The organism is Pseudaminobacter soli (ex Li et al. 2025), from assembly GCF_029892515.1.
Classification (GTDB): domain Bacteria; phylum Pseudomonadota; class Alphaproteobacteria; order Rhizobiales; family Rhizobiaceae; genus Pseudaminobacter; species Pseudaminobacter soli_A.
Window position 1 is genome coordinate 57,399 of record NZ_JARXVF010000003.1, and the last position, 57,671, is coordinate 115,069.

General features: G+C 64.0%; 48 protein-coding genes and 1 riboswitch (2 of these 49 cut by a window edge). Of the genes, 12 read left to right on the top strand and 36 right to left on the bottom strand.

Features of this window, described 5'->3' with window-relative positions:
• Nucleotides 1-178: the 3' end of a glutathione S-transferase family protein gene (locus tag M2281_RS14710; protein ID WP_280821923.1), read on the top strand. The gene continues 470 nt to the left of window position 1, outside the view; 178 of the gene's 648 nt are visible here — the last part of the coding sequence; the start codon falls outside the window, past its left edge; its stop codon occupies nt 176-178.
• A 55-nt stretch (nt 179-233) separates the two neighbouring features.
• Here the strand turns inward: M2281_RS14710 and M2281_RS14715 are convergent, their stop codons facing one another.
• From M2281_RS14715 to M2281_RS14785, 15 genes are all read right to left on the bottom strand, one after another.
• Nucleotides 234-554, bottom strand: a complete 321-nt coding sequence (locus tag M2281_RS14715; protein WP_280821924.1) for a DUF982 domain-containing protein — start codon at nt 552-554, stop codon at nt 234-236.
• 32 nt (nt 555-586) lie between these two features.
• Nucleotides 587-859, bottom strand: a complete 273-nt coding sequence (locus M2281_RS14720) for a DUF982 domain-containing protein (RefSeq protein WP_280821925.1) — start codon at nt 857-859, stop codon at nt 587-589.
• A gap of 239 nt (nt 860-1,098) precedes the next feature.
• Complete coding sequence (locus tag M2281_RS14725; RefSeq protein ID WP_280821926.1) at nt 1,099-1,305, bottom strand: TOBE domain-containing protein; 207 nt, start codon at nt 1,303-1,305, stop codon at nt 1,099-1,101.
• Between the two features lie 46 nt (nt 1,306-1,351).
• Nucleotides 1,352-2,143, bottom strand: coding sequence for an ABC transporter ATP-binding protein (locus M2281_RS14730; RefSeq protein ID WP_280822487.1), 792 nt, complete (start codon nt 2,141-2,143; stop codon nt 1,352-1,354).
• Nucleotides 2,140-3,195: a FecCD family ABC transporter permease gene (locus M2281_RS14735; protein WP_280821927.1), complete on the bottom strand. Its 1,056-nt coding sequence runs from the start codon at nt 3,193-3,195 to the stop codon at nt 2,140-2,142. Before M2281_RS14735 ends, M2281_RS14730 begins: the two co-directional genes overlap by 4 nt.
• Nucleotides 3,192-4,241, bottom strand: a complete 1,050-nt coding sequence (locus tag M2281_RS14740) for an iron ABC transporter substrate-binding protein (protein ID WP_280821928.1) — start codon at nt 4,239-4,241, stop codon at nt 3,192-3,194. Before M2281_RS14740 ends, M2281_RS14735 begins: the two co-directional genes overlap by 4 nt.
• Nucleotides 4,242-4,478: 237 nt before the next feature.
• Complete coding sequence (locus tag M2281_RS14745) at nt 4,479-4,796, bottom strand: hypothetical protein (RefSeq protein WP_280821929.1); 318 nt, start codon at nt 4,794-4,796, stop codon at nt 4,479-4,481.
• Nucleotides 4,797-4,934: 138 nt separating this feature from the next.
• Nucleotides 4,935-5,291 carry a cupin domain-containing protein gene (locus tag M2281_RS14750; RefSeq protein ID WP_280821930.1) on the bottom strand — a complete coding sequence of 119 codons (357 nt, stop codon included), beginning with the start codon at nt 5,289-5,291 and terminating at the stop codon, nt 4,935-4,937.
• A gap of 39 nt (nt 5,292-5,330) precedes the next feature.
• Complete coding sequence (locus tag M2281_RS14755) at nt 5,331-6,713, bottom strand: NAD(P)/FAD-dependent oxidoreductase (protein ID WP_280821931.1); 1,383 nt, start codon at nt 6,711-6,713, stop codon at nt 5,331-5,333.
• A 24-nt stretch (nt 6,714-6,737) separates the two neighbouring features.
• Nucleotides 6,738-7,838: an ABC transporter ATP-binding protein gene (locus tag M2281_RS14760; RefSeq protein ID WP_280822488.1), complete on the bottom strand. Its 1,101-nt coding sequence runs from the start codon at nt 7,836-7,838 to the stop codon at nt 6,738-6,740.
• 19 nt (nt 7,839-7,857) lie between these two features.
• Nucleotides 7,858-8,643, bottom strand: coding sequence for an ABC transporter permease (locus tag M2281_RS14765; RefSeq protein ID WP_280821932.1), 786 nt, complete (start codon nt 8,641-8,643; stop codon nt 7,858-7,860).
• Nucleotides 8,640-9,548: an ABC transporter permease gene (locus M2281_RS14770; RefSeq protein WP_425537734.1), complete on the bottom strand. Its 909-nt coding sequence runs from the start codon at nt 9,546-9,548 to the stop codon at nt 8,640-8,642. Before M2281_RS14770 ends, M2281_RS14765 begins: the two co-directional genes overlap by 4 nt.
• A gap of 19 nt (nt 9,549-9,567) precedes the next feature.
• Nucleotides 9,568-10,650 (bottom strand): extracellular solute-binding protein, encoded by a 1,083-nt coding sequence (locus M2281_RS14775; RefSeq protein ID WP_280821933.1) that lies wholly within the window; start codon nt 10,648-10,650, stop codon nt 9,568-9,570.
• Complete coding sequence (locus M2281_RS14780; protein ID WP_280821934.1) at nt 10,651-11,346, bottom strand: helix-turn-helix domain-containing protein; 696 nt, start codon at nt 11,344-11,346, stop codon at nt 10,651-10,653. It abuts the gene before it with no gap.
• Between the two features lie 180 nt (nt 11,347-11,526).
• Nucleotides 11,527-12,000 (bottom strand): 6,7-dimethyl-8-ribityllumazine synthase, encoded by a 474-nt coding sequence (locus M2281_RS14785; protein WP_280821935.1) that lies wholly within the window; start codon nt 11,998-12,000, stop codon nt 11,527-11,529.
• 82 nt (nt 12,001-12,082) lie between these two features.
• A riboswitch (FMN riboswitch) is annotated at nt 12,083-12,230 on the bottom strand.
• A gap of 298 nt (nt 12,231-12,528) precedes the next feature.
• Here M2281_RS14785 and glpD point away from each other — a divergent pair.
• From glpD to M2281_RS14800, 3 genes are all read left to right on the top strand, one after another.
• Complete coding sequence (gene glpD, locus M2281_RS14790; protein WP_280821936.1) at nt 12,529-14,052, top strand: glycerol-3-phosphate dehydrogenase; 1,524 nt, start codon at nt 12,529-12,531, stop codon at nt 14,050-14,052.
• 256 nt (nt 14,053-14,308) lie between these two features.
• Entirely contained in the window at nt 14,309-16,147 is a 1,839-nt protein-coding gene (gene ilvD, locus M2281_RS14795) for a dihydroxy-acid dehydratase (RefSeq protein WP_280821937.1), read from the top strand.
• A gap of 151 nt (nt 16,148-16,298) precedes the next feature.
• Complete coding sequence (locus tag M2281_RS14800; RefSeq protein WP_280821938.1) at nt 16,299-17,513, top strand: MFS transporter; 1,215 nt, start codon at nt 16,299-16,301, stop codon at nt 17,511-17,513.
• 139 nt (nt 17,514-17,652) lie between these two features.
• On the opposite strand, the gene M2281_RS14805 is transcribed toward M2281_RS14800, so the two are convergent.
• The 10 genes from M2281_RS14805 to M2281_RS14850 form a co-directional block, all read right to left on the bottom strand.
• The gene (locus tag M2281_RS14805; RefSeq protein ID WP_280821939.1) at nt 17,653-17,877 is read right to left on the bottom strand and encodes an alkylphosphonate utilization protein; all 225 of its coding nucleotides are present in this window, start codon (nt 17,875-17,877) and stop codon (nt 17,653-17,655) included.
• Nucleotides 17,878-18,102: 225 nt separating this feature from the next.
• Nucleotides 18,103-20,625, bottom strand: a complete 2,523-nt coding sequence (secD, locus tag M2281_RS14810; protein ID WP_280821940.1) for a protein translocase subunit SecD — start codon at nt 20,623-20,625, stop codon at nt 18,103-18,105.
• 100 nt (nt 20,626-20,725) lie between these two features.
• Nucleotides 20,726-21,136 (bottom strand): hypothetical protein, encoded by a 411-nt coding sequence (locus M2281_RS14815; RefSeq protein WP_280821941.1) that lies wholly within the window; start codon nt 21,134-21,136, stop codon nt 20,726-20,728.
• 279 nt (nt 21,137-21,415) lie between these two features.
• Nucleotides 21,416-22,603 (bottom strand): serine hydrolase domain-containing protein, encoded by a 1,188-nt coding sequence (locus M2281_RS14820; RefSeq protein ID WP_280821942.1) that lies wholly within the window; start codon nt 22,601-22,603, stop codon nt 21,416-21,418.
• 26 nt (nt 22,604-22,629) lie between these two features.
• On the bottom strand, nt 22,630-23,826 hold the full coding sequence (locus M2281_RS14825; RefSeq protein WP_280821943.1) for a serine hydrolase domain-containing protein: 1,197 nt from the start codon (nt 23,824-23,826) through the stop codon (nt 22,630-22,632).
• A 57-nt stretch (nt 23,827-23,883) separates the two neighbouring features.
• A complete protein-coding gene (locus M2281_RS14830) occupies nt 23,884-24,918 on the bottom strand; it encodes an extracellular solute-binding protein (RefSeq protein WP_280821944.1) in 1,035 nt (344 codons plus the stop codon).
• 28 nt (nt 24,919-24,946) lie between these two features.
• A complete protein-coding gene (locus M2281_RS14835) occupies nt 24,947-25,747 on the bottom strand; it encodes an ABC transporter permease (RefSeq protein ID WP_280821945.1) in 801 nt (266 codons plus the stop codon).
• Complete coding sequence (locus M2281_RS14840; RefSeq protein ID WP_280821946.1) at nt 25,740-26,660, bottom strand: ABC transporter permease; 921 nt, start codon at nt 26,658-26,660, stop codon at nt 25,740-25,742. Before M2281_RS14840 ends, M2281_RS14835 begins: the two co-directional genes overlap by 8 nt.
• Before the next feature lie 3 nt (nt 26,661-26,663).
• Nucleotides 26,664-27,764 (bottom strand): ABC transporter ATP-binding protein, encoded by a 1,101-nt coding sequence (locus M2281_RS14845; RefSeq protein ID WP_280821947.1) that lies wholly within the window; start codon nt 27,762-27,764, stop codon nt 26,664-26,666.
• Between the two features lie 137 nt (nt 27,765-27,901).
• Nucleotides 27,902-29,566, bottom strand: coding sequence for an amidohydrolase (locus M2281_RS14850; RefSeq protein WP_280821948.1), 1,665 nt, complete (start codon nt 29,564-29,566; stop codon nt 27,902-27,904).
• 156 nt (nt 29,567-29,722) lie between these two features.
• Between M2281_RS14850 and M2281_RS14855 the strand changes: the two genes are divergently transcribed.
• Both M2281_RS14855 and M2281_RS14860 read left to right on the top strand, forming a co-directional pair.
• On the top strand, nt 29,723-30,754 hold the full coding sequence (locus tag M2281_RS14855; protein ID WP_280822490.1) for a histone deacetylase family protein: 1,032 nt from the start codon (nt 29,723-29,725) through the stop codon (nt 30,752-30,754).
• Between the two features lie 61 nt (nt 30,755-30,815).
• Nucleotides 30,816-32,243, top strand: coding sequence for an aldehyde dehydrogenase family protein (locus tag M2281_RS14860; protein ID WP_280821949.1), 1,428 nt, complete (start codon nt 30,816-30,818; stop codon nt 32,241-32,243).
• Between the two features lie 492 nt (nt 32,244-32,735).
• Here M2281_RS14860 and lpdA read toward each other — a convergent pair whose 3' ends face one another.
• From lpdA to M2281_RS14880, 4 genes are read right to left on the bottom strand one after another with little or no spacing between them, the layout of a single operon-like run.
• Entirely contained in the window at nt 32,736-34,133 is a 1,398-nt protein-coding gene (lpdA, locus tag M2281_RS14865) for a dihydrolipoyl dehydrogenase (protein ID WP_280821950.1), read from the bottom strand.
• 4 nt (nt 34,134-34,137) lie between these two features.
• On the bottom strand, nt 34,138-35,463 hold the full coding sequence (locus tag M2281_RS14870; RefSeq protein WP_280821951.1) for a dihydrolipoamide acetyltransferase family protein: 1,326 nt from the start codon (nt 35,461-35,463) through the stop codon (nt 34,138-34,140).
• 2 nt (nt 35,464-35,465) lie between these two features.
• Nucleotides 35,466-36,479: an alpha-ketoacid dehydrogenase subunit beta gene (locus M2281_RS14875; protein ID WP_280821952.1), complete on the bottom strand. Its 1,014-nt coding sequence runs from the start codon at nt 36,477-36,479 to the stop codon at nt 35,466-35,468.
• A gap of 3 nt (nt 36,480-36,482) precedes the next feature.
• Nucleotides 36,483-37,715, bottom strand: a complete 1,233-nt coding sequence (locus tag M2281_RS14880) for a 3-methyl-2-oxobutanoate dehydrogenase (2-methylpropanoyl-transferring) subunit alpha (RefSeq protein ID WP_280821953.1) — start codon at nt 37,713-37,715, stop codon at nt 36,483-36,485.
• A 335-nt stretch (nt 37,716-38,050) separates the two neighbouring features.
• Between M2281_RS14880 and M2281_RS14885 the strand changes: the two genes are divergently transcribed.
• On the top strand, nt 38,051-38,371 hold the full coding sequence (locus M2281_RS14885) for a hypothetical protein (protein ID WP_280821954.1): 321 nt from the start codon (nt 38,051-38,053) through the stop codon (nt 38,369-38,371).
• Between the two features lie 404 nt (nt 38,372-38,775).
• Nucleotides 38,776-39,744 (top strand): LLM class flavin-dependent oxidoreductase, encoded by a 969-nt coding sequence (locus M2281_RS14890; protein WP_280821955.1) that lies wholly within the window; start codon nt 38,776-38,778, stop codon nt 39,742-39,744.
• Nucleotides 39,745-39,748: 4 nt separating this feature from the next.
• On the opposite strand, the gene M2281_RS14895 is transcribed toward M2281_RS14890, so the two are convergent.
• From M2281_RS14895 to M2281_RS14925, 7 genes are all read right to left on the bottom strand, one after another.
• Nucleotides 39,749-40,198, bottom strand: coding sequence for an RrF2 family transcriptional regulator (locus M2281_RS14895; RefSeq protein ID WP_280821956.1), 450 nt, complete (start codon nt 40,196-40,198; stop codon nt 39,749-39,751).
• Nucleotides 40,199-40,456: 258 nt separating this feature from the next.
• Nucleotides 40,457-41,503 (bottom strand): sulfate/molybdate ABC transporter ATP-binding protein, encoded by a 1,047-nt coding sequence (locus M2281_RS14900; RefSeq protein ID WP_280821957.1) that lies wholly within the window; start codon nt 41,501-41,503, stop codon nt 40,457-40,459.
• An 81-nt stretch (nt 41,504-41,584) separates the two neighbouring features.
• Nucleotides 41,585-42,472, bottom strand: coding sequence for a sulfate ABC transporter permease subunit CysW (cysW, locus tag M2281_RS14905; RefSeq protein WP_280821958.1), 888 nt, complete (start codon nt 42,470-42,472; stop codon nt 41,585-41,587).
• The gene (gene cysT, locus M2281_RS14910; RefSeq protein ID WP_280821959.1) at nt 42,465-43,316 is read right to left on the bottom strand and encodes a sulfate ABC transporter permease subunit CysT; all 852 of its coding nucleotides are present in this window, start codon (nt 43,314-43,316) and stop codon (nt 42,465-42,467) included. The genes cysW and cysT overlap by 8 nt, the downstream gene beginning before the upstream one ends.
• Before the next feature lie 129 nt (nt 43,317-43,445).
• Nucleotides 43,446-44,474, bottom strand: coding sequence for a sulfate ABC transporter substrate-binding protein (locus M2281_RS14915; RefSeq protein WP_280821960.1), 1,029 nt, complete (start codon nt 44,472-44,474; stop codon nt 43,446-43,448).
• Between the two features lie 213 nt (nt 44,475-44,687).
• Nucleotides 44,688-46,769: a penicillin-binding protein 1C gene (gene pbpC / locus M2281_RS14920; protein ID WP_280821961.1), complete on the bottom strand. Its 2,082-nt coding sequence runs from the start codon at nt 46,767-46,769 to the stop codon at nt 44,688-44,690.
• A gap of 2 nt (nt 46,770-46,771) precedes the next feature.
• Nucleotides 46,772-52,255 carry an alpha-2-macroglobulin family protein gene (locus M2281_RS14925; protein ID WP_280821962.1) on the bottom strand — a complete coding sequence of 1,828 codons (5,484 nt, stop codon included), beginning with the start codon at nt 52,253-52,255 and terminating at the stop codon, nt 46,772-46,774.
• Between the two features lie 498 nt (nt 52,256-52,753).
• Here M2281_RS14925 and M2281_RS14930 point away from each other — a divergent pair, with 498 nt between their 5' ends.
• The 4 genes from M2281_RS14930 to M2281_RS14945 all read left to right on the top strand — a co-directional run.
• Nucleotides 52,754-54,412, top strand: coding sequence for an ABC transporter substrate-binding protein (locus M2281_RS14930; RefSeq protein WP_280821963.1), 1,659 nt, complete (start codon nt 52,754-52,756; stop codon nt 54,410-54,412).
• A gap of 166 nt (nt 54,413-54,578) precedes the next feature.
• The gene (locus M2281_RS14935) at nt 54,579-55,613 is read left to right on the top strand and encodes an ABC transporter permease (RefSeq protein ID WP_280821964.1); all 1,035 of its coding nucleotides are present in this window, start codon (nt 54,579-54,581) and stop codon (nt 55,611-55,613) included.
• A gap of 9 nt (nt 55,614-55,622) precedes the next feature.
• A complete protein-coding gene (locus tag M2281_RS14940) occupies nt 55,623-56,780 on the top strand; it encodes an ABC transporter permease (RefSeq protein WP_280821965.1) in 1,158 nt (385 codons plus the stop codon).
• A gap of 11 nt (nt 56,781-56,791) precedes the next feature.
• Nucleotides 56,792-57,671 carry the 5' portion of an ABC transporter ATP-binding protein gene (locus tag M2281_RS14945; protein ID WP_280821966.1) on the top strand. The gene runs 1,277 nt beyond the window's last position, so the window shows 880 of its 2,157 coding nt (coding positions 1-880); it begins with the start codon at nt 56,792-56,794; its stop codon lies beyond the right edge, outside the window.

Below are 57,671 nucleotides of genomic sequence, written 5' to 3' on the forward strand. Positions count from 1 at the left end.
CGACCATCCGACCATCGCCGACGTCGCCTGCTTCCCCTACATCATGCTGTCGGAGGAGGGCGGCATTTCGCGCCAGGATTACCCGGCGATCCGCCGCTGGTGCGACCGCGTCAAGCGCGTCAAGGGCTTTACCGTGATGTCAGGCGTGTTTCCGGCTGGGCCGGCGAAGGCTGCCTAGAGCATGATCCCGAAAAGTTGCAGACTTTTCGGGATCATGCTCTAAAAATCTTGATCTAGACCAGCCGGTTCGTGACCCTGCCGCTGCCATATCTGGTGGACGTGCGCCGGCGGGAAATGCCGGGGAACGCGTCCTTGGCCAGGATGCCGGCCGTCTTGGTGAAGTTGAAGAAGGCTTTTCGCGCGTCTTCGGCGGAGCCCTGCTCGACGCTTGCGACAAAGCAGGCATTCAGCGCCTTCTGGTAGATCGGCCCTTGCCGGCCGGTCGGCCAGGCGAGAAGGAAGTCGAGCGCCTGGTCCACGCCATAGATTTCAGTGATTGGTTTTTCAGCGTCGAGCGATATCCGCACAGGCATGAAAAATTGCAAACTATCCATCTGCTCCCTCCACGCATAAAAAAACAAAACAACTAAGAAACGAAATCGTCAAATAGAATTCCCGCTTCACGCGCAGCTTCGACAAAGGCTTCGCGCGCGACTTCCGGTTTCCTCAAGCCCTGCAGCACCTGCAGGCAAGCATAGCGGGCATCCCTGTGCTTGATGGTACCGGCGGTGGGCCATCTGTTGAGCAAAATGTCAGCCGCCTGGCGTGCATTGGAAACATTATACACGTCACCTCTGATGCCCAGGCCGCTGATGCCCAGAGAAATCGGCACCGGCTTATCGAACCACCCATATTCCATGATGACATCCCCGAAGAGGCTTGCGGGACATCAACGCGCATGCGCGTCGTAGGTTGCAATACAGGTGGAAATTCGTTTTGCGGCTTTCAAGATGACGGCGAGGGGCGTCAAAGCATCGGGCCCGGAAACTCTATGAAAAAGGTCTCCGGGCCCGTTCACGGTTACTTCAAATAGCTGTGTTCACGCCCTCCGGCGGCAACTGCCGCGGCCACCTTGCGCGGGTCGGTTTCGCGCAGGGATCAGTCCACCGCAACCATCACGTCGGAGGCCTTGACGACGGCATAGGCCTGCTTGCCGACTTCGAGCTTGAGGTCGTCGACCGCCGCGTTGGTGATCGATGCCGTGACAACGGCGCCGCCGATGTCGATGCGGACATGGGCGGTGGTGGCGCCCTTTGTGATTTCCACAACCTTGCCCTTCAAGACGTTCCTAGCGCTGATCTTCATCGGTCAATTCCTTCTGTCTTCAGGTTGTCGTGCCTATCAGGGTGCTTCATGACTGTGCGTCAATCGGCGTCAGCGCGGGCGCGCAGACATGGCGACCGGCTGCCTCCACGAAGGCCACCGCTACGTCGATGCCGTAGAGTTCCTTGAGGCGATCGGGGGTGACGACCTCGGCGGGAGTACCGAGCGCGATCAGCCGGCCTTTCTTCATGAGCGCGACGCGGTCGGCGCAGGCATAGGCGTGGCCCGGATCGTGGGTGGACAGCACGATGGCGAGGCCGGATGCGGCAAGCGCGCGGATGCGTTCCAGCACGCGCGCCTGGTTGCCGAAGTCGAGGCTGGCGGTGGGCTCGTCCATGACGATCATGTCGGGTTCTTGGGCCAGCGCGCGGGCGATCAGCACCATCTGCCGCTCGCCACCGCTGATGGCGGTGTAGAGGCGGGGGCCAAGATGCGGGATGCCGAGAGCATCGAGCGCGGCCTTCGCCGCCTCACGGTCGGTGGCCGACGGCGTCGAAAAGGCGCCGACGCGGCTGGCGCGGCCCATCAGCACCACTTCCAGCACGCTGAACGGAAAATAGGCTGAGTTGGCCTGCGGCACATAGCCGAGCCGGCGGGCGAACTCCGGGCGCGAAAAGCCGGCGACGTCGCGATCGTCGAGGCGCAGCATGCCGCCCTGGGCGGGGATCAGTCCCAGCAGCGTCTTGAACAGCGTGGTCTTACCGCAGCCGTTCGGCCCCAGCAGGCAGAGAACCTCGCCGGTGCTGATCGACAGCGAAACGCCCTGGCCGACCGGCGCACGTGGATAGCCGAAGGCAAGGTCGATTGCTTCTAGCGTCACTGCCATCCGCGCCTCGCGGTTATCAGGATATACAGGAAGAAGGGGGCGCCGATCGCGGCCGTGAGGATGCCGAGCGGCACTTCGATCGCGGCGATGGAGCGGGCCAGAGTATCGACCCCGATAAGATAGGCCGCGCCCAGCATCAGCGAGGCGGGTAGCAGGCGCGAAAAATCGGGCCCAACCAGCATGCGCGCAACATGCGGCACCAGAAGGCCGATCCAGCCGACGACGCCCGAAACCGAGACGGCCGAGGCGGTGAGCAGGGTGGCTGACGCGATGAATATCCAGCGATAGCGGCCGGTCTCGACGCCGAGCGCGCGCGCTTCTTCGTCGTCCAGCGACATCAGGTTCATGCGCCAGCGCAGCAGCACCATCGGGAGGAGCCCCAGCACCATGGCCGGCAGGATGGACAGGAGGTCGCCCTGGGTGATGCTGGCGAGGCTGCCGAGCAACCAGAAGGTAATGGCAGGGAGCTGGTTGTAGGGGTCGGCTAGCACCTTCAGCAGCGAGATGCAGGCGCCCAAGAGCGCGCCGACGGCGACGCCGGCCAGAACCAGCGTCAGCGTGGGATCGCGCCCGCGGGCGACAAAGCCGATCGAATAGACAAGCGCCACCGCACCCAGCCCGCCGAGAAAGGACAGGCCCTGGATGGCTATTACCGGTAGCGACAGGAAGATGCCGGCGACCGCGCCGAGGCTGGCGCCGGCCGAGACGCCCAAAATGTCGGGTGAGACGAGTGGGTTGCGGAACAGGCCCTGATAGACCGCGCCGGCCGCCGAAAGTGCGGCGCCGATCAGCAAGCCGGCAAGCACGCGTGGCAGGCGCACATGCCAGACCATCGTTTCCACGGTGGCGGAGAGGCCGCTTTGCGCGCCGGTGATCTTTGCGGCGATAACCGTTGCGACCTCGCCGGGCGAGACGTCATATTTGCCGATGGCGAGCGACACCAGCACCAGAACCACGAGCGCCAGCGCGGGCAGGGCCATCGCCGGCAATGCGCGGCGTTTTGGACCAGAAGCGGCCCGCGCCTGAGTGGCCGCCTGCCTCGTCATTTCGCCGGTGGCGCGGAATCGGCTAGCAGCGTGTCGATCTGCGCCTGCGTCAGGTCGACATGATAGAAGAGCTTGTAGAAGTCGCGCACGTCCGATCCCAGATCGATGTTCGTGACATCAGGATAGAGCACCTTGGCCAGCCAGGCGAGGCCGACGAGGCGATTGATGCCGGGAGGCGAGTCGAACCAGCCGAAGGGCACAGTGGGCGCGCGGTAGACGCGGGTGTCGCGCACGGCGGCAACGCCGGACCAGTGCCGATCTTCCAGCACCGATTTCTGGAATTTCGGGTCGAGCGCCAGGATCACGTCGGGGTTCCAGGACAGCACCTGCTCGAGCGAGACATTGGCAAGCCCGCCCGAACCGGCTGCCTCGGCAACGTTCTTTGCGCCGGCAATGGCGAGAATTTCCATGTTGATCGAGCCGGCAAGGCCTGTCTCCAGCCCTTCCGGCCCGCGGCCGTAATAGACGCGCGGGCGCTTGTCGGCGGGCACCACCTCGATGACGCCATTCAGGCGCGAAACGGCCTTTTCGGCATAGTCCGCGAGCTTTTCGGCCTGATCCTTCGCGCCGACAATGTCGCCGGCCTTGCGCAGGCTTTCGGCCGTCCTGGCGAAGCGCCCGTCGATCAGCACATAGGGAATGCCGGTCTGCTGCTGAACGCGGTCGGCGAGCGAGGCATAGGTGTCGTCGATGGTGCCGACGTCGATGATGACGTCCGGCTTCATGGCCAGCACTGCTTCGAGATTGGCGGTGTTGCCCTTGCCGGTGAGGCGGCCATGGACGGGCAGGTCGCGATAGGCCGGTGCAATAAACGCCTTTTCCTCGGCCGAGGGTTCGCGCACCCAGCCGACCATCTTTTCGGGGGCAAGGGCGTAGATGAGCACCGAAGCGGGCGGGCCGGCGGCCATTACGCGGTTGATTGTCTCGGGCAGTTCGACCTTGCGGCCTGCATCGTCGACGATGGTGCGTGGCCCGGCCATGGCAAGGCCGGTAAACAGCCAGGCGAACATCGCCGACAGGATGACGAGAAGATTTCGACGGTGCATGGCTCTTTCCATTCTCCGATGGCCTGGCCGCATTGTTATGTACGAACGAATATATCGGTCAAGCGTGAGAGGCCAAGAATCCTCACAGATGTTTGGGATTGGATATGGCTGTTTGACTATAGTGACTGGCCGCCGCGGAAGCCGACCGAAGGCCGGTCGAGAAAACCTCAAGCAGGCGACGCGGCCAGGGATGCCGCCGCTCGCGATCCCTGGGCGCCGTATTGATCGTGCGTGGCCCTAGTCATCGTTCGAGGCGTTGAGGTCTTCGGGGCGCAGCCCGTCCTCGATGTCGCGGTCATAAAGAACCGCGCGCAGAAAAATCGTGTTGGCCGCGCCCGGCTCGATGGAAAAGGCGCCGAACTGCAGTGCCTCCGGGTCGTGCTCGGGAATGTGCAGCGATATGCCGCCGCCCGGCTTGTCGGTCGGCGACATCAGGAACTTCACGCCGTTGGGCAGCGTGACTTCGATCTCCTCGGCTTCGATCCGGGCTGACTTGCCGTTGTTGATGGCGCGGAAGGTCACCACGCCATGCTTGCCCTTGTCTTGCTGGTTCATCGCTTGTCCGGAGCCAAGCCGTCCAACGAGGCTGGAGCCTTGGCCCTAACTCCTTGTTTTGACGCGTGATCGGAAAAGTTTGCTACTTTTCGGCGTCGCGCGCCAGTGGAGATTTGGGCAAGCCATACGAAGGGGTAATCAGCCCTCCTGATGCATGATGTAGAGCTTGCGGGTCTTTTCGTGGATCGTCCACTCGCCGCGCCAGCCCTTGGGCAGCACCAGCACTTCGCCGGCGCTCACCTCTTGAGTGCGGCCGTCCGGACCGTGCAGCGAGACACGGCCGGAAACGATATGGCAGGTCTCGGAATTGTTGTCGCGCGCGGCGGTGAAGCGGCCGGGCGTGCATTCCCAAACGCCGACTTCCAGCTTGCCGTCTGGCGAGGTCCACAGTGTCTTTGCCGCTTCCATCTGGTTACCCTCGATGGAGGTCGGCTTGGGTTCGGCTGCGCCGAGGTCGATCGTTGCGAGATGGGCGAAGGTCTGGAAGTCGGTCATGGCAATCTCTGGAAAGGCATTGGATATGAAAATCTGGGCTCAGTGCCCGGTGATGCTGTCGGCGAAGGCCGCGAGCTTCGAGCTGTGCTCCAGGCCCGCCTCCTCGCGCTCGTCGGCGATGCGGTAGAGCTGGTACATGGAGTGCACGCCCAGCCAGCGCAGCGGCTCGGGCTCCCACTTGCGCACCTTCCGGTTCACCCAGGGCAGTCGGGTGAGCTCGGTGTTGCGGCGCAAGATGAGGTCGCGCAGCGTGCGGCCCGACAGGTTCGAGCTCGAAACGCCCAGGCCAACATAGCCGCCGGCCCAGGCGATGCCGGTTTCGTCGTCGAGGCCGGCGGTGGTGCACCAGTCGCGCGGCACGCCCATCACGCCGCACCAGGCGTGGTCGATCTTGAGGCTGCGGGTCTGCGGCAAAAGCCGCATCAGGATCTTGTAGAGCGCATCGATGGTTTCCTGCTGGGTCTGGCCGCGCACGTCAGTTTTGGAGCCATAGCGATAGGGCACGCCGCGGCCACCCATGGCGATGCGACCCTCGCGGGTGCGCTGGGCATAGCAATAGGCGTGCGCAGCGTCGCCGAGCAGCTCGTAGCCGTTCCAGCCGATCTCGTCCCACAGCGACTGCGGCAGCGGCTCGGTGATGATCTGGGCGCTATTGAGTGGCAGCCACAGCCGCTCGTTGCCGGGAATGCCGGCGGTAAAACCTTCAGTGGCGCGGACGATGATCGGCGCGCGCACCGTGCCGCGATTGGTCGTGACCTTGCCCTTTTCGAGCGCAAGCACGGCGGTCTGCTCGTAGATCGGCACGCCGAGGCGCTCGACGGTGTCCGAAAGGCCGCGCACCAGCTTGGCGGGCTGCACGCGCGCCATGCCGCGCAGGACATAGGCGCCCTGGACATTGTGAACGTTGATGCGCTCGCGGGCCTCCTCAGCGCTGAGGAATGCGATGCGGTCGTCCGGCATTTCCCATGCCTTGGCCTCTTCATACTCGGCGCGTGCGCGATCGAGCTGGGGCTTGTTGGTGGCGACCGTGATGTTGTCGACGCGGCGGATGTCGGCGTCGATGCCCTCGGCCTCGGTCACCGAGATCACCTCGTTGACCGTGCCGTACATGGCTCGCTGCATGTCGATGACCCCGCCGCGCGTCGAGGTTTTTAGATATTTGTCGCGCGACCAGCCGAAGCCGCCCGACAGCCAGCCGCCATTGCGGCCCGAGGCGCCGAAGCCGGCGAATTCTTTCTCCACCACGGCGATGCGGATCGAGGGATCGGCCTTCTTCAAATAGTAGGCCGTCCAGAGACCGGTGAAGCCCGCACCGATGATGCAGACATCGGCCTCGATGTCGCCGGGCAGCGGCGCGCGGGGGGCCGGCATGCCGATGTCGGCATACCAAAAGGATATGTTGCCGTTGACTTTGGCGTCCATGATCTAGTCCTGCGGGAATGTGGGTCAGGTGAGGGTCAGGTCGGCGCGCTCGTCGTCGGCCAGAAGCTTGCAGTCGGAAACGTGCCAGCGCAGATCGACCTCGTCGCCGATCGAGAACTGCTGCGCCTCGAGCGGCGCGCGCACGATGGCGACGGAACCGTCGCGCAGCGTGACCTGGTATTTCGAGCCGGAGCCGAGATAGATCGCCTCGCTCACATTGCCGGTCAGGCTGTTCTGGCTATCGGTCCGCGGCTTGTTGCCGGGCGCCAGCGACAGCTTTTCGGGCCTGAGCAGGATCACCGGCTTCTGGCCGTTGGAGAGCTTGTCCCTGGCCACGATCCTCTGGCCCGCGACGGTGAGGCTGGTCTCGCTGCCCGAGGTCTCGGCATTGCCGCGCAGGGTGGTGGATTCGCCGATGAACTTGCCGACGAAAAGCGTTGCCGGCTCGTCATAGAGTTCGCGGCCGGTGCCGACCTGCTCGATGCGGCCCTGGTTGAACACCGCGATGCGGTCGGACAGGACCAGCGCCTCTTCCTGGTCGTGGGTGACGTAGACGAAGGTGGTCCCGAGTTCGCGATGGATGCGCTTGATCTCGAGCTGCAGCCATTCGCGCAGCTTCTTGTCCAGCGCGCCGAGCGGCTCGTCCATCAACAGAAGCGGCGGGTCGAACACGATGGCGCGGGCCAGCGCCACGCGCTGCTGCTGTCCACCGGAAAGCTCGCTTGGGAAGCGATGGGCGAAATCAGCCATCTTGACCATGTCGAGCGCGCGGCGAACGCGCTTTTCGCGTTCGCCCTTCTCGACGCCGCGCAGCGTAAGCGGATAGGCGACGTTCTTGCCGACCGTCATGTGCGGGAACAGCGCATAGTGCTGGAACACCACGCCGATGTTGCGCTTGTGGGCCGGCACGCCGACGATGCTCTCGCCGCCGACCGACAGCTCGCCCGAGGTGAGATCGGTGAAGCCGGCGACGACGTTGAGCGTGGTCGTCTTGCCGGAGCCCGACGGCCCGAGCAGGGTCATGAACTCGCCGGGCATGATGTGCAGGCTGACATCGTCGAGCGCGGTGAAGGAGCCGTAGCGCTTGGTGGCGTTGCGGATGTCGATTGCGGCGCCGCGCGCCATGGTTGCCGATGGGGACAATTCAGCGTCTCCTCTGCGAGCCGATAATCAGCCCGCCGCAGATGATGAGCGACGTGGCCAGGAAAATGATGGTGCCGACCGCCGTGACCGTGGGGTCGGCGTCGCGGGTGATGCTGGTGTAGATCTGCACCGGCAGGGTTTTCAGGTACGGGCTGGTGATGAACAGCGCCACGATGATCTCGTCGAAGGAGGTCACGAAGGCGAACAGCAGGCCCGACAGGATGCCCGGCAGGATCAGCGGCAGCGTGATGGTGCGGAAGGTGGTGAGGCGGTTTGCGCCAAGGCTGGCGGCGGCCGTCTCCAGGCGTACGTCGAACACTTCAAGGCTCGCCGACACCGCGATCAGCACGAAGGGCACGGCCAGCATGGTGTGCGCGATGACGAAGCCCAGCGTCGTGCCGACGAGCTGGTAGTTGAGGTAGACGGCATAGATGCCGATCGCCAGCACCACGCCGGGCACCACCATCGGCGTGATCAGGATGGCGCGCAGGATGCCGGCGCCGGCATGCTTCATGCGGCTCAGGCCGAGCGCGGCAAGCGTGCCGACGATGGTTGCCGTGACGGCGACGATGGCTGCCACGCGCAGCGAATTGAAGAAGCTCGACGACCAATCGGGATTGGTGAAGAAGTTCTCGTACCACTGCCAGGTGAAGCCGGACGGCGGGAAGGCGAGCGACTTCTTTTCGTTGAACGACATCGGGATGATGACCAGCGTCGGCAGGACCAGCCAGATGGCGACCAGCAGGCAGAACAGGCCAAGGATGATGCGGAATGGCTTCATCGTCACGACCTCGACGCTTGCTTATGCCGCTGGCGCATGAGGGGCGCAGCAAGGGCGAGAAGGATGAAGGTCGACACCAGAAGCACCACGCCCATGGCGCCGCCGCGGCCCCAGTTGAGCAGGCTCAGCACCTGGCTCTGCACCAGGGTCGACAGCATGGTGCTGCGCGGGCCGCCGAGCAGGGCTGGCGTGATGTAGAAGCCGAGCGCGAGGATGAAGACGATAATCGCGCCGGCAAAGACGCCGGGCAGCGAAAGCGGCAGATAGACCTGCCAGAAGGCGAGCGAGGGCCGGGCGCCAAGGCTGCGGGCGGCCTGCACGAGCCTCAGGTCGATGCCGCGCATGACCGAATAGAGCGGCAGGATCATGAAGGGCAGAAGCACCTGCGCCATGCCGATGACGACACCGGTGGGCGTACGGATGAGTTTTACTCCGCCGAAGCCGATCGCCTTCAGCACCGAGTTGATGACCCCGGAATCCTGCAGCAGGATCACCCAGGCCAGCGTGCGCACCACGCCGCTGACCCAGAACGGCACCAGCACGCACAGGATCAGCACCATCCGCATGCGCGGGCCGACGACCGTCATCAGATAGGCATAAGGATAGGCCGCGATCACGCAGACGAGCGTGACCCAGGCCGAGATCGAGAAGGTGCGCAGCAGCACCTGGATGTTGACGTCGGTGGAGAAGAACCAGACGTAGTTCTGCAGCCCCCATTCGGGTTCGGAGAAGCTGCGCGACACGATCGTCAGCAGCGGATAGGCCATTGCCGCAATCAGCAGCAGGACGGCCGGCAGCGCGAGCAGGGACGGGTAGGCGGCAAGCCGCCATCTTCGCGGCTGCGCCGCCACTCCGTCTGCCTGCCGGGGGCCTGAGCCCCCGGACGCGGTCGTGTCGATTGTCTGGCTCACTCTCTCAGTCTCTCGGAGGTCAGTTGCCGGCCATCAGCGCCGTCCACTTCTCGGAAGCGGCGTCGAAGTTCTGCACCCAGAACTTGATGTTCTGCTGGTAGCCCTGCTTGACCCGCTCGGGCGTGTTGGTGAGGAACGCGGCGACCGCCGGATCGACCTTGGGCTTCGCCTCATTGTTGATCGGCGAGTAGGAGGTCTTCTCGGTCAGGACCTCCTGGGCGTTCTTGCCGAGATAGGCGTTGATCAGCGCGTAAGCCGCATCCGTATCCTTCACGCCGACCGGGATGGTCAGCTGGTCCATGACCACGAGCCAGTCCTGCCAGACCGGCGTGTACTGCGCGCCGTTCTTGACGGCGGTCATGGCGCGGCCGGTCCACATCAGGATCATGTCGGCTTCGCCAGATTCGGCCAGCTGCTGGGATTCCGCACCGGTCTTCCAGTAGATGGTGTCCGGCCCGAGCGCCTTGATCTTGGCGATGCCCTTGTCGATGTCGGCCGGCGTCATGTTATCCACCGAGCCGCCGTCGGCCAGGACGCCCTGCTCGATCAGGCCGCCGATCGGATCGCCGCTGCCGTCGATGGCGCGGATGCCGGGGAACTTCTCGGTGTCGAAGAAGTCCTTCCAGTTCTTCGGCGGGTTATCCTTGTAGGTGTCGTTCTTGTACATCAGGACGACGCCGTAGTTCATGGCCGGCACGCTGCACTCGCCGACCTGGCCGGCCGGGATGTGCGAGACGTCGAGCTTGGTCAGGTCGAGCTTCTGGAACAGGGTGCCGCAGTGCACGTAAGGCGGCAGGTCGGCGGTGTCGACGACGTCCCAGGTGACATTCTTGGATTCCACCTGCGCCTGTAGCTTGGCGATCTCAGTCGGGCCGTCGTTGAGAAGCTTGACGCCCGTCTTGTCGACGAACTCCTTGAGGGCGGCGTTCTGGCCGTCCTGGTAGATGCCGCCATAGGAAACGAAGGTGAGCGTCTTGTCCTTGAGCGAGCCGTCAACGATGGTGCCGGCGGCCGGCGCTTCCTGCGCACTGGCCGCAAAGGTACTCACAAGAGCGATCGCCGTTGCGCCGGCGATGCCGGCCAAAGCTGATTTGTATCCCATTTATTCTTCCTCCAATGACCCGCTGTCTGCTTGAACTGGCCGGGATGCGAGCGAGGTCCGGGCCACGTATTGGTCGAGATCGACAGCGCCGCTGGTGGGGGGCGCGATGATCCACAGCACCTCGGCTGGCGTGTCGCCGACATTGACCGTCTTGTGCGGTGTCGAGGTGGCGTATTCGATGCTATCGCCTTCGCCGAGCAGGAAACTCTCGGAGCCCAGCGTCAGTTGCAGGCGGCCGCGCAGTACGATGAATATTTCATGGGAGTCGCCATGAGTGTAGGGCAAGTCGCCGGTCGAGCCGCCGACGGCGAACTCGCCGGAATAGATCTCGACGGACTGGATGGGGCGGCGCGAAATCAGCGTCTTGCGATAGCCTTCGCTCACCGGCAGAGCAGGGCGCTCCGCGCGCGTCAGCACGCTGTGGGGCGAAACCTCCGTCTCGTCGAAGAGATCGGCCACGCTGATGCCGAGCGCATTGGCGATCAGCATCAATGTCGAGGTGTTGGCGCCCGAAAGGCCGCGCTCGAGCTGGCTGAGAAAGCTGGCGGTCGTGCCGACCATGTCGCCGAGTTGGCGCAGAGTCAGTCGCCTTGCCGAGCGGTAGGCCTTGACGCGAGCGCCAAGAATTGTCGAGCGGCGCGCCTCCATCCCGGCGGTTGCGCCATCGCTCACGGGGTGATCTTCCGCAAGTTTCATCCGTCCTCCCAACGGGTTCACTTGACAGCCTATTAAGTCACTTTACGAGCCGTCAAGTCGATTCTTCACGAGCTTCGCAAGAATCGGCAGTCGGCAAAAGGGGAGGAAGGGTCTGCAGGGTGCTGCGCGGCCATGTTTTCCACGGCCGCGCGGCGAGCATCGCTGTGTAAAAACAGCCGGTTAAGCGGCGACCGCGGCGCGTGCGCCGAGGATCTGGTGAGCCGCGTTGGCGGCTTCCTGGCCCTTGACCTTGAAATGCTCGAAAAAGAACCTGTGGTGCTCTTCGCTATCGTGGAAGTGGTGCGGGGTGAGCACCGCCGACAGCACCGGCACGTTGGTCTGCAACTGCACGGTCATCATGCCGTCGAGCACGGTGCCAGCCACGAAATCGTGGCGATAGATGCCGCCATTCACCACGAAGGCGACGCCGAGGATGGCGTCATAGCGGCCAGTCTCGGCGACCAGCTTGGCATGCAGCGGGATTTCCAGCGCGCCGGGGACGTCGAAGATGTCAACGACGGCCTTGCCGTTCGAGAGCGCCTGCGAGTTCTCGATGAACGAGTTCACGCACTCGTCGACGATATCGGCATGCCAGCGCGCGCGGATGACGGCGAGACGGCGGGTTTCGAATTCGCGAGGGGGGATCTGATTCATGGGTCCTTACTCCGTTCAATGACCAGAATCAGGACGCACGAGACGAAGCATAATCCGCCCACTACGGGCGTCTTGCGGCTCCGTTCGCTCTCTTTCATCCGGACTATGACCGTCGGCTCCGGAATCTAACCGGATCTGCTGACCTTCCCGGAAAATCCGGAAAGCGCTCGCGGGCTCAAGCTTTCGCTCTTACCGCCGGTGGGGAGTTTCACCCCGCCCTGAGAACTTAACGCGGCGTTTATGGGGTATGGGCTGTGGCTCGTCAATCCCGTTTGCTCGGCCGAGCAAAGGGTGTGGAGGGTGCTTTCGTTTTGGAAATCGAAGCGCCAAATCGCTTTCGTTTTTGTGTTTCGATTTGTAAAACGAAAGCGCGTCACCGTCCTGTCTTACTGGCTGGATATGCGGGGCGAGAGGTCAAATGATTGGGGGTTGGCGCGTTTTCGTTTGACATTCGTTATTGTTTCGAATTAGTTCTTTATCCAGTAGGTGCAGGCTGGGGCTCAGTCTGCCGAATTTCATGTGCGGGCAATGAGCGAATCTCCGATCCACGATATTTTCATCATCGGCGGCGGCATAAATGGCTGCGGCATCGCCCGCGACGCCGTCGGCCGCGGCTATTCGGTCTGCCTGGCGGAAATGGACGATCTTGCCAGCGGCACCTCTTCGGGCTCGACCAAGCTCATCCATGGAGGCCTGCGCTATCTCGAGCATTACGAGTTCCGTCTGGTGCGCGAGGCGCTGATGGAGCGCGAGGTGCTGTGGAAGATGGCGCCGCACATCATCTGGCCGATGCGCTTCGTGCTGCCCTATGCGAAGGGCTTGCGCCCCGCCTGGCTGATCCGGCTCGGCCTGTTCCTCTACGACTACATCGGCGGGCGGAAGCTGCTGCCGCCGACCAAGACGCTGGACATGCGCACCGATCCGGCCGGCAAGCCGCTGAAGCCGCTCTTCAGCAAGGCGTTCGAATATTCGGATGGCTGGGTCAATGATGCGCGCCTCGTCGTGCTCAATGCGCGAGATGCCGCCGACCGCGGCGCCGACATCCGCACCCGGACCAAGGTGATCGGCTTGCGCCGCGAGGGCGGACACTGGGCGATCCTGCTCGAAGACCAGCGCAACGGGGCGGTGGAAGAGGTGAAGGCGCGCCTCGTCGTCAATGCCTCTGGCCCCTGGGTCGATAGCGTACTGGCTGGCCCGCTGGGCAAGCAGGGCGTCCACAATGTGCGGCTGGTTCAGGGCAGCCATATCGTGGTGCGCAAGAAGTTCGACGATCCGCGCGCCTATTTCTTCCAGAACAGGGACGGGCGCATCATGTTCGCCATTCCCTATGAGGAAGATTTCACGCTGATCGGCACCACGGATCGCGACTACAAGGGCGATCCGCACGACGTGAAGATCAGCGAGACCGAGACCGGTTATCTGTGCGCTGCGGCAAGCGAGTATTTTGCGCAAGCCGTGCGGCGCGAGGATATCGTGTGGACCTATTCGGCGGTGCGGCCGCTCTATGACGACGGCGCCTCGAAGGCACAGGAGGCGACGCGCGACTATGTGCTGAAGGCGGATGACGCCGGCGGCGCGCCGCTCATCAATGTTTTCGGCGGTAAGATCACCACCTATCGGCGCCTGGCCGAATCCATGCTGGAAAAGATCGAGGCCCATCTCGGCAAGCGCGGCAAGCCATGGACGGCAACGGCCGCTTTGCCCGGCGGCGATTTCTTCAAGACCGGCTTCGATGCGCAGGTCGAGAACCTGAAGCGCGCCCATCCGTTCCTCGATGCCGGCCACGCCCGCCGGCTGACGCGGCTTTACGGCACGCGCGCCCACGTGCTGCTCGGCCAGGCGCATTCGCTCGCAGAACTCGGACGCAATTTCGGCGCCGACCTCTACGAGGCGGAGGTTCGCTACCTGATGGACGATGAATGGGCCGAAACAGCCGAGGATGTGCTATGGCGGCGCACCAAGCGCAGCCTACATATGAGCGAAGGACAGCGACAGGCGCTCGACGAGTTCATGCGGAGCGTGAGCGCGGAGAAGAGCGCCGCCGCCGAATAGGCAGACAAGTCGCCGCTGAACCGAGGCCGCTGAACCAAATATGGCAAAGTTTCATGCCAGAGGGTGACGCGGCGGCGGTTTTTCGCTATGAAGGAGTAACCGCGGGTACGGTTGGGGTGCGAATGGCGGAGATTGCTCCGGATTTGGCTGCCGGCCGAATGCCTGCGCGGGCGTTGCCGCCTTTCGAAAATGGAATTGGCTAACGTCCAGCAAGCGCTTTTTTCTAGGTCTCTGACCCTAGCTTAGGAAGACTCCGATGCCAGCTTATCGCTCCCGCACCACCACCCACGGCCGCAACATGGCCGGCGCCCGCGGCCTTTGGCGCGCCACCGGCATGAAGGACAGCGATTTCGGCAAGCCGATTATCGCGGTGGTCAACTCGTTCACTCAGTTCGTGCCGGGGCACGTGCACCTCAAGGATCTCGGCCAGCTCGTGGCGCGCGAGATCGAGAAGGCGGGCGGTGTTGCCAAGGAGTTCAACACCATCGCCGTCGACGACGGCATCGCCATGGGCCATGACGGCATGCTCTATTCGCTGCCGTCGCGCGAACTGATCGCGGACTCGGTTGAATACATGGTCAACGCGCACTGCGCCGACGCCATGGTCTGCATCTCCAACTGCGACAAGATCACCCCCGGTATGCTGATGGCGTCGCTGCGCCTCAACATCCCCACCGTCTTCGTCTCCGGCGGCCCGATGGAAGCCGGCAAGGTGGTGCTGGCAGGCAAGGAGCATGCGCTCGACCTGGTCGATGCCATGGTGGCGGCTGCCGACGACAAGATTTCGGACGAGGACGTGAAGACAATCGAGCGCTCGGCCTGCCCGACCTGCGGCTCCTGCTCGGGCATGTTCACCGCCAATTCGATGAACTGCCTGACCGAGGCGCTTGGTCTGTCGCTGCCGGGCAACGGCTCGACGCTGGCAACGCACGCCGACCGCAAGCGCCTGTTCGTTGAGGCCGGTCATCTCATCGTCGACCTCGCCCAGCGCTATTACGAGCAGGAGGACGAGAGCGTCCTGCCGCGCAACATCGCTTCCAAGAAGGCGTTCGAGAACGCCATGACGCTGGACATCGCCATGGGCGGCTCCACCAACACGGTGCTGCACATCCTGGCCGCCGCGCATGAGGGCGAGATCGACTTCACCATGGACGACATCGACGCCTTGTCGCGCCATGTTCCGGTGCTCTGCAAGGTCGCGCCGGCCAAGGCTGACGTGCACATGGAAGACGTGCATCGCGCCGGCGGCATCATGGCAATCCTCGGCCAGCTCGATAAGGCTGGTCTCATCAATCGCGATACGCACACGGTCCACACGTCCACCCTCGGGGAGGCGCTGGAGCATTGGGACATTTCGCGCACCACGAGCCAGAGCGTGCGCGACTTCTTCCTGGCGGCTCCGGGTGGCGTGCCGACGCAGACCGCCTTCAGCCAGGACCGTCGCTGGGACGAGCTCGACCTCGACCGCACCAACGGCGTCATCCGCTCGGCCGAGCATCCGTTCTCGAAGGACGGCGGCCTTGCCGTGCTCACGGGCAACATCGCGCTCGACGGCTGCGTGGTGAAGACCGCCGGCGTCGACGAGTCGATCCTGAAATTCTCCGGTCCGGCCAAGGTGTTCGAGAGCCAGGACGCGGCGGTGAAGGGCATCCTCGGCAACGAGGTGAAGGCCGGCGACGTGGTGGTGATCCGCTATGAGGGGCCGCGCGGCGGTCCGGGCATGCAGGAAATGCTCTATCCGACCAGCTATCTGAAGTCGAAGGGCCTGGGCAAAGCCTGTGCGCTGCTCACCGACGGCCGCTTCTCGGGCGGCACTTCGGGCCTCTCGATCGGCCACGTTTCGCCGGAAGCCGCCACTGGCGGTGCGATCGGCCTGGTGCGCGATGGCGACATGATCGACATCGACATCCCGAACCGCACCATCAGCCTGCGCCTTGACGAGGCAACGCTGGCCACCCGCCGCGCCGAGCAGGACGCCAAGGGCTGGAAGCCGGTCGAACAGCGCAAGCGCAAGGTGACGACCGCACTCAAGGCCTATGCCGCGTTCGCAACGTCGGCCGACCGCGGCGCCGTGCGCGACCTCGGCGAAAAGTAATCTCGACAAGCGATGGCGGCCTGCCCCATGGGAAGGCCGCCGTCTGACCTAAGACGCGGCCCCGTGCCGGGTTTAACTTGGTAATGGCTGGCAACGCGTCCGCAGGCTAACTGCGCGCTTTTTTGCCGCCCCTTGAGCAGGACCTACCATTGTGACTGATGCATCGACGACAGCCGGCCGGATACAGGCGGACAACACTGTTTTTGCGATCATTCTGGCGGTGAGTTTCTGTCACCTTCTCAACGACATGATGCAGTCGCTTCTGGCGGCGATCTATCCGATGCTGAAGACGGGCTATGGCCTCGACTTCTGGCAGATCGGTCTGCTGACCATGGCTTTCCAGGTTACGGCCTCGCTGTTCCAGCCGCTCATCGGCATGTACACCGACAAGCGGCCGATGCCTTATTCGCTGCCGTTGGGCATGGGCTCGACCATGTGCGGCCTGCTGATCCTGTCGCATGCCGGCAACTATCCGATGCTTCTGCTGGGTGCCTCGATGATCGGCATCGGCTCGGCGGTGTTCCACCCAGAATCCTCGCGGGTGGCGCGCCTGGCGTCCGGCGGCCGCTTCGGCCTTGCGCAGTCGCTGTTCCAGGTGGGCGGCAATTTCGGCTCCGCGCTGGGGCCGCTTCTGGCCGCCTTCATCGTCGTGCCCAAGGGGCAGACGAGCGTGGCCTGGTTCTCGGTCGCAGCACTGGTCGGCATGATCGTGCTGTCGCAGGTCAGCGGCTGGTACAAGCGCCATGGCGCGAACTCGGCCAAGCGGCTGGCAAAGTCCGGTACCATCGCCTTGCCGCGCCGCAAGGTGGCGGTTGCCCTGGTGGTGCTGGCGACGCTGGTGTTCACCAAGAACATCTACATGGCGAGCCTGTCGAGCTACTACACCTTCTACGTCATCCACAAGTTCGGCGTGTCGGTGCAGGAAGCGCAGGTGCTGCTGTTCATCTTCCTCGGCGCCGTTGCGGTCGGCACGGTGGCGGGCGGCCCGATCGGCGACCGCTTCGGCCGCAAGTTCGTCATCTGGTTCTCGATCCTGGGCGTGCTGCCCTTCACGCTAGCGCTGCCCTATGCGGACCTGTTCTGGACGCGCATCCTCACCGTGCTGATCGGCCTGATCCTGGCTTCGGCCTTCTCGGCCATCGTGGTCTTCGCGCAGGAGCTGGTGCCGGGCCGCGTGGGCATGATTGCGGGCATCTTCTTCGGCTTCGCCTTTGGCATGGGCGGCATCGCCGCCGCAGTGCTCGGCATCGTAGCCGACGCCAAGGGCATCGACTTCGTCTACCAGATCTGCTCCTACCTGCCGCTGCTCGGTCTCCTGACCGTCTTCCTGCCGTCGTCGCGGGAAATGCGCCAGCAACTGGCCTGAACGACAAAGCGCGAGGGCAGCCGGCTGCCCTCGCGCTTTCCAATACGGCCGGAGCGGCCGAACCTATCTTCGCGTGGAGCGCGTAGGGGTCGCTATGGCAGGCAGTAGATCTGCCTGATGTCGGCAGGCCTAAAGCCGATCAAGCCTTCTTCAAAAACTCCGTCCGCAGCACCAGGCCCTTCACCTGCTTGGTGTTGCACTCGACCTCGGCCGGATTGCCGGTCAGGCGAATGTTCTTCACCAGCGTGCCGCGCTTGATGGTTTCCGACGTGCCCTTCACCTTGAGGTCCTTGATCAGGGTCACCGAGTCACCGTCGTTGAGCTGGGTTCCGTTGCTGTCTTTCACGATGATGTCGTCGGACAATTGATTTCTTCCTTCATGCTTGGGGAATGGGATCCCGGGTTAGGCAAATTCCGGCGGATGCACAATACCCGGGATGGCTGCTCATACCGGCCGGGCATGACGCGGATGGCGCCATCCGGGTTCCACCGCGCCGAGCATCCCCTACAGAATACCGCAAACAAAAACGGCGCCCCGAGAGGCGCCGTTTTCGTTGCTTGGGATCCGGTCGGAGCGGATGGATTTGCGTCAGCTCTTGGCCGGCACCGTCTTGCTCTCCACGCGCTGTGGGTGGTTCTTGGCCCACCAGTCGCCGAGCAGGAGCAGGATCGGAGCTGCGATGAAGATCGAGGAGCTGGTGGCGATGACCACGCCGAACACCATCGGCACGGCGAAGTTTTCCACCGCGCTGCCGCCCCAGATCGCCATCGGTAGCATCGACAGAAGGATCGCGACCGAGGTGTAGATACAGCGTGCGAACACCTGGTTGATACTCATGTCGATGACCTGGCGCAGCGGCATCTTCTTGAAGAGCCGCAGGTTCTCGCGCATGCGGTCATACACCACGACCTTGTCGTTCACCGAGTAGCCGATGATCGTCAGGAGCGCGGCGATGGCCGTCAGGTTGAAGTCCAGCTGGAACAGCGCGAAGAAGCCGACCATCTTGGTTGTGTCGAGGATCAGCGTTGCGATCGCGCCAAGGGCGAAGTTCCACTCGAAACGCCACCAGATGTAGAACAGCATCGCGAGCGAGGCCAATACCACCGCCATCACGCCCGAATGCGCCAGCTCGCCGCTGACCTTCGGTCCGACGACGTCGACGCGGTCGAACTTGACGCTCGGATCGAGCTTCTGGACGGCGTCCTTGACCTTGGTCACCGCAGCCGTCTGAGCCTGCTCTCCGCCTTCCTGACGCTGCACGCGGATCAGGACGTCGTTGTCGCCGCCGATACGCTGCAGGGCGACTTCGCCGAGGTCCAGGCCGCCCAGCGTGCTGCGCAGGGCCGCAAGGTCTGCCGGCTGCGAGGTGGTGATCTCCACCTGGATACCGCCCTTGAAGTCGATGCCGTAGTTCAGGCCCGGCTTGACGAACAGGCCGATGGACGCCAGCGACAGCAGGATCGAGACACCGATGCCGAGGAAGCGGGCATTCATGAACGAGATCGAGGTCTTCTCCGGGAAGAAGTGGACCAGCGGCTCGATCTTGATGGTCTTCATCTTACGACGGCGGACCACCTCGGTCATGATGACCTTGACGATCGCGACGGCGGTGAACATCGACAGACAGGTGCCGATGATCATGGTGATGGCGAAGCCGCGGATCGGGCCCGAGCCGAACATGAACAGCAGCGCGGTCACGATTAGCGAGGTGACGTTGGCGTCGACGATGGTCGAGAAGGCTCGTTTGAAGCCGTGGTCGAGCGCGGCGAAGGCGCTTAGGCCCTTCTTGGATTCTTCTCTTATTCGTTCGTTGATGAGGATGTTGGCATCCACGCCGAAGCCGATGCCGAGGATGATACCGGCGATACCGGGCAAGGTCAGCGTCGCGCCGAGAATGGCCAGAACGCCGATGGTGAGGATCAGGTGCAGCAGCAGGCCGAAATTGGCGATCATGCCCCAGCTGCCGTAGAGCGCCACCATGAACAGCACGACCGCCACGAAGCCGGCGATACCGGTATAGAGGCCCATGCGGATGACGTCGCCGCCAAGGTCCGGACCGACGGTGCGTTCTTCGATGACGGTGAGCGGCGCGGGCAGGGCGCCGGCGCGCAGCAGGGCCGAGAGCACAGTGGTGTCCTCGACGGTGAAGCTGCCGCTGATCTGGCCCGAACCGCCGGTGATCGGCTCGCGGATGGTCGGCGCGCTCAGCACCTTGCCGTCGAGCACGATGGCGAAGGGACGGCCGACATTGGCCTGGGTGATTTCAGCGAACTGGCGGGCGCCGACGCTGTCGAAGCGGAACGAGACGATCGGCTCCTGGGTGCGCTGGTCGAAGCCGGCGCGGGCATCCGTCAGGCGCTCGCCGCTCAGCGCGACGCGGTCCTCGATCGGATATTGCTGCTGGGTCTTGGCATCCGGCAGCATGGTCACGCCCGGAGGCAGAGGCTCGCCCTGAGCCACGTTGGCGACCATGTGGAATTCCATCTTGGCCGTCGAGCCGAGCAGCTGGCGCAGGCGCGTGGGGTCCTGCAGGCCGGGCAGCTGGACCAGGATGCGGTCCGAGCCGACCCGCTGGATGCTGGGCTCGGCCACGCCGACCTGGTCGACGCGCTGGCGCACGATTTCAAGGCTCTGCTGGATCGCGGCGTCGATGCGGTCGCGGATGCCTGCCTCGGTGAGGGTCAGCTTGATCTGCTTGTCGGTCGAGGCGACGTCGATGTCGGAGACGCCGGCGCCGAAGCCGGTGGCAACCGGAGTGGCCAGCTTCTTCAGAATGTCGAGCGCCTGGGCACGCTGGGCGTCGTCATCGATGTTGACGACGACTGCGTCGCCGGCCACGCGGGCCGACTGCACGGGGATGCGCTCCTTGCGCAGCGCGCCGCGCGCATCGTCGAGCAGCGAGCGAAGCCGGTCGGCTTTCAACGCATTGGCGTCGACTTCAAGAACGAGGTGGGAGCCGCCCTGAAGGTCGAGACCCAGGGTGACCTGATGCCTGAACCAGCTCGGCATCTTGTCGAGCACGGAGGGCGGCATGGCGCTTGGAAGGGCGGCGAAGACGCCGATGAGGACGATGATGGCATAGGCCATCACCACCCATTTGGAAGTTCGCATTGCTTCTGGTCCTGTCTATGCGCAACGCCAGCCGCTCTCAGGCCAGTCAATCCGCAGTCATGTTCAAATATGTGAAGTCGCTGTCGAGCGAACAGGTCGCTCAGGCCGAAAATGGCGGCGCGCGGGCACGATTTACCAGCGCATCGGCCTCATGCAGGCCAGCTGGTAGGATCTCGGGACGGCAAGGTTTCCCCGCCGAGGCGAGATACCGCTGCGATGCCGGCAGGATCGCCGAGCCGCCATCGTCTGTCGGTAGCAGTGACTTCAGAGCCACGCGCCAGTCGGCGATGATGAACAGGCGCTGCTGGCCGGTCAGGCTGGTCCGGTCTCCCGCGGGATCACCCGCACGCTGGTTGGCTGCGCCGACAGGGTCGGTAACGAGCCGCATCGAGCGGGCAGGGGAGACCGTGCCGAGAACGCCATGCGCGGCAGCCAGGCCAACCACGAACCAAAGCAGCACGGCGGATGCATATCCGCGTCCTGTCGCCTTGTCGGGTCTGCTGAACATCATCGTGCGAGGTCGTTCCTACGGCTTTGTTGCCCAAGTGTAACACGAGGACACAGATGCTCCTACACCATCGCGCCGCAAACGCATAACCCCAAAAGATCAGTCGAAGGTCTTTGAAGAGCTTTGTGCGGCGCCAGCGGCCAGCATCCATCCGGACATATAGGTTCCGGGCACGCAAAATCCGCCGATCAATGCGTCGCAAATGGGGCGAAGCGAGCGACAAATGCGCCCGTTTCGCCCCAAGATCGATCACAAAACCGCGGTTTTGCCTCTGACGGGCGCCTAGAGGTGCTTCGCCACCGCCTGGAACAGGGTCAGGTTCTGCTTGTCGAGCTCGTCGTCGACCGGCAGCGGCTGCGACGACATCTTGACCAGAACCACCTCGTTTGCCGGATCGACATAGAGCCACTGGCCGTGGATGCCGATGCCGCAATAAGGCTCGCCCTCGAAGCCGGTCTGGTACCACTTGTTGCGGTAGCTGCCATTGGGCATCAGGAAGGCAAAGTCGCCCTTCTTCCAAGCCTCGCGGTCGCCGCCGGTAGCGGTGTCCTTGACCCAGCTTTCGGGCAGGATGCGCCGGCCTTCGTAGACGCCGCCGCAGCGCATCATCTCGCCGACGCGGGCGAGGTCACGCGCGGTGACCGAGATGCCGCCGGCGGCACGCGCCGAGCCTTCGCCGTCGACCGTGATGCGGCCGCCGCGCTTGGCGCCGAGCGGGGCCCACAGGCGTTCGACCATGAGGTCGGCATAGCGCAGACCCGAGGCGCGCTCGACGATGACGCCGAGCAGGTCGGAATTGGGCGAACGGTAGCGGAAGACCTCACCATGCTCGCCGGCGCCCTTGCCGATGGTCATGATGAAGGCCAGCAGCTTCTCGCTGTCGGGGCCATTGGTGTTGGGGTTCCACAGCGTCGAGCGGCGGTAGCGCGCGAAGGCGCTTTCGGGATCGAGATAGAGTTCCTCGAAGTCGATGGTGGTGGTCATGTCCAGCACATGCTGGACGGTGGCGTCGGCGAAGGCCGAGCCTGCAGCTTCGGGGATGTACTTCGTGACCAGGGCTGTCGGATCGAGCAGGCCGTCGGCCTGCAGCGAGCCCGCGAGAATGGCGGTCAGCGACTTCGAGATGGAGAAGATGAGGTGGCGGCCGCCCTGCGTCATGTGCGGGGCGTTGTATTCGCCCACCAACTTGCCGCCCTTGAGCGCCACGAAGGCGTCTGTGTGCGTGCGCTCGAGGAAGGCTGCGATGGTTTCGGAGCCGGCGTCGGTGACTACCGTCTCGCCGAGCAGCGGGCCAAAGTCTGCGCCCGGTGCCTCGGGAGCATCGGTCGGTGCCGCGATCTCCGCGGTCGGAACCATCTCGCCGACATTCTGGAACGACCAGCGATTGAAGGGCGCGTTGCGCCAGTTCTCCAGCGTGACGTCGGAGCGGGCAAAGCCAAATTTGCGCGCAAAAGCGTTCTGGGCGGTCATGTATTGTTCCTCGGCAATAGCAGTGTTCAGGCGAGTGCGTCGGCAATCGCGTGGATCGCCTTCAAGGTGGCGACGGAATAGTCGCGGTTGGTGAAATCCGGGTAGGTCGACAGTTTTACGACGACCATCTGGTGGTCCCAGTTGATATGGATGAGCTGGCCGAAAACACCCCGGCACATCAGCGAGCGCGAGTGCGGATCCTCGATCCAGAACTGGTTCTTGTAGGAGCCGGTCGGAAAGCTCTCGCTGTAGAGCGGGCCGTGGATGCCGGTTCGGGTCGCTTCGACCCAGCTGGCAGGGACCACGCCGCCGCCATTGTCGAGGATCAGCTGTCCGAAACGGGCATAGTCCCGCAGCGTGGCGTTGAAGCCGCCATCGGCCAGCGCATAACCGGCGCTGTCGACTGTGAAGCAGGCGCTTTCTTCGGCACCGATCTTCTGCCAGAGCTCTTCCGACACCAGTTGCGGCAGGCGCTTGCCGGTGGCGCGTTCCATGGCGAAAGCGATCACGTCGGTTTCGATCGAACGGTAGACGAACTCCGCGCCGTGCGGCCGCTCCGTTTCCTTCAGGCCGAGGATCAGCTCCCACATGTGGCTCGGCCACTTGAATGCCGGGTCGGTGCCCGGCGGAATGGGTTTCCAGCCGGCGGCAACATCGACCTGCCCGATCTCGGAATAGGGGTTGGTATATTCCTCGCTGAAGCGCACGCCGCTTCTCATGTCCAGGACATGCTGGAGCGTGGCGCCGCGCCAGCCGGTCTGTTCGAGTTCAGGCAGGTAACGCGTTACGGGCGCGGCGGGGTCGATGATGCCGCGCCCGGCGAGAATGCCGAATACCGTCGCCGTGACCGATTTGGCCATCGATTGCGACAGGTGCAGCGTGCGCGGCGTCATGCCGTTGAAATAGCGTTCGTAGACTACCGCGCCCTTCCTGAGCACCAAGAAGGCGTCGGTATAGGATTCGTCGAGATGGCCGGCGAGCGTTCGGTGCTCATCTGGGCCGTCCCCGACCAAGAGGTCGTCGAGATCGAGTTCATTGCGCGGTAGTTCGCGCACAAGGCCTTCGCCGCGCCAGACTTCGGCGGTCGGCAATAGCTCGCGAATGTGCTGAAAGGCCCATCTGTTCCAGGGCGGCCGGTCCCAATCCAGCCGGGGCGGCACCATATTCGGCGGCGATCCTTGCATGATGGGGGGAAGTGGATCGCTGTTCCGGTATGAGGTCATGGCAGCCGCAGGGAAAAAACACGGCCCGGCGGATGCGCCGGGCCGTGAAGGCAGATGTTACTTCTGGAGCTCGGTCCAGATCTTGGTGTAGAGCGCCTGCGTTTCGGGCGAGCACATCTTCTGGAACTCGCCGTGCGGCTTGGCTTCCGCGGGGATCATGATTTCCGGCGCAGTCTTCATGTCTTCCGGCATGTACTTTTCCGAGCCGGTGATGGCGTTGGCGTAACGGTGGAAGGCCGACAGGCCAGCCGCATTTTCCGGATCCATGATGAAGTTCTGGAAGAGCTTCGCGTTCTCGACGTTCTTGGCTTCCTTCAGAACGACGACGTTGTCGCTCCACATGCCGAAGCCTTCCTTCGGATAGTTGAAGTGGATCTCGGGATGAGCCAGGCGCTGGCGCAGGGCCGAGCCGTTCCAGTCGCTGGTCGCCTTGAAATCGCCGGCACCCATACGCTCGATGGTGTTGTATTCCATCGCAACCCAGTTCGGCTTGGCCGCGACCAGCATGTCGCGAACCTTCTTCAGCAGGGCCTTGTCGTCGGTGCACTGCTCGCCGCCGAGATACTTGATCGCGGCGAACATCACGTCGCCCATCTCGGGCACGACGTTGACCTTGCCCTTCAGCTCGTCAGGCGTGTTGAAGATGATGCTCCAGCTGTCGGCCGGGCCCTTGTAGGCGTCGGTGTTGACGACCACGCCGATGGTGCCCCAGGCCCACGGCACGGAATATTTGCGGCCCGGGTCGAACTCGGGATTTGCCCATTCGGGCGCCACGTTCTTGAAGTTCTCCATCTTCGACGGATCGGTTTCAAGGACGAGGCCTTCCTCGATCCAGATCGGCACATGGGTTTGCGAGGGGATCGCGATGTCGAAGCCGGTGCCGCCCTGGCGAACCTTGGCGAGCGCGGTGTCGTTGGAGTCGTAGTCGGTGATCGTCACCTTGACGTTGTACTTCTCCTCGAACTTCTTGATCACCTCGGGGCTGGTGTAGTTGCCCCAGTTGTAGATGTTGAGCTCGCCCTCGGCGCGGGCCAGGCCCGTCGAGGCAAGCAACGCCAGCCCGATTGCCGGCGCGGTGGTCTTCCAGTTCATTGCAGTGCTCCCATTGGTTGTCTGCGAATTAGTCGCGTTTTCTGCTGGCAAAGAAGAAAAGCGTCACGATGAGGATCGAAAGCAGTAGGAACGCCGTCGAAATGGCGTTGATCTCGGGCGTGATGCCGCGGCGGATCTGGCCGAGCATGTAGGTCGGCAGCGTGTCCTGCCCGCCAAGCTTGACGAAGTTGGTGATGACCACGTCGTCGAGCGAGATGACGAAGGCGAGCATGAAGCCGGCGAGAATGCCGGGCCACAGAAGCGGCAGCGTCACGCGCCGGAACGTCTTGAACGGCGTGGCGTAAAGGTCGGCGGCGGCCCGCTCGAGCGTCAGGTCCATGCTCTCCAGCCGGGCCCGGATGGGCAGATAGGCGAAGGGAATGCAGAAGGCCGCGTGCGCGGAGATCAGGTAGCCGAGGCCCGTATAGCCGGTGAAGACCTTGATGCGCGAGAAGAAGATCAGCAGCGCGACGGCCGTGACGATCTCGGGCACCATCAGCGGTTGGTTGATGAATGCATATTTGAAGGTCAGGCCGCGATAGGGCTTTGTCCGTGTGGTCGCCAGCGCCGCCATGGTGGCCGCGATGGTCGCGAATGTCGCCGCCAGCACCGCGATCTGGAAGGAGCGGAGGGTGGCGTCGATCACCTGGGCGTTGTTCCAGGCCGAAACGAACCATTTCAGCGAGAAACCGCCCCATTCGGACGTCGATGTCGCCGCGTTGAACGCATAGGCTACCAGGATGATGATGGGCAGGTAGAGCGCGACGAAGCTGATGACTGCGATGGTGGTGAAGCCCGGCAGGGCCTTCAGGTCGAAGCGCTTAGCCATGACGCACCTCCGAGGAACCGGCGTTGCGGACATAGGCAAGCAGAGCAAACATGACCATGAACATCAGAGTGATAGAGATGGCCGAGCCGAGCGGCCAGTTGCGGCCCTGACCGAACTGCAACTCGATGAGGTTGCCGAGCATCATGTTCTTGCCGCCGCCAAGCAGGCTGGGCGTCACATAGGAGCCGAGCGAGGGGATGAACACCAGGATCGAGCCGGCGATGACGCCCGGCTTGACCAGCGGGAAGATGATGCGGCGCAGCACCGCAAAGCGCGAGGCATAGAGGTCGTAACCGGCCTCGACGAGGCGGAAATCGAGCTTTTCCATGCTTGCATAGAGCGGCAGCACCATCAGCGGCAGATAGACGTAGACCATGCCGATCATGATGGCGGCATCGGTGAACAGGATCTGGATCGGCTGGTCGATGAAGCCGGCCTTGATGAGCAGGGTGTTGATGATGCCTTCGTTGCGGATGATCTGCAGGATCGCGAAGGTGCGGATCAGCAGGTTGGTCCAGAACGGAATGGTGATCAAAAACAGCCATATCTCACGCGTCCGCTCGGGGCGCGTGGCGATGAAATAGGCGGTCGGGAAGCCGAAAATGAGCGTCAGCACGGTGGTCCCGAGTGACAGCTTCACGGAGCGCCAGAAAATCGCCAAATGGGCATCGGCGAAAGACAGCGTGTCGTCGAAGATGTCTTTTTGCAGGAAGACACCCAACCAGCCGTCGGAGGAGAACTTCCATTCCACGTCGCCATAAGGACCGGGCGCGAGAAAGGAATAGATGAGAACGATGAAGAGCGGGCCGATGGCCGCCAGGAGAATGATGATCAGCGCCGGGGCTGAGAGCAGCCACCGGTTCCTGATTTCCTGACGTTCGGCGACGCGGGCGGTTTCCTGTGCGCTCGCCATTTGTCAGTCCTTCAGGATCTGCGCGACGTCTTGGCCGAACTCGATGCCCACGCGCTCTGCCTTGGCAAAGCCGTTGTGGCCGTTGCGGCTGTTCTGTTGGCGAACGATGAAGGGCGTGCCGTCCTCGAGGCGCACGTGGAAATGCGTGTCGGTGCCGAGATAGACGACGTTCTCGATATGGCCGATATGGGCCGACGTGCCGTTCGGTGCCGCAACGCGCGCATGTTCGGGCCTGACCACGACGGTGACCTTGCCCTGCGGGCTGGAGCCGCTCGGGAAGGTGGCAGGGATTTCCTTGCCCGAAGACAGGCGCACCGTGGCGCGGCCGTCATTGGCAGTCACGACGTCGGCGTGAAGGAAATTGGTTTCGCCGATGAAGTCGGCGACGAAACGCACCGCCGGGCGGTCGTAGATGTCCCAGGGCGAGCCGACCTGCAGGATCTTGCCTGCCGACATGACCGCGATGCGGTCGGACATGGTCAGCGCTTCTTCCTGGTCGTGGGTGACGAAGATGAAGGTGATGCCGGTCTCGTGCTGGAGACGCTTCAGTTCGATCTGCATTTCCTTGCGCAGCTTGTAGTCGAGCGCCGAGAGCGGCTCGTCGAGCAACAGCACTTTCGGCTGCGGGGCGAGGGCGCGAGCCAGCGCGACGCGCTGCTGCTGGCCACCTGAAATCTGGCTGGTCTTGCGGTCCTTGAGGGCCTCCATGCGCACCAGCTTCAGCATCTCGGCGACGCGCGCCTCGATCTCAGCCTTGGGCTTGCCCAGCATCTCCAGGCCGAAGGCGATGTTCTGGCCCACGGTCATGTGCGGGAACAGCGCATAGCTCTGGAACACCGTGTTGACCGGCCGTTTGAACGGCGGCAGCGGCGCAATGTCCTGGCCGTAGAGCAGGATCTGGCCGTCGGTGGGATAGTCAAAGCCGGCGATCAGCCGCAGCAGAGTGGTCTTGCCGCAGCCCGATGGGCCCAGAAGGGTGAAGAACTCGTTTTCGCGGATCGATACGGAGACATTGTCCAGTGCCGCGAACTGAGCATCCCCCGTACCAAACAGTTTACTTACGTCGCGGACTTCAATCGCATTTTTATCCGGCATTTCCGGCACGCATACCCCTGTTATAGAGTGTCCCGCCTTGTTCGGCGCTTCTTATTTCCTGTCCAATTGTCAGCACATGCGGCTTAGCTTGGCAACTGCCTAACTGAACAAAGATTGAAGTGGATATCTTCCGTCTATGCTTGCCGCTATGCCTGATAGGTGACCTTGCCGCCGCAGATCGTGGTGGCCGGGCGAATCTCCTGCAGGGCTTCCGGCGCGGTGGATTCGAGGTCTCCCGAGAGCACCACGAGGTCGGCGAAGAAGCCGGGTTTGAGCCTTCCCTTGCGGTCCTCGTTGAACTCGGCATAGGCGCCTTCGACCGTGTAGGCGGCTAGCGCCTCACGCAGCGAGAATCGCTGGTCGGGCATGTCGTCGGCCCATTTCTGCCGCGTCATCGAGGCTTGCATGCCGGCGATCGGATCGATCGGCGAAACCGGCCAGTCGGAGGCGAAGACCACATGCGCGCCGGCTTCCTTGAGCGTGCGCGAGGGGTAGCTGACATGCCAGCGATGGCGGCCGATGCGCGAGACGGTCGGCTCCAGCGGCAGGCCCATCGAACCGGGCGGATGGGGAGGCTGCATGGAGGCGATGACGCCAAGGTCGATGAAGCGCGGAATGTCGGCTTCGGTCGTCACTTCGATATGTTCGATGCGGTGGCGGCTGTCGCGCTTGCCGTTTTCCTTCTGCGCCGCTTCGTAACCGTCGAGCACCGCGCGCACCGCGCCGTCGCCGATGGAGTGGACGGCGATCTGCAGGCCGCGCTTGTCGATGGCCACGGCCAGTTCGCGGAACTGTTCGGGCGTAAACAGCGGCTCGCCGACCCAGTCGGGCCGATCGGCATAGGGCTCGATCATGACGGCCGTCCAGGAATCGAGCACGCCGTCATAAAAGACCTTCACGAGGCCCGAATGCAGGTAGTCGGACGTATAGCGCTCGGCCATGCCGGAGGCTTTCTCCAGCATGTCGAGGGTCATGAAGTTCTTGTAATGGAAGGGAACTTGCACGCGGCAGGACAGGCCCTCGGCCGCATCGATCTCCGACAGCAGCTCGAGCTGGTAGAGATTGCCGTCCATGTTCTGGATGGAGGTGATGCCATGCTTTGCGCACCAGGCAAGGCCGCGGCGCATGATGTCGCGATCCGCATCACGCTCGGCTTTGGAGGGCGCAGGGTCCGGCTCGCCGCCTGTGGACAGGCCAAGCCGCGTGCGCTCTTCGCCCGCAAGCTTCAGCACCGGCCCAAAAGCCTCGTTCTCGCGCAGCTCGCCGGTGGCGAGGCCATCCTCGCCCATCACCACCTCGTTGCCCAGGCCAACCTTGTTGCCGTGCAGGATGCCCGCCATCTCCAGCGCCTTGGTGTTGGCCCACATGGTGTGGTGATCGGGGGCGGCCATGGCGAAGGGGCGGTCGGACAGGATGCGGTCGAGATGGTGGCGCGTCACGGTTTCGCCGGGCAGGACCGTGTAGTCGACGCCCTGGCCGACCAGCATCTTGGCGTCGGGGCGCGCGGCGGCGTAGTCGCGGATTGCCTTCTGCAGCGCCTCGAAGCCGTGCACGCCCTGAAGCTGGAGATGCGCAAGCTCGGCCGCGCCGGAGAACAGATGCATATGCGCTTCGATGAAGCCGGGAATGACCGAGCCGCCCTTGGCGTCGATCACCCGCGTGTCGGGGCCTTTCAGATCGAGAATTGTGTTGTTGTCGCCGATGGCCTGGATCAGGCCGCCCTGGATGGCGATGGCCTCAGCCTTCGGGTTGGCTTCATCCATGGTCAGGACGTGGCCGTTGATGACGATCAGATCAGCGTGGGAAGGCATTTAGGATCCGGACCTGTTGATTGCGGCCCTACGCTAGCAACCGCCGAAAACTTGGGATGATGCCAGATGCACCGTCAGTCTTGGTACAGGCACGCTCTTGTGGAGAGGCAGGGCGTGCGGCTAGGGTCACGCGCCAATCGCACTGAAAGGAAAATGATGAAGACGGTTTTTTCTCCGCTCCACGCCGGCCATGCCGGCCAGATGGAGCTGGTTGCCGGCGAGATTGTGCCGGGCTTCGAGAAGCCTTCGCGGGCGGAGTACATCAAGGCCAGGGTTGAGAGCGAGAAGCTGGGACCCATCCTGGCGCCGACGGAGCATTCGCTGGACGCGGCCAAGCGCGTGCACCGGGCCGATTACATCGATTTCCTACCGACGGTCTGGCCGCTGTGGCAGGAAGCTGGTTTCCCCGGTTCGGCCATGCCCTTCACCTGGCCCACGCGCGGCATGCGCGGCGACGTGCGCCCGAAGCGAATCGATGCCCTGCTTGGCTACTATTCGATCGACGCCGGCGCGACCTTCGTCAAAGGCACCTGGGACGCGATCAAGTCGTCCTATGATGTGGGTCTGACCGCCGCCGAGATCGTCAAGGCTGGCGAGCGCACCGCGTTCGCGCTCTGCCGTCCGCCCGGCCACCATGCCGGCTCGGGCTTCATGGGCGGCTACTGCTTCATCAACAACGCCGCCGTCGCGGCGCAGTGGTATCGCGACCAGGGCGCGGCGCGCGTCGCCATCCTCGACGTCGACTACCACCACGGCAACGGCACGCAGGAAATCTTCTACGAGCGCGACGACGTGATGGTGCTGAACCTGCACGGCGACCCGATGACCGAATATCCGTTCTTCCTCGGCCATGCCGACGAGCGCGGCGCGGGCAAGGGCGAGGGCTTCAACCACAACTATCCGATGGCGCCGGGAACGCCTTGGGAGAAGTGGAACGAAGCGTTGGAAGACGCCTGCAAGAAGGTTGCTGCCTATGCCCCGGACGTCGTAGTCGTGTCGCTCGGCGTCGATACCTTCGAGAAGGACCCGATCAGCCAGTTCAAGCTGAAGAGCGTGGACTACCCGAAGATCGGCGCGCGCATTGCCAAGCTCGGCCTGCCGACGCTGTTCGTCATGGAAGGCGGCTATGCGGTCGAGGAAATCGGAATCAACGCCGTCGGCGTGCTGACGGGCTTCGAAGGCGCCTGACCTTCAAAAGGGGCGCCCGCTGAGGCGCCCCCAATACACTCCAGATCCGGAACGAAAAGACATGAGCAACCATCTGAAATTCTACATCGACGGCGAGTGGGTAGCGCCGGTGAAGCCGGCCACGCTGGACGTGATCGACCCGTCCACCGAAGAGGCCTACACGGCAATTTCGCTCGGCTCAAAGGCCGATGTCGACAAGGCCGTTGCCGCCGCGCGCGCAGCCTTCGCCAGCTTCTCGCAGACCACGCGCGAACAGCGCCTGGCCCTGCTCAACAAGGTGCTGGAAATCTACAACCGTCGCTACGAGGACGTGGCGCAGGCGATCTCGCTGGAGATGGGCGCGCCGATCACCTGGGCTCGCGAGGCGCAGGCTGCTGCCGGCCAGGTGCACCTCGAATCGACCATCAAGGCGCTGGAAGAATACGAATTCAGCCATCAGCGCGGCGGCACCATGGTGGTGAAGGAGCCGATCGGCGTCTGCGCGCTGATCACGCCCTGGAACTGGCCGCTCAACCAGATCGTCTGCAAGGTGGCGCCGGCAATCGCCGCGGGCTGCACCGTGGTGCTGAAGCCGTCGGAAATCGCGCCGATCAGCGGCATCGTCTTTGCCGAGATCATGCATGAGGCGGGCGTGCCGAAGGGCGTGTTCAACATGGTCAACGGCAACGGCCCGGATGTCGGTCAGGTGATGGCCGAGCACCCGGATGTCGACATGGTGTCCTTCACCGGCTCGACGCGCGCTGGCGTTCTGGTTGCCAAGGCGGCTGCCGATACGGTCAAGCGCGTGGCGCAGGAACTCGGTGGCAAGAGCGCCAACATCATCATGCCGGACGCCGATTTCGCCAATGCCGTGCGCGACGGTGTCAACGCCTGCTTCGGCAACACCGGCCAGTCCTGCGATGCGCCGACGCGCATGCTGGTGCCGGCCTCGCGCCACGACGAGGCGCTGGAAGTGGCCAAGGCCGCAGCCGAAGCCCATCGCACCGGCGACCCGCGTTCGACCGAAACCCAGCTCGGACCTGTCGTCAGCCAGCTGCAGTACGACAAGATCCAGGGATTGATCGAGAAGGGCATGGCTGAAGGCGCCAAGCTGGTCACGGGTGGTCTCGGCCGGCCTGAGGGCCTGAACCGCGGCTACTACATCCGCCCCACCGTGTTCGGCCACGTCACTCCCGACATGACCATCGCGCGCGAAGAGATCTTCGGGCCGGTGCTTTCGGTCATCTCCTATCAGGATGAGGACGACGCGGTGCGCATCGCCAACGACACGGTCTACGGCCTTGCCGCCTATATCCAGTCGCAGAACATCGACAATGCCCGCCGCGTGGCTTCGAAGATGCGCGCCGGCTCGGTCTACCTCAACTACCCGGCCTGGGATACGCACGCTCCCTTCGGCGGCTACAAGCAGTCGGGCAACGGCCGCGAATATGCCGACTGGGGCATCCACGATTTCCTTGAGATCAAGGGCATCGTAGGTTACGCCGGCTAAGAACTCTTATCGGGCGTGGCGACGGAAGCGTCGCCACGCCCTTCTTCTATCTGCTGGGGCACAGTTCCGGCGAGGCGCCGTAGGGCGCAGAAATGGGCATCCAGACGATAGCCCATCAATCCGGGCGAAGACCGCCTCGAAATTCTCGCTGAAAATCTGATTGGTTTTGCTTCCTGCGGAAGCCGGCTTTGCCGTTGGCATCGCCCAAAAAGAAAACACCCGCCGAGGGAGGAGGTTCGGCGGGTGTTTCTATAGGTCGGTCGACAATCGGGAGGAGGTGAAGGTCGACCGTATCCGACAAGGCCCGGGAGGAGGTAGGCCGTTGCCGAAATCACTCGGGCTAAATGCCCCCGATCGCCTTCCTAAGCAACCGTTAATGCTGCATGGCAGCCTTGCAATTTTGTGCGATGCAGCAATCCGACGCATGCAACGGCTGAATTTTCCGCCGCGGGTGTGTGTGCGATGCAGCAGTCGACGCCGCTGCAAAGCGTCTCAAATATGCACTGCGTGGCCGAGCGCCTTGAGCGCAGCTTCCTGAAAGGCCTCGCCCTGTGTCGGATGGGCGTGGATGGTGCCGGCTATGTCTTCCAGCCGCGCGCCCATTTCGATCGCGAGCCCGAAGGCGGTGGCGAGTTCCGAGACGTGCTGGCCCACAGCCTGGATGCCGAGCACCAGATGGTTGTCGGCTCGCGCCACCACGCGCACGAAGCCTGCCTCGCCCTGCATGGTCATGGCGCGGGCATTAGCAGTGTAGGGGAATTGGCCGACCTTGATTTCGTGGCCGTGCGCGCGCGCCTCGTCGGGCGAGAGGCCGGCGGTCACGACCTCCGGGTCAGTGAAGCAGACGGCCGGAATGCAGCGCTTGTCCCATGAGCGGCGGTTGCCGGCGACGATCTCGGCGACCATTTCGCCCTGCGCCATGGCGCGGTGCGCCAGCATCGGCTCGCCGGTGACGTCGCCTATTGCATAGACGCCGCGCATGGAGGTGCGGCACTGGCTGTCGATGCGCAGGAATTTTCCGGCGCGGTCGAGGTCGAGTTCCTCCAGTCCCCAGCCTTCCATCACTGGCTTGCGGCCGACAGTGACGAGAATCTTGTCTGCGGGAAGTTCCTGCTCCTGGCCATCGGCGGTCTCAACGACCAGGGCGTCGCCCTTGGCCGAAAGACCCTTCGCCTTCGCCTCGGTCAGCACCGACACGCCGAGTTCGCCTAGGCGTCTTGCCACCGGCCGGGTAAGTTCGGCGTCATATTGCGGCAGGATGCGGGGCAGGGCTTCCACCACCGTCACTGCCGAGCCGAATTTGGCGAAGGCGGTGCCGAGTTCGAGCCCGATATAGCCGCCGCCCACGACGACCAGCCTTTCCGGAACCTTCGCCAGCGAGAGCGCCTCGGTCGAGGAAATCACCGGCCCGCCGAACGGCAAAGCGGGCAGTTCCATCGGCTCGGAGCCGGTGGCGATCACTACCGTCTCAGTGCGGATCACCTGCGTGCCGGTCTCGGTCTCGACCTCCACCGTCTTGCCGTCGTGGAATTTGGCGCGGCCGTGAACGATCTTCACGCCAGCCTTCTTCAACAGGCCCACCACGCCGTTGTTGAGGCGGCCAACCACGCCGTTCTTCCAGGAAACGGTCTTTGCGAGATCGAGCTTGGGCGCTTCGAGCGTGATGCCGAGCGTGTTCTTGCCTTCCGCCGCCAGCAAAACCTTTTCGAATTCGTCGGCGGCGTGGATCAGCGCCTTGGACGGAATGCAGCCGAAGTTCAGGCAGGTGCCGCCGGCCTTGTTCATCTCCACGATCACCGTGTCGACGCCGAGCTGGCCGGCGCGAATGGCGCAGACATAGCCACCCGGGCCAGCGCCGATGACCAGAAGCTTGCAGGAGATGTCTTTCATCGGCTCATCCCTCGACGAAAATCAGCGCCGGCGTTTCCAGCAGCGTCTTGATGCGCTGGATGAAGACGGCAGCGTCCCAGCCGTCCACGACGCGGTGGTCGAAGGAGGAGGACAGGTTCATCATCTTGCGCGGAATGAACTGGCTGCCGTCCCACACCGGACGCACCATGATCTTGTTGACGCCCACGATCGCCACTTCCGGATGGTTGATGACCGGCGTGGTGGCAACGCCGCCCATGGCGCCCAGCGAGGTGATGGTGATGGTCGAGCCCGAAAGCTCCTCGCGCGTGGCGGTGCCGGTGCGGGCGGCGTCCGACAGTCGGGCGAGTTCGGTGGCGTTGTTCCATATGTCGCGCGCCTCGGCATGGCGCACCACGGGCACCATCAGGCCGCCCGGCGTCTGGGTGGCGATGCCGATATGCACGCCGCCATATTGATGCACCACGCCTGCCTCGTCGTCGAAGATGGCGTTGACATTGGGCTGGTCGGCGATGGCCTTCACCATCGCCCGCATGAGGAAGGGTAGCAGCGTCAGCTTGGGCTGGTCGGCGCGCTTTTGCTTGTTGAGCGCGGCGCGCAGGTCCTCCAGCGCGGTGACGTCCATCTCCTCGACATAGGTGATGTGCGGGATGCGCGATTTGGCCACCGCCATCTTCTCGGCGATGCGGCGGCGCAGGCCGACGACCTTGATGTCTTCGACGGTGAGGTTCCTGACGAGCCCGCGCGCGCCGGTCGGCGCCTGCGGTCCGCGCGCCAGGAAGGCGTCGATGTCCTCATGCGTGATGCGGCCTGCCGGCCCGGTGCCCGGCACCTGGCGCAGGTCGATGCCCGTTTCGGTGGCGCGCAGGCGCACTGCGGGCGAGGCCAGCGGCTTTTCGCCCTCGGCGCGCGGCGCGGCGAGTTGCGGTCGAACCGGGAAATGATTGCGGCCGTTTGCCGGAGCCGGTTTTGGTGCAGGCGCGGCAGGAGCGGCTGCCGGCGCGGCTGGCCTTGCCTCTACAGCGTCGACTGCCTTGGCGGCGGGCTCGGGCTTCGGTTCTTCATTGGTTTTGGGCGCTTCGGCTGCGCTCGGCTCTTCAGCCGCTTCGCCCTCCACCTTCAGCCGGATCAGCGGCGAGCCGACGGCGACCACGTCGCCGATCTCGGCGCCCAGCCAGGTGATTTCGCCATGGACGGGCGAGGGGATTTCGACGGTCGCCTTGTCGGTCATCACGGCCGCAAGCAGCATGTCCTCGCGCACGAGGTCGCCAACCTTGACGTGCCATTCCACAAGCTCGGCTTCCGCCACGCCTTCGCCGACGTCGGGAAGCTTTATCACATGCTCGGCCATGCTCACGCCTCCATGGTTTCGCGCATGGCCTGCCCGAGGCGGGCGGGGCCGGGAAAATAGTCCCACTCCTGCGCATGCGGGTAGGGCGTGTCCCAGCCGGTCACGCGGGCGATGGGCGCTTCGAGATTGTAGAAGCAATATTGCTGGACGAGCGCGGCAAGCTCGGCGCCGAAGCCGGAGGTCAGCGTCGCCTCATGCACGACCACGCAGCGGCCGGTCTTCTTCACCGAGGCCACGATGGTGTCGAGATCGAGCGGCAGAAGCGTGCGCAGATCGATGATCTCAGCATTGATGCCGGTTTCCTCGGCGGCGGCCTCGGCCACATAGACCATGGTGCCGTAGGCGAGGATGGTCAGCTCCGAGCCTTCGCGGCGCACCGAAGCCTTGCCGAGCGGTACAGCGAAATGGCCGTCCGGCACTTCGCCGAGCGGATGCTTGGACCATGGCGTGACGGGCCGTTCGTGGTGGCCGTCGAAGGGGCCATTGTAGAGCCGCTTGGGCTCCAGGAAGATCACCGGGTCGGGGTCCTCGATGGAGGCGATCAGCAGCCCCTTGGCGTCATAGGGGTTCGACGGCACCACGACCTTAAGGCCCGAAACATGGGTGAACAGCGCTTCGGGGCTCTGGCTGTGGGTCTGGCCGCCGAATATGCCGCCGCCGGTGGGCATGCGCACCACGATGGGGCAGGTGAACTCGCCGTTGGAGCGATAGCGCAGGCGGGCCGCCTCCGAGACGATCTGGTCATAGGCGGGATAGACATAGTCGGCGAACTGCACCTCCACGCAGGGGCGCAGGCCGTAGGCCGCCATGCCGATGGCCGCGCCCACGATGCCGGATTCGCTGATCGGCGCATCGAAGCAGCGGGTCTTACCGTATTTCTGCTGCAGCCCTTGCGTGCAACGGAACACGCCGCCGAAATAGCCGACATCCTCGCCGAAGACGACGACAGTGTCGTCGCGCGCCATCGATACGTCCATGGCGCTGCGGATCGCCTCGATCATGGTCATTCTGGCCATGAGCTACACCCCCGCTTCCTGCCGCTGGCGCCGCAGGTGCGGCGGCATCTCGGCATAGACGCCCTCGAACATGTCGCGCACGGTGGGCTTGCCGCCCGCGTGCAGCGTGCCATGGCTTTCAGCTTCCTTCTGCGCGGCGATGACCGCGTCGAGGATTTCGGCTTCGGCCTGCTTGTGGCGCTCTTCGGACCACACGCTGCGCTTGATGAGATGGTTCTTCAGCCGCAGCACCGGGTCGCCAAGCGGCCATGCTGCCGACTCCTCCTTGGGGCGATACGCCGAGGGGTCGTCCGAGGTCGAATGGGCGCCGACGCGGTAGGTGACGTATTCGATCAGCGTGGGGCCCAGATTGCGCCGCGCGCGTTCGACCGCCCATTTGGCCACCGCATGGACGGCCAGGTAGTCGTTGCCGTCGACGCGCAGCGCCGGGATGCCGAAGCCGAGGCCGCGTGCGGCAAAGGTGCCGGAGCCGCCGCGGGCGATGCCCTGGAAGGTCGAGATCGCCCACTGGTTGTTGACGATGTTGAGGACGACGGGCGCAGTGTAGGTGGAGGCGAACACCAGGGCCGCGTGGAAGTCGCTTTCGGCGGTTGCGCCGTCGCCCACCCAGCCGGCGGCGATCTTGGTGTCGTTCCTGATGGCCGAAGCCATCGCCCAGCCGACGGCCTGGATGAACTGCGTGGTGAGGTTGCCCGAGATCGAGAAGAAACCGTGCTCCTGCGACGAATACATTACCGGCAGCTGGCGGCCCTTCAGCGGGTCGCGCTCGTTGGAAAAGATCTGGTTCATCATGTCGACCATCGGATAACCGCCCGCGATCAGCAGGCCGGCTTGCCGGTAGGTCGGGAAGTTCATGTCGCCGGGGGCGAGCGCCTTGCGGAAGGCGCAGCTCACCGCTTCTTCGCCCATATGCTGCATGTAGAAGGAGGTCTTGCCCTGCCGCTGCGCCATCAGCATGCGCGCGTCGAAGGTGCGCAGGGTCATCATGTCCCGGAGCCCTTGCAGCAACTCCTCGTCGGTGAGGGTGCCGGCCCAGGGGCCAACAGCCTCGCCATCGCGGTTCAGCACGCGGATGATCGAATAGGCGAGATCGCGGATTTCCCTTGGGTCGACGTCAACCTCGGGGCGCGGCACGGAGCCTGCCTTGGGGATGGTGACATTGGAGAAATCAGGTGTGCCGCCGGGGCGAACCTCCGGCTCGGGGACATGCAGGCTGAGCGGTCCGTGCTCGGTCATGCGGCCAATTTCCTCCCGGTTCCGGTTGGCCAACGACACTGTATTCGCCATTCATTCCACCGGCTTGTACGGCAATCAACCCCTCCCTCCGGCTACCCGAGCCTCTTCCGGGGGCGGCCGCAGAAGCCGCGCGGCAGGCCCGGAAATTTTGTGATTCGATTGCTTCGCGGTGGGACCGTTCCTGTCGCCTGCGCAATTTCGAACAGTTTTTCCTGTCGTTTTCGCCTATTTTGGGTTTTAGTCGTAATGGCCAAATATTTTTTGGTCATCGGCAGAGGAGCCCGTGTATCCGCAACGACCGACAGCAACGACCGTCAAAGTGAGAGGAGACAGACATGACTGCCTTGTTGCCCCCGCTTCATGAAGGCCATGCGCCGATCATTCTGCACCAGGCGTTCCACGACGCGCTGGAAGCCTTCGAGGAATGGGCGCCGGGTGCGCCCGAACCTTCCGTCGAATTCGACGGCAAGCAGGTAGCCGTCAGCGCCGTGTTCGGCCGCATGCGCACTTGCACCGACATCCTGCCCGTCCGCACGCTGGACGCAGTGCGGGAAATCGTCGGCCCCGCCGCGCAGGAGCTGTCGGAGGACCAGGTGACCTATGCACATGCGGCGCTGCTGCTTAGAGCACTCTGCGTGGAGCGGCTGAGAGGCTAGGATTCGCGACGTTCTCCAAAATCCGTGTTTTGGAGAACGTGGTTTCGCGAGAAAGCTGTTGACGAAAAATTAATCTTAATTGTGGCGTGATTTTCGCAATCGACAATGTCTATAAAAATCATAGACTGGGTGTGATTAGGGAGACCACGACGATGTCGCGCAGCCACCAGCCAACAGCAAGATGGCATTCCATCCGTGGGCCGCTGGCAAACCGCCAGGCCAGGCTCCGCATTGGGCTGGAAACCATCATCTTCCTTCTCGCCGTCGGGTTCACCATAGCTTTGGTGTTCGGCCTGTTCAGATAGGCCGGTACGGCCCCGGAAGAGGGAGCTAGCAAGCAACGAAATCAGGGAATTGGTCCCCGCGTCGCAGGCGCGGTCGATAGGACTATGGAGGAGAGTGCCATGCATATCGAATTCACGAGCCGTATCGAACGATGGACGCCGGCTGCTGATGCCGGCGGAAGAACGAACGCCGACGTGCAGGCCCACGCGCGCCGGCTGGCCTTGGCGGCGGAAAGCGCAGGGTTCGACCGCGTGCTGATCGCCGACCCGAAGGGCAGGGCCGACAACAGCCAACTCGCCTCGTTCCTGCTGCACAACACGCTGCAGCTTGGCGTGGCGATGTCGCATGCCGCCGGCATACTGGCGCCGCAGGTGGCGGCCGAACAGCTCGCAACGCTCGACCAGCTAAGCGGCGGCCGACTCATGGTTCGCATGGTGCCCGGCGAGGACGGTCTCGACCATGAGGCGGCTCTTGCCCGGACCGACGAATATCTGGTTCTTCTCAAGCGGCTTTGGGTCAACGACCAGCCATTCGACCATGAGGGACCGCACTACAGCCTGAAGTCGGCGCTTTCCGCGGCACGGCCCTTCGGCCGCGCGCAGGTGCCGCTGGTGCTCGGCGGGCTGTCAGGAACTGCGGTCAAGGTTGCGGCCAAGCATGCCGACCTGTTCGAACTGCCCGCGGCCACTGCCGCCGAAACGCGCCAGACCATAGCACGGGTGCGTGCAGCTGCTTCCAGCCATGGCCGAGCCGACAAGATCCGCTTTTCCGTGCCGATCCGCCCGGTGATCGCCGATAGCCGCGCGGCGGCCTGGGCGAGGGCCAACCAGATCGCGCATGACAACAATGCGACCCGCCTTGTCGGTACGCCGGAACAGGTGGCGCTGGGGCTGCTTGATTATTGCGAGTTGGGCATCAGCGATTTCGTGGTGCACGGCCTCGACGAGCCGCAGGAGCTGGTGGCATTCGGACGCGACGTGGCAGCGGTGGTCAGGCGTTCCCTGGCCCGGCACGAAGCACATGCGGCTGATATTCCGCAGCGCGACTTATGGGAGGCGCTGACCTTTCCGCTGCGCGGAAGGATCTAGCTGATCACATGCCGTATTTGATGGTGCGCACGACATCGTCATTGTCGGCGTCGCGCATCGAGGCAAGGCTGCGGTTGTCGAGCACTTCGGCAATTGCCTGGCGAACGTCCAGCATCATGTGGCGCACTTCGCAGGTCGCCTCGTCGCAATCCTCGCAGCGCTGATACTGGGTGCGGCTGGCGCAGGGGATGGGCGCCAGCGGGCCGTCGAGCACGCGCACCACATGGCCGATCTTGATCTCCGAGGCCGGGCGAGCGAGGCGGTATCCGCCGTCCTTGCCCTTGCGGCTCTGCACGAAGCCGGCATTGCGCAGTTCGCCCAGGATGGCGTCCAGGAATTTCTTCGGGATGTTGTTGGCAACGGCAATATCGTTGACGAAGGCAAGTTGGCCGGCCGGCAGCCCTGAAAGATGAATCAGGGCTTTGAGGCCGTATTTACCTTTTTTAGTAAGCATGCCCGCAAAAACTCACAGAAATTCTGCCTATGCCTGTGGCGAGCGTTTGTGTGCAAATGATGACAAAACGCCCCCGCAAAGCGCGCACAACTGACTTAAAAGTCTGTGCCAGCATAAACAAGCGCAATCTCGTTGAAGTTCAGTGACTTTCCGGCGCTCCACGCCCGGATTGGCGCGGGGATGGGCCCGGGCTGTGGAAACAGACCCGCAGCGCGCCGAAAGGGCAGTCGCGAAACGGCCCTTATTGGTCGACGGCGGTCAGGAGTCCTGCGCCGGAAACACCTTCCACCGGCGCGGACGGAAGGCGATTCGGCTCTTCTGCGCCGCCGGGTGCTCGATCGGCAGCTCGATCTCCACCACCTGGCGTCCGCCGCCGATCTCAAGCTCCACGCGCCGCGTGCCGGCCACGCGGCGGCTGGTCGCCACCGTGCCGGCAATGCAGCCGCTGCAGCTATCGAGCAATTCGATGTCGTGCGGGCGGAAATAGAGCGTCGCCTTGCCGTCGGGCGCATCCGGCGTCGCAAGGCCGATCGGCCGGTCCGCGATCCAGATCTGCCCGTCCTCGATCTTGACCGGCAGCGCGCTGGAATCGCCAATGAAGCCGTAGACGAAGGGGGAATTCGGCGTGTCGTAAACCTCGTCGGCAGTGCCGACCTGCTCAATGCGACCCTGGCTCATGACGACGACGCGGTCGGCCAGCTCCAGTGCTTCTTCCTGGTCGTGGGTCACGAAGATGGTGGTGTGGCCGGTGGCGTCATGGATTTCGCGCAGCCAGCGCCGCAGCTCGCGCCGCACCTGCGCGTCGAGCGCGCCGAAGGGCTCGTCAAGCAGCAGCACCCTCGGCTCGATCGCCATGGCGCGGGCCAGCGCCACGCGCTGCCGCTGACCGCCGGAAAGCTGGGCCGGATAGCGCTTTTCCAGTCCCGAAAGCTGCACGAGATCGAGCAGTTCGGAGGCGCGGCGGCGGATCTCGGCCTTTGGCGGGCGCGTCGCGCCGGGGCGAACCTTCAGGCCGAAGCCGATATTGTCGGCCACCGTCATGTGCCGGAACAGCGCATAGTGCTGGAACACGAAGCCGACATTGCGCTCCTGGATTGTGCGCTGCGAAGCGTCCTCGTCGCCGAAATAGATCTTTCCGCGCGTAGGCTTCTCCAGCCCGGCGATCAGGCGAAGCAGGGTCGTCTTGCCCGAGCCGGACGGCCCCAGGAGCGCAATCAGCTCGCCCGACTTGATGTCGAGCGAAACGTCATGCAGCGCCGGGAAGCGGTCGAACTCCTTGCGTACATTGGCAACGCGAACTTCCATGAAATTACCCTTGTCCCAAATGCGTTCGCAGATTCCGCGACTTAGAGCGTCCTTTGTGCGTCCACATGGACGCACGGCGCTCTAATGCCCGCGGCTGGCGGCGATGGCGTGGCCGTAGCGGATTTCCAGAATGGTTTTCAGCGCCAGAGTCACCAGCGCCAGCCCCGCCAGCAGCGAGGCGACGGCGAATGCGCCGACGGAGTTGTATTCGTTGTAGAGGATCTCGACATGCAGAGGCATGGTGTTGGTCAGGCCGCGAATGTGGCCTGACACGACCGACACGGCGCCGAACTCACCCATGGCGCGCGCATTACAAAGAAGCACGCCGTAGAGCAGGCCCCATTTGATGTTGGGCAGCGTGACATACCAAAAAGTCTGCCAGCCATTGGCGCCGAGCGACAGCGCCGCCTCCTCGTCGCCTGTGCCCTGTTCCTGCATCAGCGGGATCAGCTCGCGCGCGACGAAGGGGAAGGTGACGAAGATGGTGGCGAGCACGATGCCGGGCACCGCGAACAGGATTTCGATGCCGTAGCTCTTGAGCCAGGGCCCGAGCACGCTGTTGGCGCCGAAGAGCAGCACATAGACCAGGCCCGAAATGACGGGCGAAACCGAGAAGGGCAGGTCGATGAGCGTGGTCAGGAACGCCTTGCCCTTGAACTCGAACTTGGCGATCGCCCATGCGGCCGCCACGCCGAAGACGAGGTTGAGCGGCACGGCGATCGCCGCCACCAGCAAGGTCAGGCGGATCGCGGAGAGCGTATCGGGATCGGCAATCGTCTCGAAATAGGGGCCCCAGCCACGCTTGAGCGCCTCGCTGAAGACCAGGACCAGCGGCACGAGCAAGAACACGGCGAGGAAGACGAGCGCCAGCGCAAGCAGCGCCCAGCGCGTGGCGCGGCCCTCCGTGGTGGCTGAGACGGTACGCGACGGGCTGGTGTCGGCAGCGGCGGTATAGGACAGGTCAACCATAGCGCTTGCGGCTCCAGGACTGGATCAGGTTGATGACCAGCAGCATCGAGAAGGAGAGGGCGAGCATGATCGTGGCGATGCCGGTCGCGGCGGCGTAGTGGAACTCCTCCAGCCGGATGACGATCAGAAGCGGTGCGATTTCCGACACATAGGGCAGGTTGCCGGCGATGAAGATCACCGAGCCGTATTCGCCCACGCCGCGCGCGAAGGCGAGCGCGAAGCCGGTGACGATGGCCGGGGTCAAGCCTGGCAGCAGCACGCGCGAAATGGTCTGGAAGCGGTTGGCGCCAAGCGTTGCGGCGGCTTCCTCGACCTCCCTGTCGATCTCCTCGATGATCGGCTGAACCGTGCGGACCACGAAGGGCAGGCCGACGAAGATCAGCGCGATCACGATGCCGAGCGGCGTATAAGCCACCTTGATGCCGAGCGGGGCAAGTAGGCTGCCGATCCAGCCCTTGGGCGCGTAGAGCGTGGTGAGGGCGATGCCCGCCACCGCCGTCGGCAGGGCGAACGGCAGGTCCACCATCGCGTCAAGAATGCGCCGGCCGGGAAAGCGGTAGCGTACCAGCACCCAGGCCACCAGCGTGCCGAACACGACGTTGACCGCTGCGCCAATCAAAGCGGTGCCGAAGCTGACCTTGAGCGCGCTGATCGTGCGCCGATCGGTGGCGATCGCCCAGAAATCGGCCCAGCCGAGCGATGCTGTGTGCCACACCAGTCCAGACAGGGGGATGAGGATGATGAGCGTGAGATAGGTGAGCGAAAAGCCGAGGGTCACTCCGAATCCCGGAATGACGCTCGGCTGCCTGAATCTCCACCCTGCTTCGGCGGGCGCTGTGGTCATATGTTCCCGTTCTTTTCCGCGTCGGCCACTTTGCCGTGGCACTATCATAACATGCCCTGCCGGGGCGGATGACGCAGCTTTGTGGAAGCCACGTCAGGCGCCCCGGCAGGGGAGGTGCTTTCGGAGCTGTTACTGGCCCGGCTTGTAGAGCTGGTCGAAGATGCCCCCGTCGCCGAAATGTTCGGGCTGCACTTTCTTCCAGCCGCCGAAGATCGGATCGTCGATGCTGACGAGCTTGAGCTCGGGCAGCTTCTGTAGGTCCTCGGCCGGAACGAGCTCCGGCTTGGAGGGACGGTAGTGGTGCTTGGCGGCGATGCGCTGGCCTTCTTCCGAATAGAGATATTCGAGATAGGCTTCGGCCACCTTGCGGGTGCCCTTGGCATCGACATTGCCGTCGACGACCGCGACGGGCGGCTCGGCGAGGATGGAGGAGGGCGGGATGACGATGTCGAACTGATCGGCGCCGAATTCGTCGAGCGCCAGATAGGCCTCATTTTCCCAGGCCAGCAGAACGTCGCCCAGGCCGCGCTCGGCGAATGTCACGGTCGCGCCGCGTGCGCCGGTGTCCAGCACCGGCACATGCTTGTAGAGGTTGGCGATGTAGTCCTTGATCTTGGCCTCGTCGCCGCCGAACTGGCTATGCGCCCAGGCCCAGGCGGCCAGATAGTTCCAGCGCGCGCCGCCGGAGGTCTTGGGGTTGGGGGTGATGACCTGGGTGTCGCCCTTCACCAGGTCGCCCCAGTCCTTGATCTCCTTGGGATTGCCCTTGCGGACCAGAAAAATGATGGTCGAGGTGTAGGGCGAGGAATTGTTGGGCAGCTTGCCGCGCCAGTCGGGGGCGATCTTCTTGGTCCGGTCGGCGATGGCGTCGATGTCGCTTTCCAGCGCCAGCGTCACCACGTCGGCATTGAGGCCGTCGATCACCGCGCGGGCCTGCTTGCCGGAGCCGCCATGCGAGGTCTGGATGGTGACGGTCTCGCCGGTCTCTGCCTTCCAGTGCTTGGCGAAAGCCGCGTTGTAGTCCTTGTAGAGTTCACGGGTCGGGTCGTAGGAGACGTTCAGGATCGTCGTGTCGGCAAAGGCAAAGCCGAGGATCCCGAACTGCACGGCACCGGCGAGGAGGCCGGCAAGAAGGAAACGCGGTCGGAATTGAGTCATGTCTGCCTCCGTTGAACGAGCATACTCTATCGACTAGGTAGAATTTTGATGCGCCGGTTCGTGCCAAATTTTCAGCGCCGGGGCAATTTTCGTCACTTCGGCCTTGTTCGGGGCAGAATTATTTTCCTGGCGTGGTGAACCCACCTGGCGTCGCCTGGTTCCTGGTTTTGTCCAGCGGCGACGAGGATTGGGCGAAAACAAATCGAGCGGAGCTTACTCCACAAACACTTTCACGCTCGCGGCGCGGCCGGCGGCGTCGATGACAGTCAGCGTGGAATAGCCGGTACCGTCGGGTTGCCAGGTGGCGGTGCGGCGGCGGGTGGGCTCTTCCAGCGGCTTGCCGTTGGCGAGCCAGCGGAAGGGCGCGCGGCCGCCCTGCAGCTTCAGCACCAGCGGGGTCGCGGCATTCGAGGCAGCGGCAAGGTCGACATGGGCGCCGTCGGGCGGGAAGACGATCTGCGGCGGCGGCTCGGTCGCGGTGATTGCCACCAGCCCGTCGGGTGCGGGCGAAAAGCGCTCCTGCGTCACTGGCAGGTCGGCGCGGGTGGTGTGGAAGGCGCCGGCCGGCGCGCGCGGCAGTGGCACTGCGGCAAGGCCCGATTTGGCAAAGCCTTCGAACAGGATCGGCGCGGCCGTCGTGTAGCCGGAAATGCCCGGCACCGAGCCGGCATCGGCACGGCCCACCCAGACTCCCAGCACATAGCGGCCGTCGAAGCCGACCGACCAGGCGTCGCGATAGCCGTAGGAGGTGCCGGTCTTGTAGGCGATGCCGCGCCGGGCCGCGCCCTCGGGCGGCTTTACGCCTGACAATATGTCGGCGATCTGCCAGGTTGCCCGCTCGTCCAGCACGGTGCCGCCGCTGTTCTGGATCGGCGCGGTTTCGGTGCCGTCGAGTAGGGTGCGCGCCTTTCCGCCATTGGCGAGCCCGGTGTAGAGCTGGACGAGGTCGCGCAGCGACACACCTACGCCGCCGAGCCCGATGGCCAGCCCCGGTGCTTCGCCCTTGGGCAGTACCGGAGCCACGCCCGCCTGGCGAAAGCGTGCCGTCAGCCGCGCTGGGCCAACCGCGTCGAGCAGGCGAATGGCCGGCACATTGAGCGACAGCTGAAGCGCCTGCCTCACGCTGACATCGCCCTGGTAGGTCATGTCGAAATTGCGCGGGCGATAGCCGCCAAAATCGGCCGGGCGGTCCTCGATCAGGGTTTCCTGCGCGACGAGGCCCTGTTCCATCGCGAGCCCGTAGATGAACGGTTTTAGCGTCGAGCCGGGCGAGCGCACGGCGCGCGTCATGTCGATCCAGCCGGAGCGGCCGCCGTCGAAATAGTCGGCCGAGCCGACCTCGCCGAGGATTTCGCCATTCAGCGAATCGGCCAGCACCATGGCGACCGAGATGCGTGGGCCGAGCTTGGCGGCTGCGTCCGCCGCGACGGTTTCGAGCCCTTGCTGCACGCTCTTCTTGAGGGTCAGCTTGTGTCGGATCTCGGAAGGCGCCTTGCGCAGCCCGACGTCGGCGACATGCGCGGCGAGCGCAGGCAGGGCAAGGCGCGCTTTGGCAACGGGTTCCGTCGCGGCGTGGGCGGCCTCGCGCTCGTTCAGCACGCCCGCCGTCACCATTCGCTCCAGCACGCGGTCGCGCGCGGCCTGGGCGGTGTCGCGATTGCGATCGGGACGACGCCGCTCGGGCAATTGCGGCAGGGCGACCAGCAGCGCGGCTTCCGGCACGGTGAGCCTGCGCGGCTCCTTGCCGAAATAGGCAAGGCTCGCGGCGCGCACGCCTTCGAGGTTGCCGCCATAGGGCGCGAGCGTGAGGTAGCGTTCGAGGATTTCGCTCTTGGACAGCCGCCGCTCGATCTGCAGCGCACGCAGCACCTGCAACAGCTTGGAGTCGAAGCTGCGGCTTTCGCGTGGCTCGATCAGGCGGGCCAGCTGCATGGAGAGCGTGGAGCCGCCGGAGACGATGCGGCCATTGCCGGCGAACTGCCTTGCAGCGCGCAGGAGCGCCAGCGGGTCGACGCCGTCATGGTCGAAGAAGCGTTTGTCCTCATAGGCGATCAGCATTTTCACGAATTGCGGATCGACCTGGTCGAGGCGGGTGTCGAGGCGCCAGTAGCCGTCGGGCGTCGCATAGGCGCGCAGAAGCGCGCCGTCGCGGTCCAACACTTCCGTCGAGACTGCAAGCCGTGCGGGCAGCGGCGGTGGATAGGCGCGGTCGAGGGCGTAGAGAGCGCCGACCGCCGCCGCGGCGAGGCCGATTGCGGCCGCGCCGAAGAGTGCCAGCTTGCGAAGCGCGCTCATGGCTACTGCGCCGCCACCTCCATCATGCCGGTCGAGGTCCGGGCCGAGTATTGCGGCCGGTACATGTCCTCGACGCTTGCGGCCGGGTGCGCGTAGAGGCCCGGCGTCACCGCACGCACGACATAGGCCAGCGTGATCGAGCTTGTATCACCGGCCTGCCGGTCGAAGGCGGCAACGAAGCGGTCATCTCGGAATTCGAGATGCGCCGGTTCCGTGCGCTCCAGCCAATCGAAGTTCGAGAGTTCGGCGCTGGACACCAGCCCCGGATTGTCGATCTCGAAGCCGGCCGGCAGCAGATCGGTCACCAGCACGCGCGAGGGCCAGCTGTTGAGCTCATCGATCTTCAGCACCACCACGAAACGCTCGTTCTGCTGAACACTGGTCACGTTGGCCTCCGAGCCATCGAGCGTGTAGTAGGTGCGCTGGATATTAAATCCTTCGCCGCCGGCGGGCAACGACTGAGCCGGTGCCGCAACCGCAGTCACCACAGCCTCCAGCGCATCGCTGCCGGTGTTGGCGATGACCAGCGGATTGGCCTCCAGCTCCTTGCCGCTCACTTCCTGCGAATAGACGCCGCTATGCGCCGTACCGTTCACGGTGAGCTCAATAGTGTCGTTGTTGGCCCTCAGCGCGCGGGCAGCCAACAGCATCCAGGCCTGGTCCTGCGTGCTGAGATAGTGCGCCGCCTTGCGCTCGGTGGAGACGAACTTGATCAGCTCCGGCACAACCTTTGGCGCCGGGCGGCTTTCGGCCGCAAGCGCCAGTATTGCCGCGCCGTCGCGCAGGCGCGAGCCGTAGTCGGAGCGCGTATAGTCATGCGCGGTGCTGGCCTGGGCCAGCCTCAACGCCGATTGGAAGGTGCTTTCGGCGCGCTGCTGGTCGCCATAAAGCGCAAGGCTCGCGGCCAGCTGTGCCACGGCCATGGGGCTGCTGAAGGCCTCGAGCTGCGTGTCCGAATAGTAGCGCAGGTCACCGATGGAGGCCTTCTTGTTGCGGGCCAGCACATAGAGCGCATAGGCGATTTCGCTGCCGCGGCCCTTGAGGTCGACATCGTAGGAGATGGCGTTCTGCAGATTGCCCAGAGCCTGCGACAGCGCCTCGCTAGCCACCTCGTAGTTCTTCTCACGCGCTCTCGTCAGGAAGTCGGTGACATAGGCGTCTAGCCAGAGGTCGCCGGAGCCGGGGCCCCAGAGGCCGAAGGAGCCGGAGGACGACTGGTAGCTCAGCACGCGGTAGATCGCGTCCTGGATGCGCTTGCGCAGCTCCGGATCGTCGCTGATGCCCGCGCCTTGCGCCATTTCGCCGAGATAGAGCAGCGGCAGCGCCCGGCTGGTGGTCTGCTCGGCGCAGCCATAGGGGTAGCGATCGAGCGACAGCAGCAGCGACGGCACGTCGAAGGCCGAGCCAAGCGATACGCCCACGCTGACGGAGGCGCCGTCGAGCAGACTGGCAGCCAGAAGTTCGCGATCAATGCGCAGGCTGCCGCCATTGGGTTTCAAGTCGACCACGGTGCGCGTCGTCACGGGCAGGTCGGCCGGCCGGATGGGCAGCGACAGGTTCTGCTCGACATCCACTCCATTCGCGTCATTGGCGATGCGAATGGAAATCTGCGCGGTGCCCGTCGCATGCGCGGTGAGCGGGACAGCCAGCGACTGCCGCTTGCCGCCGGTCAGCGTGACATGGTCGGGCAGGGCGCCCGCATTGGCGGCGAGATTGTCGCCGGTGACAATCGACAGCCGGTAGTCGCCGTCGGGCGCGTCGGTGTTGGCGATGTCGAGGCGTAGGGTCGCCTGATCGCCGGGAGCGAGGAAGCGCGGCAGGCCAGCGGTCAGCACCACTGGATCGCGTACGATCACGTCCGTCACCGCATGGCCGACGGCCTCCTTCGTCCAGGCCACGGCCATCACACGCACCGTGCCGTTGAACTGCGGCAGGTCGAAGTCGATGGTCGCCTTGCCTTCGCCGTCGAGTTGAACCGGGCCGGAGAAGAAGGCGACCAGCTTTTCGGTGGGCGGGCTGCCTTCGGTCGCCATGTTGGCGCCGTCGCCGCCGGTGCGCAGCTTGCCGGTGGTGCCGAGCGAGCCGTCGATCAGCCGGCCGTAGAGGTCGCGCAGTTCGAGCCCCAGCTGCCGCTGGCCGAAGAACCAGTTCTCCGGATCGGGCGTCTGGTAGCGGGTGAGGTTGAGGATGCCGACATCTACCGCCGCGACCATGACATAAGCCTCGCTGGCAGCGGACGCGCCGGTCACCTGGACGGGAATGGAAAGCGTGCGGCGCGGCTCGCTCTTTTCGGGCGGGGTCAGCGTCACGCCGAGCTTCTTCTGACCCGGATCGACCTTCAGCCATTTCACGCCGATGGCGCGGGCTGGCATGCGCGATTCCTGCGCATCGCCCGGCCGGAATAGCGTGGCGGTGACATAGGCGCCGGCGCCCCAGTCGCCATCGACCGGAATGTCCACCGTCGCGCCGCCTTCGGGAATGCTTGCCGTGACGGTCTTGAGCAGCCGGTCGGCGCCAATCGTCACCAGCAGCTCGCCGGCAAAGCGCGGCGAAACCTGCAGCTTGGCCGTTTCGCCGGCGGCATAGCTGTCCTTGTCGAGGGCGATTTCCAGCCCGTCCGGCGTCTCGGTCGAGATCGCGGACACGAACCAGCCGGCGTTGAATTCGTAGCTCGTCGCGGGGCCAGACGGGTCGGCGGTCTCGATCTCGAGCCGGTAGCGGCCCCAGTCGACCGGCACGGAGATCGCGGTTTCCTTGTCGGAGGCGAGATCGATGGTGCCATTGGCGACCGCGCGGGTGAAAGTCACCGGCTCGTAGTTCCAGGAATTGTTGGAGCGATACCACTGGTAGTTCCGCTCGATCTTCACCACTGACCACTGCGCGCCCTGCAGCGCCTGGCGATCGCCCTGCGGGCTCACTGCAATGATGCTGAACTTGGCCGTCGAGCCTTGCGGAACCTCGTCGCCGGAGAAATCCGGGCGAATGCCGAGCATCTGGCCTTGCGGGCGGATGCCGATGTCGAGTGCGCGTTCCACCGCGCGGCCGCTGCCTTCGCGCATGCGCACGGCGACGGCCGCATTGAGCAAGCGCGTCGTCGAGGGCAGCTGGTCGATGGCCACGGGGAAGGTGGCCTTGCCGTCATCGCCTACCGGCGGCAGGTCATCGAGCGGAATGCGCGTGGCTTCGCCTTCCTGCTCGTCGGCCAGGCCGAAGTAATAGCCCTTGAAGCGATCCCAGTCGCGCCGGGTCGAAACCGTCACTTCGCCTTCCAGCGCAAGCCCGGCGGCCGGCGCGCCATAGAGGAAGCGGCCGTCGATGGTGACGTCGGCGTGCTCGCTGACGGTGATCTCGTTGCGATCGCTGGTCATGTCGAATTCGATGCGGTCGGGGACAAAATCCTCGACCAGAAACCTCTGCGTCGCCACCGCCGGCTGCTTGGGATCGGTGTGGATCGCCACGCTCCAGGTACCACGCATGGCGTTGATGGGCAGCGTCAGGTCCACTGCGTGCCCGCCCATCCTGGCGCCGTCCGAGATGAGGCGCCGATCCTCGACACCGTCGGGCCGGAAGAAGACGAAGGTGAGCGGCAGGTTTTCGACTGCCTTGGCCGCGTCGTCGCGGACAAGTGCTGCCGCATGCACTTCCTCGCCGGCACGGTAGATGCCGCGCTCGGTCCAGGCATAGACGTCGAGCGCACCGGGAGAGGCGCGACCCGCCACGCCCCGGTCGGAGAGGTCGAAGCCGGCGCGGCTCATGTCGAGGAAGACGAAATCGCTGTCGCCCTGGCTGGCCATCAGCACCGCCGGCACCATGCCGCCGGTGCCGCGCGTCAGGCCCGGCGTGAAGGTGGCGCGGCCCTCGGCGTCGGTCGTCGCCGTGCCGAGCACTTCGTTGTTGCGGGCCAGCAGCGTCAGCGCCACGCCGGCGATCGGCTTGGCGGAGCCCAGGGAGCGGGCGAATACGTTGAGGCCGTCTTCGCCGGTGTAGGTGGAAAGGCCGATGTCGGAGACGACGAACCACTGCGTGGCCTTGGACTGATAGTCTTCGCTGCGATCGTTCTGCGGCTGGGCGGTCAGCACATAGACGCCGGGCTTGCGGTTGGGCAGCGCCTCGTCGATGGGGAAGCTGGTGGTAACTTCCTTGTTGAGCTCGTTGCCGGCGATGTCGATCTCGCCTTCCCAGATCGGCTCGCCCATCTGGTCGGAAATGCTGTTGATGTCGTAGCCGTCGAGCTGACGCAGGAACTGGTAGCCGGAGAGAAGCTGCGCAAGCGAGCGGTCGCCGATGCGGAACAGTTTTACGTCGGCTGTGGTCATGTTGACCGTGACGAGTGGAATCCCGCGACGGGCAGTGGCAGGCAGGACGAAACTGTCGCCGGTGAAGCGCACCGAGGACGTGCGGTCCTGCACATAGATCGAGAGCGTGACGGGTGCGGCAAGCGCCTCGCCGATCGCTGCCGGAAGGCCCGCGCGGAAGGTGACGCGATAATGGCGGCCGTGCTCCAGCCCCTCGACGCAGATCTGCTTGTCCTTGGCCTCGATGGCCTTGGGGGCGGCGTCGTCCAATTTCACAAAGGGGGTGTAGTCGACGCCTGCCTTGACCAGCTCCTCGGAAAACTGCGCGCAGATGCGCGGCGAGGCGCTGTCATTGTCCACCGAGTGCTCGACGATGCGGAATCCCTTGCGCGCCTTGAGGTCCTCGTATTCGGCCCGGACGGAAGCCGAGTTCACCAGCGCAAGGCTTTCCTCATAGGCCTGCAGGGCAGGGCGGTAGAGATCGCGCTTGTCGAGCGCGACCGCGAGCACGGCAAGCGCGTCGGCGCGTGCGGCGGCGGTGCGCGAAAGCTGGTAGCCGTTCCAGGCGGCCGAGGTGCCGTCGCGTTGAAGCTTTGCGGTTTCCTCGTCATTTGCCGGCGAAGTGCCGAGGATGGCGCGCGCAAGGTCGATCCAGAGCGCGCCGTCATCCGGCGATGTCGCGACCGCGGTGGTGAACTTTTCCATCGCGGTGCGCGGGTCGCCGTTCTGCATTGCCGTGTTGCCGGCTTCGGTCAGCGCGGCGAGCCCTTCCTCGCCGGTCGCGATATTGTCGAGGTCGGCCCGGAAGCGACGTGCTTCATCGACCAGATTGCCGGCAAAGATACTGAGTTCAGCCGGGGCGCCGATGTCGGGGGCGCCGTCCTGCGTCACGACCTTGCCGGCGACCGCGCCGACGAAAGGCTTCATCTGGCTGACGTCGGACTTCAGGAAGCACCACTTGGCCTTGGTGTTGTAGGTGAAGGCGCGGCAGGCGGAGTCGCCCAGGCAGGTGCTCTTGCACTGGTCGAGCGAAAGGTTCTGCACCGAGCGAAGGTCGAAGCCGAAATAATCGCTATCAGCTGTGGTGACGATCGATCGCGCGTCGACGGCAAGTGCCGGTCCCGAGAACGGCAGAAATAGCAGGAGGAGGAACGCGAAAATCGAACAAAAACGCGCGGCGCGATTTGACATGGGATCCCCCTCCGGTCGCTGCTGCATCTTCCGAGCATCCATGTGACCAAGCCGGGGGCGTGCTTGTCAACGGATCGGCACAGCCTTCTAGCTGTCGTGGATGACATTTCGACGTCGCGCCCCGAATGGCGCGGTCCGGCAGCGGATATGCCGGGGGCCTCGTTCAGCTGGCAATGGTGCTGGCGCGGTTTCCACAATTTTCAGTGGTATGGGCCGGTTTTCCCGCTGTTGCAGCGCTGAACCCCTTACCTGGCCTCACGTTGCAGCCGATCTGGCGCTGCCTCTTTGCCGGAGGCCGTAATATCTTGTGATGCTGCGGAAGATTTCTCCCGATTCCGCGACGCACTACTACTTTTGCGTCAACATTGTCGCTTTCGCGCGAACCGTCCCCCACCCAAAATTGCAAATTTCCTCTTGCGTTTGTCTCGCAGTCCTTTTGATATCGATGGCCGGACGGAACACTAATCGGCGAAAAGCCAATAACAATGGGAGAACGATATGACATTCTATAAGAGCAACGGCGATCGTGTGCCCGATCACATTCGCAAGCTCGCCGAGAGCGCGAAGTCGGGCAACGAGGTCGATCGTCGCGAATTCCTGGCGCTGGCCAGCGTCTTCGGTGCTTCCACGGCCATGGCATACGGCATGATCGGGCTTGCCGCGCCGACGCCGGCGCGCGCCGAAGAGCAGCCCAAGACAGGCGGCGTCCTCAAGGTGGCGATGTCCATCAAAGACCCGAAGGACCCGCGCACGGCCGACTGGTCGGAAATTTCCAATGCCGAGCGCCAGGCGCTCGAGCCGCTGGTGAAGTATACGCGCCAGTACACCTTCGAGCCCTACCTGCTGCAGAGCTGGGACATCAATGACGACGCGACCGAATACACGCTGCATGTGCGGCCGGGCGTCGAATGGAACAACGGCGACAAGTTCACGGCCGACGACGTGATCTACAATCTTCAGCGCTGGGCCGACAAGAGCGCCGAGGGCAATTCGATGCCCGGCCGCCTGGGCACCCTGGTCGACGAAAAGACCGGCAAGCTGGACATGAGTGCCGTCACCAAGGTCGACGACATGACCATCAAGCTGAAGCTGGGCAAGCCGGACATCGCGCTCATTCCCAACATGTGCGACTACCCGGGCCTGATCGTCCACAAGACGTTTGACGAGAAGGGCGCCAACTTCAAGAACTGCCCGATCGGCACCGGCCCGTTCGAGCTGGTCTCCTACGACGTCGGCCAGAAGGTCGTCTACAAGCGCCGCGGGACCGGCAAGTGGTGGCAGGGCGACGTCTATCTCGACGGCGTCGAGTTCATCGACTACGGCACCGATCCGGCGGCGACGGTCGCGGCCTTCGAGTCCGGCGAAGTGCACACCAACCACGAGACCACTGCCGATTACGTCAAGATTCTCGAAGGCGTCGGCGCCCCGGTCTCGGAAGTCGTCACCTCGGCCACCGTCGTTTCGCGCTTCAACGTCAACAACAAGCCCTATGACAACCAGAAGGTTCGTCAGGCGCTGTGCCTGGCCGTCGACAATGCGACGGTGCTGCAGCTCGGCTACGGCAATGCCGGCACGGTGGGCGAAAACCACCATGTCTGCCCGATCCATCCGGAATATGTCGAGCTGCCAAAGGTCCAGCGCGATCCGGCCAAGGCCATGACGATGCTGAAGGAAGCCGGCGTGGCCGACTTCGAGCACGAGCTGATCAGCAACGACGAGGACTACCACAAGAACACCACCGACGCGATCGCCGCCCAGCTTCGCGAAGCTGGCATTAAGGTGAAGCGCACGGTGCTGCCGAGCTCGACCTTCTGGAATGACTGGACCAAGTACCCGTTCTCGGAAACCAACTGGAACATGCGCCCGCTGGGCATCCAGGTGGTCGCGATCGCCTATCGCTCGGGCGAAGCCTGGAACGAGACCGGCTACGCCAATCCGGAGTTCGACAAGAAGGTCAACGAGGCGCTCGGCATCGCCGATGCAGAGAAGCGCAAGGTGGTGATGAAGGACATCGAGCAGATCCTGCAAGACTCGGGCATCATGATCCAGCCCTACTGGCGCAAGCTCTACATCAACATCAAGCCCGAGGTTAAAAACCACGGCATGCACCCGACCTACGAGGCTGATTTCGGTAAGGTCTGGCTCGATCAGGCGTGATCGACCGGTTGTCGAGGGGAGGGGCGATAAGCCCCTCTCCATTGCTCCTCACATGCCCGGAACTGCGGAAGTCGACTTGAAATGCGGCGGACGCGACGTGCCGGCATGTGCAAAAGAATCATGGGTTGAACGCATCTGACCCCAACCCCACCGGCAGGGGGCTGAAATGTTATCTTTCGTTGTAAGGCGTCTGGGCACGATGGCATTGACGATGCTGTGCCTGACCTTGGTCGTGTTTTTTCTCGTCAATCTCGAGCCGAACCTGAAGAAGCTGGCGATCAGCCAGACCGAGATGCACACTTCGGCCGAACAGCTCGAGAGCTGGCTGGTGAAGCATGGCTATCGGCAGAATTTCTTCGCGCGCTACGGACAGTGGCTGGGCGTCCTGCCCAAGGAGCCGATCATTGATCCGGCGACCGGCAAGGCCTCGCAGCGGTTCACCTTCTGCAACGATCCGGTCGAGAGAACCTATTCCGGCATCCTGCAGGGCGACTTCGGCTGCTCGACCAAGTTCAAGGCCACGGTTTCCTCAAAACTCTTCCCCGCGCTTGGCGCCACGGGCATCCTGATGTTCTGGGTGCTGGCCACCATGGTGCCGATATCGCTTGTGATCGGCATCCTGGCCGGCATGCGCGAGGGCTCGCGCACCGACCGCACGCTTTCTGCGGCGTCGATTGCGACCACCGCGACGCCTGAGTATGTGTCGGGCGTCATCTTCACGGTCATATTCGCCTCCTGGCTCGGCTGGCTGAACGGCTCGGCCGCCTCGGCCAGCCAGGGCGTGAGCTTCTACAATTTCACGCTGCCGGTGATGACTCTGGCGATCTACGGCATCGGCTATATCGCGCGCATGACGCGGGCCTCGATGGTCGAGGTGATGACCCAGCAATATATCCGTACGGCACGGCTCAAGGGGCTCAGCTTCGGTGGCGTGGTGGTCAAGCACGCGCTGCGCAATGCGCTGATCGCGCCTTTCACCGTCATCATGCTTCAGTTTCCGTGGCTGCTGACGGGCGTGGTCATCGTCGAGGTGATGTTCCGCTACCAGGGGTTCGGCTACACGCTGGTCGAGGCGGCCGGCAACAACGACATCGACCTGCTGCTCGGCTGCTCGCTGGTGTCGGTGTTCATCGTACTGATCACCCAGCTCATCTCGGACGTAGGCTACGCTTATCTCAATCCACGCATCAGGGTGCAGTAGGAGGCGAGGATGCAGCTAGAATTCATCAGCGGGTTCCAGATTTTCCTCGGCGTACTGGCGCGTTTCTGGCCGGTATGGGCGGCGCTGGTCGTCGTCCTCGGCGCGAGCTTCATTTATAAGAAGAAGCTTGGCCTCTACGGCCAGCTCTTCGACAGCGGCGTCGGCATAACGGGTGTCACAATTTGCCTGTTCTGGCTGTTCACGGCCATCTTCGCCTCGACAATTGCGCCCTTCGATCCGCTGGGGCAGATCCCGGCGATGAAGGATGCATTGCCGGGTGCCATCGAGCCCGCATCGCATGGCGTCTATCTCTTCGGCGGCGACAAGCTCGCCCGCGATATCTTCTCGCGCATGGTATATGGCAGCCAGATCGTACTGATCATCGCGCCCGCCGCCACCGGCTTTGCGCTGATGGTGGGCGTAACACTCGGCCTGCCGGCCGGCTATTACGGGGGCAAGATCGACACAGTGCTGTCGTTCCTGGCCAATCTGGTGCTCGCCTTCCCAGTGATCCTGCTGTTTTATCTCCTGGTCACGCCGGGCATTATGGACACGCCCATCCCCTATGCCATGGCGGGGCTGTTCTTCCTGTTCCCGATCATCTTCTTCTGCGTGCTGTTCTGGACGAGGTTCAAGACGCGGCCCGAGCGGCTATATCTGCTCATGGGGCTGACGCTGGTCATCGGCGGTTGGGTCTATGCCGGGCTCGTCTTCGACGCCGATCCGCTGCGGATCATCCATATCGATCCGAACCAGCTCAACATCTTCGTGGCGGTGGTGTTCGCCTCCAGCCCCGGCGTGTTTCGTATCGTTCGCGGCCTGGTGATGGACATCAAGACGCGTGACTATGTGGCGGCAGCACAGACCAGGGGCGAAGCGCCCTGGTACATCATGCTGTGGGAGATCCTGCCCAATGCGCGCGGGCCGCTGATCGTCGATGCCTGCCTGCGCATCGGCTACACCACCATCCTGCTCGGCACGCTCGGCTATTTCGGCCTCGGCCTCGCGCCGGAAAGCCCCGACTGGGGCACGGCGATCAAGGACGCCAGCCGTCTGCTGCGCTCGTTCGTCCATCCGGCACTGCCGCCGACGATCGCGCTGATGTCCTTCGTGCTCGGGCTCAACTTGCTCGCCGATTCCCTGCGTGAACAATCGCTGAAAGATTGATGGAGGGCACCATGAACGAAGCAGTCAGGCCTCCGGTCGAACCCATCCTGGAGATCGAGAACCTCTCCATCTCCTTCTTTACCCGGCGTGGCGAAATCCCCGCCGTGATGGATTTTTCCTGCACCGTCATGCCCGGCGAGGCCATGGGCATCGTCGGCGAGAGCGGTTGCGGCAAGTCCACCGTCTCGCTCGGCGTCATGCGCGACCTCTCCAATGTCGGCAAGATCGTCGGCGGCCGGATAAAATTCCAGGGCCGCGACATGGGCGAGATGTCGGATGAGGAGTTGCGCAAGATACGCGGCAACAAGATCGCCATGATCTACCAGGAGCCGATGGCGAGCCTCAACCCGGCGATGAAGGTCGGCAAGCAGCTCATGGAAGTGCCGCTGATCCACGAGAAGGTCTCGAAGGACGAGGCATACCGGCGCTCGCTGGAAATGCTGAAGGCGGTGCGTCTGCCCGACCCCGAGCGGGTGATGAAGTCCTATCCGCACCAGCTGTCCGGCGGTCAGCAGCAGCGCATCGTGATCGCCATGGCGCTGCTCTCTAAGCCCGCGCTGCTCTTGCTCGACGAGCCGACTACTGCGCTCGACGTAACCGTCGAGGCGGGCATCGTCGATCTCATCAAGGGGCTGGGCAAGGAGTTCGGCACGTCGATGATCTTCGTGTCGCACAATCTGGGCCTGATCCTGGAGACCTGCGACCGCATCACGGTGATGTATTCGGGGGAGGCGGTGGAGACCGGCAAGGTCAAGGACGTGTTCGACCGCATGCGCCATCCCTATACGCAAGGCCTGTTCCGTTCGATCCCGCTGCCGGGCGCCGACAAGAACTCGCGGCCGCTTATCGCCATTCCCGGCCAGTTGCCGCTGCCGCACGAGCGGCCCAAGG

Coding starts and splice junctions, on each gene's coding strand:
- M2281_RS14715 (WP_280821924.1), bottom strand. CDS start 554: ATGGATAGTTTGCAATTTTTCATGCCTGTGCGGATATCGCTCGACGCT.
- M2281_RS14720 (WP_280821925.1), bottom strand. CDS start 859: ATGGAATATGGGTGGTTCGATAAGCCGGTGCCGATTTCTCTGGGCATC.
- M2281_RS14725 (WP_280821926.1), bottom strand. CDS start 1,305: ATGAAGATCAGCGCTAGGAACGTCTTGAAGGGCAAGGTTGTGGAAATC.
- M2281_RS14735 (WP_280821927.1), bottom strand. CDS start 3,195: ATGACGAGGCAGGCGGCCACTCAGGCGCGGGCCGCTTCTGGTCCAAAA.
- M2281_RS14740 (WP_280821928.1), bottom strand. CDS start 4,241: ATGCACCGTCGAAATCTTCTCGTCATCCTGTCGGCGATGTTCGCCTGG.
- M2281_RS14745 (WP_280821929.1), bottom strand. CDS start 4,796: ATGAACCAGCAAGACAAGGGCAAGCATGGCGTGGTGACCTTCCGCGCC.
- M2281_RS14750 (WP_280821930.1), bottom strand. CDS start 5,291: ATGACCGACTTCCAGACCTTCGCCCATCTCGCAACGATCGACCTCGGC.
- M2281_RS14755 (WP_280821931.1), bottom strand. CDS start 6,713: ATGGACGCCAAAGTCAACGGCAACATATCCTTTTGGTATGCCGACATC.
- M2281_RS14760 (WP_280822488.1), bottom strand. CDS start 7,838: ATGGCGCGCGGCGCCGCAATCGACATCCGCAACGCCACCAAGCGCTAC.
- M2281_RS14775 (WP_280821933.1), bottom strand. CDS start 10,650: ATGGGATACAAATCAGCTTTGGCCGGCATCGCCGGCGCAACGGCGATC.
- M2281_RS14780 (WP_280821934.1), bottom strand. CDS start 11,346: ATGAAACTTGCGGAAGATCACCCCGTGAGCGATGGCGCAACCGCCGGG.
- M2281_RS14785 (WP_280821935.1), bottom strand. CDS start 12,000: ATGAATCAGATCCCCCCTCGCGAATTCGAAACCCGCCGTCTCGCCGTC.
- glpD (WP_280821936.1), top strand. CDS start 12,529: ATGAGCGAATCTCCGATCCACGATATTTTCATCATCGGCGGCGGCATA.
- ilvD (WP_280821937.1), top strand. CDS start 14,309: ATGCCAGCTTATCGCTCCCGCACCACCACCCACGGCCGCAACATGGCC.
- secD (WP_280821940.1), bottom strand. CDS start 20,625: ATGCGAACTTCCAAATGGGTGGTGATGGCCTATGCCATCATCGTCCTC.
- M2281_RS14815 (WP_280821941.1), bottom strand. CDS start 21,136: ATGATGTTCAGCAGACCCGACAAGGCGACAGGACGCGGATATGCATCC.
- M2281_RS14820 (WP_280821942.1), bottom strand. CDS start 22,603: ATGACCGCCCAGAACGCTTTTGCGCGCAAATTTGGCTTTGCCCGCTCC.
- M2281_RS14825 (WP_280821943.1), bottom strand. CDS start 23,826: ATGACCTCATACCGGAACAGCGATCCACTTCCCCCCATCATGCAAGGA.
- M2281_RS14830 (WP_280821944.1), bottom strand. CDS start 24,918: ATGAACTGGAAGACCACCGCGCCGGCAATCGGGCTGGCGTTGCTTGCC.
- M2281_RS14835 (WP_280821945.1), bottom strand. CDS start 25,747: ATGGCTAAGCGCTTCGACCTGAAGGCCCTGCCGGGCTTCACCACCATC.
- M2281_RS14840 (WP_280821946.1), bottom strand. CDS start 26,660: ATGGCGAGCGCACAGGAAACCGCCCGCGTCGCCGAACGTCAGGAAATC.
- M2281_RS14850 (WP_280821948.1), bottom strand. CDS start 29,566: ATGCCTTCCCACGCTGATCTGATCGTCATCAACGGCCACGTCCTGACC.
- M2281_RS14855 (WP_280822490.1), top strand. CDS start 29,723: ATGAAGACGGTTTTTTCTCCGCTCCACGCCGGCCATGCCGGCCAGATG.
- M2281_RS14860 (WP_280821949.1), top strand. CDS start 30,816: ATGAGCAACCATCTGAAATTCTACATCGACGGCGAGTGGGTAGCGCCG.
- lpdA (WP_280821950.1), bottom strand. CDS start 34,133: ATGAAAGACATCTCCTGCAAGCTTCTGGTCATCGGCGCTGGCCCGGGT.
- M2281_RS14870 (WP_280821951.1), bottom strand. CDS start 35,463: ATGGCCGAGCATGTGATAAAGCTTCCCGACGTCGGCGAAGGCGTGGCG.
- M2281_RS14875 (WP_280821952.1), bottom strand. CDS start 36,479: ATGGCCAGAATGACCATGATCGAGGCGATCCGCAGCGCCATGGACGTA.
- M2281_RS14880 (WP_280821953.1), bottom strand. CDS start 37,715: ATGACCGAGCACGGACCGCTCAGCCTGCATGTCCCCGAGCCGGAGGTT.
- M2281_RS14885 (WP_280821954.1), top strand. CDS start 38,051: ATGACTGCCTTGTTGCCCCCGCTTCATGAAGGCCATGCGCCGATCATT.
- M2281_RS14890 (WP_280821955.1), top strand. CDS start 38,776: ATGCATATCGAATTCACGAGCCGTATCGAACGATGGACGCCGGCTGCT.
- M2281_RS14895 (WP_280821956.1), bottom strand. CDS start 40,198: ATGCTTACTAAAAAAGGTAAATACGGCCTCAAAGCCCTGATTCATCTT.
- M2281_RS14900 (WP_280821957.1), bottom strand. CDS start 41,503: ATGGAAGTTCGCGTTGCCAATGTACGCAAGGAGTTCGACCGCTTCCCG.
- cysW (WP_280821958.1), bottom strand. CDS start 42,472: ATGGTTGACCTGTCCTATACCGCCGCTGCCGACACCAGCCCGTCGCGT.
- cysT (WP_280821959.1), bottom strand. CDS start 43,316: ATGACCACAGCGCCCGCCGAAGCAGGGTGGAGATTCAGGCAGCCGAGC.
- M2281_RS14915 (WP_280821960.1), bottom strand. CDS start 44,474: ATGACTCAATTCCGACCGCGTTTCCTTCTTGCCGGCCTCCTCGCCGGT.
- pbpC (WP_280821961.1), bottom strand. CDS start 46,769: ATGAGCGCGCTTCGCAAGCTGGCACTCTTCGGCGCGGCCGCAATCGGC.
- M2281_RS14925 (WP_280821962.1), bottom strand. CDS start 52,255: ATGTCAAATCGCGCCGCGCGTTTTTGTTCGATTTTCGCGTTCCTCCTC.
- M2281_RS14930 (WP_280821963.1), top strand. CDS start 52,754: ATGACATTCTATAAGAGCAACGGCGATCGTGTGCCCGATCACATTCGC.
- M2281_RS14935 (WP_280821964.1), top strand. CDS start 54,579: ATGTTATCTTTCGTTGTAAGGCGTCTGGGCACGATGGCATTGACGATG.
- M2281_RS14940 (WP_280821965.1), top strand. CDS start 55,623: ATGCAGCTAGAATTCATCAGCGGGTTCCAGATTTTCCTCGGCGTACTG.